This is a genomic window from Pseudonocardia asaccharolytica DSM 44247 = NBRC 16224, assembly GCF_000423625.1.
Lineage (GTDB): Bacteria > Actinomycetota > Actinomycetes > Mycobacteriales > Pseudonocardiaceae > Pseudonocardia > Pseudonocardia asaccharolytica.
In genome coordinates this window covers 1-57,671 of record NZ_AUII01000011.1, presented here as the reverse complement: position 1 = coordinate 57,671, position 57,671 = coordinate 1, and the positions used below count along the sequence as shown (strand labels likewise).

Genomic DNA, 57,671 nt, shown 5'->3' with positions numbered 1-57,671 from the left:
CGGGGCCCTGCACGCCGAGGATGGCGACCAGCTCGGCGTGCTGGTCCAGGATCGGGACCGCGACCGCGTGCAGGTCCGGCTCGCGCTCGGACCGAGCCGTCGCGAAGCCCCGCTCCCGGACGATCCGGATCTCCGCCTCCAGCGCCGCCCGGTCGGCGATGGTGCGCGGGGTGAACGCCGTCAGCTCCGCGGGCAGCCGTCCGCCGTGGGCCAGGAAGACCTTCCCGACCGACGTCGCGTACCGCACGCTGTTGCGCCCGACCTGCGCGACGCTGCGCACCGACCGCGGGCTCTGCACGAAGTCGAGGGTCATCACCTCGTGCTCACCGGGGATCGACAGCGTGGCCGTCTCCGAGGTCAGGCCGGCGATCTCCTCGAGATGGGGCCGGGCCAGCGTCCGGATGTCGAGCGTCTCCCGGGCGGCGCTGGCCAGCTGCAGGATCCGGACGCCCAGCCGATACCGACCGGTCGCCGGGACGTGCTGGACCAGCCCGGCGGTGGCGAGCGTGGACAGCAACCGGGAGATGGTGCTGACGTTGACCCCCGTGCGCCGGGCGATCTCGTTGGTGCCGACCTCGGTACCGGCGTCGGCGAGCGCGTCCAGCACCGCAATGGCCCGCTGCACCGATCCGATCTGCCGACTCGCTGGTTTACCCGTGCGGGCCATAGTAGTATATCTCCCGTCAGGACATAGTGTTGCCGTATAGGCAATTGTACTCCGACATCGTCGGGGCCGGTCGAGGGTTCATCCTCCGCCCGTTCGTCCGGCTCCCCGGCAGACCTTCGCGACCCGTGCACATCCACTCGTGAGCTAGGGGAAAAGCGACGATGATCCCACAGCACGTCCGGTATCTGGTGATCGGCGCAGGAATTCACGGACTGTCCACAGCCTGGCACCTGGCCACCGAACTGCAGGCCCGAGGTGAGGGATCCGGGGACGACGTTCTGGTCATCGACAAGGCCGATATCGGGGCAGGTGCCTCCGGTGTCGCCTGCGGCGTCATCCGGAACAACTATTTCCAGCCCGCGATGCGCGAGCTCATGGCGCATTCGGTGGGAGTATGGGAATCCGATCCGGAGGCGTTCTCCTACCACGACGTCGGATATATCCAGCTCGCCCCGGAATCGATGCACGCCGATGTTGTACAGATTCACGCCGAGCAGCGGGCGATCGGCTACGAATCGGTACTCGTCGAGGGCGAGCGCGCCTGCCGGGACTACATGCTCGAGATGTTCTCCGACTGGCAGGCACCCGGGATCTCGGTTCTGCTGCACGAGAAGCGCGGCGGATACGCCAACAACCACGCCTCGCTGCGCGGCCTGGCCGCCAAGGTGCGCGGATGCGGCGTGCGCATCGCCACCGGCGTGACCGTGACCGGAGCCCGACTCACCGGCGGCGCCGTGACCGCGGTCGATACCGACCAGGGCACGATCGCGTTCGACAAGCTGGTCGTCGCGGTGGGGCCGTGGGTGCGCGACACCTGGGCGATGCTCGAGCTGCCGTCGGCGATCACGGTCACCATGCCGGACGGTTCGAAGATCCACAACCATCCTATGTGGACCTACTGGGCGTTGCAGGAAGGCACGCTCAACATGGACCCGAACGAGTTCATGGACAACCGCGGCACCTTCCCGCCGGTGATCCATGTCGACTCGGACGCCCCGCTGCACGACGATATCGACGGCAGCCTCATCACCGACCAGATCTGGGGCATCTACTACAAGCCGGACTTCCATTTCGGCGGGGTGCAGGGTGGAGCGTCGCCCCAGCGCGTCCCACGGCCCGCCGACCAGGTCGCCGTCGACCCCTATGGCACCGAGAGCCCCGAGTTCATCGTCGGGGACGACTTCGTCCGCATGTGGACCTCGGCGCTGGCCGCCTGTCACAAGCGGTTCGAACAGAAGCGTTCGCTGTATCGCGACGAGCCGTCCGGCGGTATCGGCGCGTTCACCCCGGACAGTTTCCCGATCTTCGACGTCTTCCGGAAGAACGCGTATGTCATCGCCGATGCGAACCACGGCTACAAGATGATCGGCGTCGGTGCGCTGGTCGCCCGGGAGCTTCTCGGTGAATCGCAGGCGTTGCTCGAGCCGTTCCGTTTCACCCGTTACGAGACCGGCGAGCTGCACCCGGTCAGCAACTCGCCCTTCCCCTGGAGCTGAGCGATGAAGGTATTACAGGCAGACGATGTCGGCGCCCGGTCCGGGCGGGCCGGCGGTGGCGGCGCGCGCGCCGTCGAACGGGAACCGACGGCCGATATCGGCCGGCTGCTGGTCTCCTGCCCGGACGGGCCGGGGATCGTCGCCTCGATCACCGCGTTCCTGCACACCCGCGGCGCCAACATCATCCAGTCCGACCAGTACTCGACCGACCCGCTGGGCGGCCGATTCTTCCTCCGGGTGGTGTTCCACCTTTCCGGGCTGGCCGAGCGCCTCGACGCGCTCGAACGCGAGTTCGGCGGGGAGGTGGCCGGGCGGCTGGGCCTGACCTTCCAGCTGCGGACCGCGTCCGTCCCCAAGCGGGTGGCCCTGTTCGTCTCCCGCTTCGACCACTGCCTGCTGGATCTGCTGTGGCGCTGGGAGCGCGACGAGCTGCCGATCGACGTCGTGCAGGTGGTGTCCAACCACCTCGATCTGGCCGATGCGGTGGCCGGGTTCGGGGTGCCCTACGCGCATATCCCGGTCACCAAGGACACCAAGGCCGAGGCCGAGGCCGAGCAGCTGGAGCTGCTGGCCGGCCGGGTCGACTTCATCGTGCTGGCCCGCTACATGCAGATCCTCACCAAGGGGTTCCTCGACGAGCTCGGCGTGCCGGCGATCAACATCCACCACTCGTTCCTGCCCGCGTTCGCCGGGGCCGGCCCCTACGAGCGAGCCAAGACCCGCGGGGTGAAGCTGGTCGGCGCCACCGCGCACTACGTGACCGAGGACCTCGACGAGGGCCCGATCATCGATCAGGACGTGGCCCGGATCTCGCACCGCGACGACGTCACCGACATCACCCGCCTCGGCGCCGACGTCGAGCGGACCGTGCTGTCGCGGGCGGTGGCCTGGCATGCCGAGGACCGGGTTCTGCTCAACGGCAACACCACGGTGGTGTTCGGATAGGAGAGAACCGTGCCCGCAACGATCATCGACGGCAAGGCCGTCGCCGCCCGGCTGCGCGCGCAGATCGCGCGCGACGTCGCGGAGCTCCCGGCGCCGCCGAGCCTGGCCACCCTGCTCGTCGGGGAGGATCCGGCCTCGGCGGTCTATGTGGCCAACAAGCGCAAGCTGTGCGTGCAGGCCGGGATGCGCGACCTGCACCACCACCTGCCCGCCGATATCGGCGCGGACGCGCTCGGTGGGCTGATCGACCAGCTCAGCGCCGATCCCGAGGTGACCGGGATCCTGCTGCAGCTACCGCTGCCCCGCCACCTCGACCCCGCGCCGCTGCTGGACCGGATCCATCCCGACAAGGACGTCGACGGACTCACCGAGACCAGCACCGCCCGGCTGGTGCTCGGCACCCCGGGGTTGCGCCCGTGCACCCCGGCCGGGGTGATGGTGCTGCTCGACGACGCGGGCGTGCCGCTGCAGGGCGCCGAGGCCGTCGTGGTCGGACGGTCCGGCCTGGTTGGTAAGCCGATGGCCCAGCTGCTGCTACAGCGCAACGCCACCGTGACGATCTGCCATTCGCGCACCCGCGACCTCGCCGCGGTGTGCCGGCGCGCCGATGTCCTGATCGCCGCGGCCGGCGTCCCCCGGATGCTGGGTCCCGAGGCCGTCAAACCCGGTGCCACCGTCATCGATGTGGGCATCCACCGCACCGATGCCGGGCTGTGCGGCGACGTCGACACCGACGCGGTCCGCGAGGTCGCCGGGGCGATCACCCCGGTGCCCGGTGGCGTCGGGCCGATGACCATCGCGATGCTGCTGCGCAACACCGTCACCGCGGCCGGGCTGATGACCAGGGCACCCGCCGGTGTCTGAGCCGTTCACCCGTCCGTTCCGGACCGCGCTGACCGATCGGCTGGCGCTGCGGCACCCGATCGTGCTGGCCCCGATGGGTGGGGTCGCGGGCGGCGCGCTCGCGGCCGCCGTGTCCGCCGGCGGCGGACTGGGTCAGATCGGGATCGGTTACGGCGACCACGCCTGGCTGACCCGCGAGTTCGATCGGGCCGGCGGGGCTCGGGTGGGCTGCGGCTTCATCACCTGGATGCTCGCCGAGCGACCGCAGCTGCTCGATGCCGCACTTGAACGGGGTGCGGCCGCGATCACGCTGGCGTTCGGCGATCCCGGCCCGTTCGCCGCCCGGATCCGCGGCGCCGGAGTCCCGCTGATCTGCCAGGTGGCCGGGGTCGAGGAAGCCCGGCGGGCGCTCGAGGTCGGTGCCGACGTGCTCGTTGCGCAGGGCGGCGAGGGCGGCGGTCACGCCGCCCGGCACCGGTCGACGATGACGTTGGTCCCCGAGCTGGTGGACCTGGTGGCCGGGCTCGGCGCGGACGTCCCGGTGCTCGCCGCCGGCGGTATCGGAGACGGACGGGGACTGGCCGCGGCGCTGGTGCTCGGTGCCGACGGCGCACTGGTCGGCACCCGGTTCTGGGCCTGTGCCGAGGCACTGGTGGCGCCGGGCGCGCACAGGCGCGCGACGCGCGCCGTGGGCGACGACACCATCGCCACCACGGTCTACGACCAGGTCCGGGGCTACACCTGGCCGGACGGCTACACCAGCCGGGTTCTCCGCACGCCGTTCGTCGCCCACTGGCACGGACGGGACCGCGAGCTCACCGGCGCCCTGGACGAGCTCGCCGTGCAGTATCGGGGGGCGGTCGAGAACGAGGACTACGACGTGGCCCAGATCGCCGTCGGAGAGGCGATCGGGATCGTCCGCGACGTCGGTTCGGCGGCCGACGTCGTGGCCGACCTCGTCCGCGAAGCAAGCGCCGCGCTGGAGGCGAGCAGGCCGGGCGCGCGGTAGCAGACGACGCGTCCGCTGGATTTCCCTGTGGGAAACGAAGTTTCAGCAGAGGGTTTACAGCGGTGCGCTCCGCTGCCATGATTTCGGTCACATGCGATCTCGGCCGGGCCTGGGCGGCCAACCGGCTCCCGGTCGCCCGACGCTGCGCTTGGACGACAGGCCCCAATTCGACGCCCCGACAGCCTCGGTGACGCCCCTCGATGCGTCGGAACAGACACTCCCGTGGGAGGTGGTCATGCTCAGCCTCGAACGAGTTGAACGGCTACGCCTTCGCCATCGGAACCAGCAGGTCCGATGGGGATTCATCTGGGCGCTCAGCTGCGCCGTGCTGTGGGCGGCGTGGTACGTCCCCGGTTCGGCGATCTACGGCGAGGCGCCCTTCGCCGAGCTCTCCGCGGGAGACGGCTATCTGCTTGCCGCCTTCGTGGTCACCGTCCTCAATGCCATCGCAGTGCTGCTGGCGATGTTCGTCTGGGTCGCGGTGCTCGGAAAGTCCACTGACTACATCCGGACCCTCAAGCAGGTCAAGATCTCTCGGTGGTACCTGCCGGCCGGGCTGGCCGGGATGCTGGCGATCTTCGGTTCCATCGTGGCGATCGCCTATGTCGGGGCCGCCTTCTCCGCGGTCGCGGCGCTGCTCTACCCGATCGTCGGGGCGCTCGCAGCGCGGGCCTGGTACCAGGAGAGCATCACCAAACGGGCCGCCCTCGGCATCGTCGTCATCGTGCTCGGCGGCGTGGTGATCTTCGCCCCGGGCATCCTCGACGAGTTCAGCGGAGCGGGCAGCGGTGCCTGGCTGGGCTACCTCGGCGGCGCGCTGGCGATCATCGGCTGGGGCCTGGAGGGGGCGATCGCCGGCCGGGCCCTCGACGTCAGCGATCCCGATGTCGGGCTCACCCTGCGATTCACCGCCGAGGTCGGGCTCTGGGTCCTGATCGTCCTCCCGATCGTCACGGTCACCGCGGGTGACCAGCTGTGGCCCACCATCGGGGCGACCCTGGCCAACCCCACCAATCTCCTGCTGCTGGCCCTGCTGGGCCTGACCTTCGGCTTCTGCTACGTGTCCTGGTACAAGTCGTTCCCGCTGATCGGGGTCGGGCGCGGCCAGGCGATCGCCGCCCTGTACGGACCGCTCGCCCTGGTCTGGCTGTACCTGTTCACCCTCGAGCCGCCCGGCATCCAGTTCGTCATCGGCAGCCTCATCGCCGTGGTCGGCAGCTTCGTGCTGTTCACCGAGAAGCGCGACGTCCTCGAGGTGATCAGAGCGGTTCCGGCCGCCCATCGCGCTCCCGTCACCAGCCCGACCGGAGGAGAGCACTAGATGCATATGAAGGGCTACCTCCTGCAGTTGCTCGCCAGCCGCGGGGAGATGTGGGACGACGAGATCGTCGACGCGGTCTGCGCCGAGTACGGCGTCTCCGGGGACTACTGGACCGGCACCATCCGGCTCACCCTCACCGACCTGTACTCCGGCGGTCTGCTCGACGAGCTCGACGCCACCGTCGATCCGAGCCGCACCGGCGGCAAAGAGAAGATCTTGTTCAAGTACGCCGTCAACGGCTTCGGACGGACCCGGATGGCCCAGGCGGGCCTGTTGGGAGCGCAGTCATGAACGAGTTCTGGGCCTACTCGGCCGGCCCGGTGCTGGCCACGATCCTGTTCATCGGGCTGCCGCTGTTCACGCTCTATCTGGCGCGGACCTTCGTCAAGAAGCTCTGAACGGCACCGATCGAACACGACCGACCGAACAAGGAGGTGACGGCCGATGCGCGCGGCCGGAACAACCGGCAGGCCACGGCTGATCGCACCCGGCCTGTTGTCGCCCGAGCCAGGGCTGGAGACCTACTGGGTCCGTCCCGGCGGGGTCACCGGGGTGCGGTTACGCGGCGGGGACGAGCTCACCGTCGTCGACCGGCAGGGCCGCCAGCGGGCCGAGCTCACGGTGCTCGCCCCGGACGGGTCGCCGGACGGCGCCGCTCTCGGCATCGTCCCCGACGGCCCGGCGACCACGCTGCGCGCACTGGCCGCATCGGCCGACCGCGACCGGATCACCGATCCGGTACTGGCCGACGTGATCGCCCACGAGGTGGATCCGGCAGGGCTGCGGGCCGCGATCCTGTTCGGCGAGTGGTCGCCCGCCGGGTCGTCGGAGACCGTGACCGCCCGCGGGCCCGCCACCGTGCTGGTGGCCGCACCGTCGCTGACCATGCGGATCGACGACCCGATCGCCAATCCGGCCTCCGACCTGATGCTCGAGGTCCGTCGCGCCAGCCCGCTCGCGGCGCTGGAACCGCGGCTGCCCGAGCCGCTCGCCGACCCCGTGCTCGACTTCCGGGTGGACCGGGCGACTGCGGCCTCCTATGAGGTCAAGGCGGGCCAGTACATCCAGATCATCGACGTGGAGGGCAGGCAGTGCTCGGACTTCCTGGCCTTCCACGGACACCGGCTGGCCGAGGGGGTGGAGCGCGGCCTGGACGCCACCGCCACCCGCTACTTCATGGGGCAGGCCTATCCGCAGCCGGGGCTGTACGGGAGGTTCTACGACCAGGACATGCAGCCGCTGGTCGAGGTCGTCCGGGACACGGTCGGCCGGCACGACACCTTCGGCCTGGCCTGCAACCGCAAGTACTACGAGGACCTGGGCTATCCGGGGCATGTCAACTGCACGGACAACTTCAACGCCCGGCTCGCGCCCTACGGCATCGCCCCGCGCGCCGGCTGGCCCGCGCTCAACCTCTTCTACAACACGGCGTTCGACGCCCACAACCAGCTGATCTTCGACGAGCCGTGGTCCCGGCCCGGTGACTACGTGCTGCTGCGGGCCGGGACCGACCTGGTGTGCGCCTCGTCCGCCTGCCCCGACGACATCGATCCCGCCAACGCCTGGATCACCACGGACATCCACGTCCGGGTGTACGACGCGAAACGGAAGTTCTCGATGGCCATCGCCCACCGCGTGACGCCCGAGCAGCCTGCGACGCTGACCAAGGACACGGCCTTCGCGCCGCGGACCAAGCCGCTCACCCGACAGTTCACCGAGTACCGCGGCTACTGGCTGCCCACCAGCTTCGACGGACACGGGGCGATCGAGGAGTACTGGGCCTGCCGCGAGCGGGCCGCGGTCATGGACCTGTCGCCGCTGCGCAAGTTCGAGGTGCTCGGACCGGATGCCGAGGCGCTGCTGCAGGCCTGCGTGACCCGTAACATCCGCAGGCTCTCCCAGGGCCAGGTCGTGTACTCCGCGATGTGCAACGAGACCGGCGGCATGATCGACGACTGCACCGTGTTCCGGCTCGGGGACACCAACTTCCGCTTCATCGGCGGGGAGGAGTACTCCGGGACCTGGCTGCGTCAGCAGGCGCAGCGGCTCGGCCTGGACCGGGTGTGGGTCAAACATTCCACCGATCAGATGCACAACATCGCGGTGCAGGGGCCGGCCAGCCGCGACCTGCTCGCCGAGCTCATCTGGACGCCGCCGACCCAGCCGGCGTTCACCGACCTGACCTGGTTCCGGTTCGCCATCGGGCGGATCGGCGACCACAACGGACTTCCGCTGCTGGTCTCCCGCACCGGCTACTCCGGGGAGCTGGGCTACGAGCTGTGGTGCCATCCCAACGACGGGCCCGCGTTGTGGGACGCCCTCTGGGAGGCGGGCCGGCCGCACGGGATGCTGCCACTGGGCCTCGACGCGCTCGACATCCTGCGGATCGAGGCCGGACTGGTGTTCGCGGGCTACGACTTCAGCGACCAGACCGACCCGTTCGAGGCGGGCATCGGGTTCACCGTCCCCCTGAAGACCAAGGAGGACGACTTCATCGGCCGCGAGGCACTGCTCAAGCGCAAGACCAACCCGCAGCGCACCCTGGTCGGCCTCGAACTGGCCGGCAACGAGCCCGCCGAGCACGGCGACTGCGTCCACATCGGACGCACGCAGGTCGGGGTGGTCACCAGCGCCACCCGGTCACCGATCCTGCGCAAGAACATCGCGCTGTGCCGGATCGCCGTGGAGCATTCCGCGCTCGGCACCGAGGTCGAGGTGGGAAAGCTCGACGGCCACCAGAAACGGATCCCGGCGCAGGTCGTCCGGTTCCCCTTCTATGACCCCGACAAGGAACGCCCCCGTTCCTGATCGCGGAGACAAACACCGATGTGCCGGCAGAACTGGAGGAATTGATGGTTGCACGGATGGCGGTGATCGGTGCCGGGACGAGTGCGTCAGCCCGGCGACCGACCCGGAAGGCAGCGTGAGCATAGATGACCCGAGTGGCGATCGTGGGAGCAGGGCCGTCGGGCCTGGCGCAGCTGCGCGCGTTCCAGTCAGCGAAGTCGAAGGGCAAGGAGATCCCCGAGATCGTCTGCTACGAAAAGCAGTCCGACTGGGGTGGCCTCTGGAACTACACCTGGCGCACCGGCCTCGACGAGCACGGAGAGCCGGTCCACTGCTCAATGTACCGCTACCTGTGGTCCAACGGACCCAAGGAGGGTCTGGAGTTCGCCGACTACTCCTTCGAGGAACACTTCGGCAAGCAGATCGCCTCCTACCCCCCGCGGGCGGTGCTGTGGGACTACATCAAGGGGCGCGTCGAGAAAGCCGGAGTTCGTGACCTCATCCGCTTCAACAGCATCGTCCGCCGGATCACCTGGGACGAGGAGACCGACCTCTTCACCGTGATCGCCCACGACCGCAAGGCCGACACCGAGAGCTCGGAGACTTTCGACCACGTGATCATCGCGACGGGCCACTTCTCGGTGCCGAACGCGCCCGAGTTCCCGGGCTTCGATACCTTCAACGGCCGCATCCTGCACGCCCACGACTTCCGTGACGCCCGGGAGTTCATCGACAAGGACCTGCTGCTTATCGGTACGTCGTACTCAGCCGAGGACATCGGTTCGCAGTGCTGGAAGTACGGCGCCAGGTCGATCACCGTCTCCCACCGCACCGCTCCCATGGGCTTCAAGTGGCCCGACAACTGGAAGGAGGTGCCGCTGCTGCAGAAGGTCGAGGGCAACACCGCAACCTTCGCCGACGGCAACACCGCGCGCGTGGACGCGATCATCCTGTGCACGGGCTACCAGCACCACTTCCCGTTCCTGCCCGACGACCTGCGGCTCAAGACCGCCAACCGGCTGGCCACCGCCGACCTCTGGAAGGGCGTGGTCTGGGTCCACAACCCGAAGCTGTTCTACCTCGGCATGCAAGACCAGTGGTACACGTTCAACATGTTCGACGCGCAGGCGTGGTACGTGCGCGACATCATCGCTGGCACGATCCATGTGCCCGACTCGGTCGAGAAGCGGCTGGCCGACGTGACAGCGCGGGTCGAAGCCGAGGATGCCCTTCCGGACGACTTCGCGGCGATCGCCTACCAGGGCGCGTACGTCCAGGAGCTGATCGCCGAGACCGACTACCCGTCGTTCGACATCGAGGGCTCCGACCAGGCGTTCTTCGAGTGGAAGAAGCACAAGAAAGAAGACATCATGGGCTTCCGCAACCACAGCTACAGGAGCGTGATGACCGGCTCGATGGCGCCGGCCCACCACACGCCGTGGAAGGACGCGCTCGAGGACAGCCTGGAGAGTTACCTCAGAGACTGACGCAGGGCACGGCCCTGGCGGTGGTTTGTTGGATCAAGGTGGGAGGTAGAGGCGCAAGCCTCGACCGGCGCCCACCGGGTCGATCGAAGTTTGCAGCTCAGCCGGCAGAGGGCGCCGTGGACCAGGCCCGCCACCAGCGCTGCAGCATGATCGCCGAGGTCAGCCAGCCGCGGACCGCCCGGATCGCCCTCGGCCGGGACGGCCGCGGGGACGTCTCGGTGAACCAGGTCTGCCAGCAGAAGGAGACGCGCAGTTGACCAGGGTCTGGTTGCGGCGGATCGCGAGATCGGAGCGGACCTGGAAGTCCGCCCATCCCAGCTCGTCGGTGACCTGCTTGTAGCCCCGCTCGATCCAATTGCGGATCCCGTAGAGCCGGACGACCTCGGCCGGGTCGGCGGCCCGATGGGGACTCTCGGTCTCGCGTGGCCCACCCGGGCGAGGCAGGTTGGTGGCCAGATACCAGGTGGCATGCTCGGGCAGCCGGGCCGGACGGACATCACCGACTCCCTTCAACCAGGGAACCGGGGCATACCCGCTGTCGGTCTTGAGCCAACAAACTACCGCTAGCGCGCCGGCCGCCACATCCCCGAGCCAGCCGCGGGCGGTGGGCGTCGGGAGAGTGGCGGCCTCGTTGCGACGAAACGGGCGCAAGCCTCGGGCCCGCGCCTACGACGCGCTGCTCGCCGCGGTTGCGCTCGCCCGCGACCTGCCGCTGTATACCAGCAACCCGGATGACTTCGGCGGCATCGACGGGTTGACCGTCGTGCCGATTCCGGTTCCGCAGCCAGGGTGGCCGGCGCTCCTCCTTCGGCGACCTCGTCAATGGACCGTGCTCTCCAGGTGGCGGTCCAGCGAGCCGCGATCGCGGCCGAGGGCACCGCATTCGCGTACCCCGGGCCACCACCCTCGGTTCACGGCCGCCGCTGCGGCCACCACAGCACCGGCCGCGGTGCCGACGAGCCACTGGCAGCCGACGCCGACGCCGACACAGACGGCCACGACCACCAGCGGTGGCAGCGACACCAGCAGGTCCGGGTAGCTGGCGTAGTGCGTCAGGTAGATCGCCATGGAAGCGGCGGCGACGGCGCCGATCGGGCGGATCGCGAACCGCGGGAGCGGCAGCTGCGGGACGAGAAGGAGGAGCATTCCGGCGAGGACGACCGCGTCGCGCAAAGGGTCGTCGAAGAAGCCGGGGACGAGTGCCGCCGCGAGCACCGCGGCGATCCCCCGCTGCGCGCCGGTTCTCGCCCGGTACACCACCCAGCCCAGCGCGAACAGCCACAGCACCAGGTGCGCGCTCATCAGCCGATCGGAGAACTCGTTGCCGTGGTCGGGATAGAGCCTGCCGGCCAGCGCGACCAGCAGCACCGCCAGGGCGAACCGGAAGGGATGTCGTCGCTCCAGTCGCCACACCGCGGGGATCGCGAGGACGGCGGCGAGCAGCGCCAGTATCTGGCACAGGGTCTCGATGAACCAGTACCCCCAGACCCCCGGGTCGACAACGTAGTTGACCAGCAGGGCGTTGGGCAGCTCGATATCGTCCTGAACCGCTGCCCGCCAGGCGATCCACAGCATGCTCGGTACCGCGATCCGCACCAGGCTGCGCAGGATCGTGCGGGTGTGCCCGCCCGGCACCGGGTTCGCCAGGACGAAGCGGGCGAACGCCCATCCAGCGACCCCGAGGAGCACGTGCGCGCCGCCGAGCACGTGGAACAGGCCGACGTGCGAGCCCACCACGAGGACGATCGCGACAGCCCGAAGGATCACGGCCGTCTCGGTCATCACCCAGAAGCGGTGGCGGCGGCGCAGCTGCGCGAGTCGCTCGACCGGGGTGGTGGGCCAGTCGGCGGGCAGCTGCCCGAGCACGCGTTGCAGCACAACGGTCATCTGCACGTAGGACAGCGAATCGCCGCCGAGGCTCACGAACGTCGCGTCGCCGGGAACCTCCGTGATACCGAACACCGCCCGGAACGCCTCGTGGACCGAGCCGGGCTCGCGCGGTCGCCGCAGCCCGGGTCGCCACCGCGACCGGGGCCGGGCGAGCTCGGCGACCGCCTGGTGGTCGAGCTTCCCGTTCGACCGCCGCGGAAGCTCGTCGACCGCGACAACCCGGACGTTGCCGGGCGGCAGGCCGAGCCGCGCCGCGACCATCTGCCGAAGATCGTCCGCGCCGGGCGCATGCGTCACGACCACGAGCTCGCGGTCGCTGCCGGTGCACGCCACCTGGTAACCCTCGTCGGCCAGCTGCCGCTCGACCTGCTCCAGATCGATCCGCAGCCCGAAGGGTTTGATGAAGCGGCTGCGCCGCCCGACCACCTCGTAGAGCCCGTCGGGCCGCCGCCGCGCCAGATCACCGGTCCGCAGGGCCTCGACCGTCCGGCCCTTGGCGAGGTCGTCCGGACCCTCGGCGTAGCCGAGCATGACATTGGGACCGCGGTACACGAGCTCGCCCGCGTCCCCCTCCCGGTGTTCGATCTCGAATGAGCCATCCGGGATCGGGATTCCGATCACCGACGGGTTGTCCGCCGCGAGTTCGGGCGGGAGGTAGGCCATCCGGGCGGTCGCCTCGGTCTGCCCGTACATCACGAAGAACCGCCAGCCACCCTGGGCGCCGAGCTCGGCGTAGCGGCGGACGGTCGACGGGTCCAGCCTCCCACCCGCCTGGGTCACGTACCGCAGATGCGGCAGCCGCATCCGGGGGAAGCCGACCCGATCGAGCAGCTCGAACGTGTAGGGCACGCCGTGGATGCTGGTCCCGCGGTGCGCGCGGAAGGCCGACCAGAACCGCGGATCGGTGACCGAGTGCTCCGACAGCAGCACGGCGCCACCGCGCAGCAGGTTGCTGTTGACCACCGACAGTCCGTAGCAGTAGTGCAGGGGCAACGTCAGCGCCGCGCGGTCGGTGTCGCGGATGCCGAGATAGCTCGCGATCGAGGAGGCGTTGGCCGCGAGGTTGGCCGCCGAGAGCCGGACCAGCTTCGGCGAGCCGGTCGAACCCGACGTCGCCAGCAGCAACGCGAGCTCGGGGTGCAGCGTATGGGCCGACCCCGCGCGGCGTTCGACGAGCTGCCACGACCCACCGGAGTACGCGCCGAGGACGTCCGGGTCGTAGCGGTGAATGAGCTCATCGAGCCTGCGCCGGTCCTCGGCCCCGGCCAGCAGCACCGGATGCCCGCCGTGCAGCGCGGCGAGGTAGGTGACCAGCGGTTCGACGTCGTTGGACGCCGCCACCAGCACGAGCCGCCGCCGCGGGCCCAGCCGCGCGGCCGTCTCCCGGACCCGTGCGGCAAGCATGCGGTAGGTGATCTCGGTGCCGTCGGGCGCGACGACCGCGAGCCGGTCGCCGTGGGCGTGCAGGTCCGCGACGAACGGCACGGGCCCGTGCTTATAGTCCATCCTCACATTACATAAGGAAAGCCTCAGTTAGCCAACAGGTAGCCGGAAAGTGCGACGTCAACACCGGGAGGCGACCCGCTCCACCGTTTGCGGTCGATACCCCCCTACCGTATAGTCGTCGAGAGATCAAGGGGAGCCAGGGAGGCCAGCGTGCACGGGTACGCCCAGGATAAGGACGCCTACCTCAAGCGGATGCGACGCATCGAGGGCCAGGTCCGCGGCATTGCGAAGATGATCGAGAATGACGAGTACTGCATCGACGTCCTCACCCAGGTCTCGGCCGCCACCAACGCCCTGCAGGCCGTGGCCCTCGGCCTGATGGACGAGCACCTCAAGCACTGCGTCACCCAAGCCGTGGCCGAGGGCGGCCAGGTCGCGAACGACAAGATCGCCGAGGCGAGCGCGGCGATCGCCCGGCTCGTCAAGTCCTGATCCGCCGACGGACCGTGCGCTGAGCACGACAGCAGGCTGCGCGATGCGGTGACGCGTTCCGATGGAAGCCGGCCGGATCCGGGTACTCCTACCGCACAGTTCCTCCATCGGAAGGCACCGACGTGCAGATCACCGGCATCATCTCCGCGATCATCATCGGGCTCATCATCGGCGCACTCGGGCGGCTGGTCATACCGGGTAAACAGCCGATCCCGATCTGGCTGACCCTTGTCATCGGAATCGCGGCCGCGTTCATCGGCGGAGCAATCGCCGCTGCCTTCGGCTACTCCAATGCCGGCGGAGGCATCCCCTGGATCCTGATCATCCTGCAGGTCGCGGTCGCCGCGATCGGGGTGACCCTCGCCGCCGGAATGTACCCCCGGCGCGGCAGCAGGCGTGGGATCCGCTCCTAGCCCGCGGCGTGACCGCTAGCCACCGCTGCTCGACGAACTGGTCCTCTCACTGTTCACCCTCGCGGGTGCCGGACCCGGCTGCTGCGCTCGAACTCCTCGACGGCCTGGGTGAGCCCGCGGTCCGCGCGGCGTTCCTCCCGGACGCGCTGCGCGGTGCCGTGCGGGTATCCGGCCTTGGTCGCCCTGCGTTCGGTCGCCTCGTAGAGGAAGACGTAGGAGTACATCAGCCCGATCATCGAGCCGCCCACGACGGCCATCACCCGGACCCACAACGGGCCCGGAAGCAGCACGATCAGGACGGCGGCCACCGGCACCAACTGCGTCAGCAGCCGGGCCAGATGGCGAATCGGCCAGGTGCGGCAGGTGAGGTCGTGCAGCACCCACTCCCGGTACCTCGCCGGAAGCCGGCCGCCGACGGCATACCACAGCCAACGGAAGGGTCCTGGGCGCCGTGGTGACGCCGGCAGCGCATCAGGTTTACTCATGACGCTGCTCTCCTCGTTCACCCGCGCCTCGCAGCCGGCGGCGAGTTCCCCGGGAGCGGGCACGGACGATGACTCGTTGTCAATGGTACGCCAGGGGCCGATGGTTCACCCGATACCGGCCGGGCTCACGCGGCGACGTAGTGGAACTCCGTCTGGGTTGCCTGACGACCCTTGAACTGCAACCCGTACTCCGCGTCGGTCACCTCATGCCGGGCCACCTTGCCCGGGTAGGCCGGGGTGCCCACGAGTGAGCCCATCACGGCGTGGCTCAAGGTGGTCGGGGTTCCGTCCGGCGCGGTGAAGCCTCGCACGTCGCCCTCGAACACGCCCTGGACGGTGAAGCTCCCGGTGCCCTTGTCGACGTCGAACTCGATCGGCGTGCGGATCACTCCCACCACCTCGCTGACCAGGGCGGCCAGGTCCGCCAGCGGCCCGCCTGCCTTGCCGGTGAAGGCCTCGACGAGGGCACCCTGCTGGGCATCGTCGGCGCGCTCGTCGATGATCACGGCCAGCCGCACCTTGCCGTCGTAGACGTTGCCCCGGTGGTTGCCGAGGAACGCCAGGTTCAGGCCGGAGACGTCGACCTCGTTGATCTCACCGCGATCGAAGTGGAACACCCAGCTGAAGCCGCAGTAGCCGCTGTCGGGGTCCTCGCCCACCGCACACGGGCACAGCGACTTGCAACTGCACACCTCGGCCATCCGACCGGTCAGCTGGTATCCCATCGTGATCTCCTCCTGGTTGGTTCACCGCACCTGCATGTGCTCGTGCCCGCCTGTGGCAGGAGCTCCGATCCCGTCGAGCGCCACCGCCGCGGCCGCGAACAGCAGGACCACCCCCACCGGAGCCGCGATCCACTTCCCCCATCGGGTGTTCTTCTCCGCCACCATCACCGCCGTCAGCACGACCATGACCAGCAGGTTCCCCACCCCGGCGCCGAACATGACCAGCATCAACGCCCAGCAGCAACCCAGGCAGGACAGGCCGTGTCGCAGTCCCAGCGCCCAGCCGCCCCGGGCGCCGCGGCGGTAGTGCAGGTAGAGGAAGGCCTTGGGATCCCGGCACTGGGTCAGACAGCGCTGTTTGAGCGGGCTGAACTGGAACGCCCCGGCGATCGCCAGCACGCCGGCCAGGACCCACTGGGGGCGGGCGTCGAGCCACGGCCACCGCGCCACCACGGCCTGGATCCCGGTGGCGGCGGCCAGCGCAACCAGCGCGAACGCCATCCAGAGCGCCAGATAGCCTGCCAGGAACGCCGCCCGTGCCGCCGCCGGCCGGGGCTGGCGGGCACTGACCACGGTGAACAGCCGCACCATCGGCACCGTCGTGGGCAGCATCATCGCCCCGATCATCACCAGCCACGAGCCGGCGAACACCAGCAGAGCGGCCGGCACCGGCAGCGTCGAGTCGCCGAGAAGGTGATCGTGTCCGCCGAGGCCGCCGACCAGGATCGGCACCAGCAACGCGGCCCAGCACACCGCCGCGACCGCCCACAGCATGACACCCGGATCGCGCAACCGCTCTCGGTACGAGGCCTGGGCCTGGTCGACCATCGGTCCCGGCCCCCCGTCCTCGAAGCACGATCGACTTATCCTGGCCGACAGCCCACGCTATGGTCAATATCACTTCTGGGCGGACGCCAGCGCCGCGAGCTGGAGCTGCAGGGCGAGCCGGATCTCGGGTGAGCGCAGATCGAGCGGGGCCACCTCGGCGATGCGGCGCATGCGGTAGCGCAGGGTGTTGACGTGGATGTGCAGGGCGGCCGCGGTGGTCTTGGGCTCGCCGGCGTGGTCGAGCCAGGCGGCCAGGGTGGCGAGGTAGGCCGTACCGTGCTCGCGGTCGTGCGCGAGCAGCGCGGGCAGGGGGCCGCCGAGCAGACCGTCCTCGGCCCGGACCGCGGCATTCGCCCTGGCGGTGGTGACCGCGTACCAGGCGTCCTCGATTCCGAGGACGGGTCCGGGGAATCGGTCGGTGCCCAGCAGGACGACCAGCTCGGCGGCCTCCCGGCGCGAACGAGGCAGCTCGCCGCGGTCGGTGACCAGCCGGCCGAGGGCGGCACGCAGCGCGGGGTCGTGCGGGTGCACCGCGTCGATCAGCCCCCGCAGCCAGGCCAGCGAGCCTGCCGTGCCGGGCCTCCCGGGCACGGTCAGCAGGGCGAATACGACGCCGTCGAGATCGGCGAGCAACGGCTGTTGCCAGCCGAACCGGCGGGCGATCGACTCCCACAGATCCAGTGCCCGGCGCACGTCCGTGGTGGCCTCCGGGGCTCCGAGCGCGACCACCCGCCACGGGCCCGCCGGTAGCCACGGCCCGGGGTCGGTGCCCGGCACGGCACCACGCAGCAGGGCGCGGATCTGCTCGGTCGAGGCCCGCCGGGCCATATCGGCCTGGGCGCGCAGGCGCAGCAGGTGCAGCGCGAGCACGGACGCCGCCCGGGTCAGCTCGTGCACCCGCGCCTGCGGGACCGGGCCGGTGACCACCGCCCAGATCGAACCGAGCCACTCGCCGCCGGCCCGGACCGGGACGACCATCCGAGGCAGCGTTCCGTCCGGTCCTTCGGGGACGTAGAACGGCTCGCTGGAACGGGCCATCTTGCGGAACACTCCGCGGGCGCGGAAATGGGCCTGGACCGGCTCGGGCACCCGGCGCCCGACGATCGTGGACACCCGGGCCGGATCGGTGCGCTCCTGGCGAGCCGAATAGGCGAGCACCCGGGACTGGGCGTCCTCGATGGTCACCGGCGCATCCACGATCGCGGCGGCAGCGTCGGCGAGGGCGAACAGCTCGCCGTGCACTCCGGCGTCGCCGAGCAGCGGCGCTCCCGGCGCCGCGGCCCGGTCGAGGACCCCGCGCAGCAGCCACACCACGTGGCTCCACGACGCGTGCGGCTGCAGTTCGACCAGCGCCATCCCGAGCCGTTGTGCAGTCGCGACGACCTGAGGGTCGCGGGCCGGCCCGGCCCGCAGCACCACTCCCCCGGCGCCGGCGGGCCCGGCCCGTTCGAGCAGGTCCAGCGCCGAGCCTGCCGCACCGATCCCGACGCCGAGCACCAGGTCTCCGGACACCCCGACGATCCCCGCCTCCGGCTCGGCCAGGGTGACGTCCTCGACCTCGCCGCCCTCCCCTTCCACCACCAGCCGAAGCAGCGCCCCGCCCACCGCCTCGACCAGCGCCTCAACGGTGATCACGGGCGCCTCCCAGGGTGTCGGCATGCCGGAACTCTGCACGCTGATTGTGCTCATCACACAATCAGATGCGCCTCGATTGTCCCAAGCACACGCAGACAAGTCAGGTACCGGGGCGCAATATCGGATTCATCCGCTTGTCGTCGAAGGAGCCCGTGATGGTCCCCGCCGCAGCCGCCCCCGACCGCGTCGCCGTGATCGGCGCCGGCATGCTCGGCCTGGCGACGGCCTGGTTTCTGCAGGACCGTGGCGTATCGGTCACCGTGCTCGACCGTACCGGGGTCGCCGCGGGCTCGTCCTGGGGCAACGCGGGCTGGCTCACCCCCGGCCTGGCCACCCCGCTCCCGGAACCGGCGGTGCTGCGCTACGGGCTGCGCGCGCTGCTCAGCCCCGCATCCCCGGTCTACGTCCCGCCGCGCGCCGATCCGCGGCTGCTGCGGTTCCTGGCCGGCTTCGCCCGGCACAGCACGGCGGCTCACTGGAGGACGTCGATGGCCGCGCTGGTCCCGATCAACCGCCGCGCGCTGGCCGCGTTCGACGCGCTGGCCGACGGCGGCGTGGCCGCCGAGACCATCGAGGCCAAGTCCTTCCTCGCCGCCTACCGGGCCGAGGCCGACCGCGGGGTGCTGCTCGAGGAGCTCGACCACATCAGTACCGCGGGCCAGTGCATCGAGTTCGAGGTGCTCAGCGGCGCGGAGGCCCGCGAGATCGAACCGTCGCTCTCGGCGCAGGTCGACTCGGCGGTCCGGTTGCACGGCCAGCGCTTCATCGACCCCGGCCGCTATGTGCACCATCTCGCCGGGAGCGTGCGTCGGCGCGGCGGAACGATCCGCGACGGCGCCGAGATCGCCGCGATCCGCGACGGCTCGGGCGGCGTCGAGATCGACCTGATCGGGGGCGGGACGGAGTCCGCCGACGCGGTGGTGATCGCCACCGGCGCCTGGCTGACGGATCTGGCCCGGCAGTTCGGGGTCCGCGTCCCGGTCCAGGCCGGCCGCGGCTACAGCTTCAGCGTCCCGATCGAACACCTCCCGTCCGGTCCGGTCTACTTCCCGGCGCAGCGCGTCGCCTGCACGCCGATCGGCGACCGGCTGCGGGTCGCCGGGATGATGGAGTTCCGCTCGCCCGGCGCGCCCCTGGACCCGCGGCGGATCCGCGCGATCGCCGACGCGGCGCGTCCATTGCTGCGCGGCGCCGACCTCGACGACCGCACCGACGAATGGGTCGGTGCCCGCCCGTGCACCCCCGACGGCCTGCCGCTGATCGGCGCGACCCGCTCGCCGCGGGTCTTCGTGGCGGGTGGCCACGGCATGTGGGGCATCACCCTGGGGCCGGTCACCGGGCAGCTCCTCGCCGAGGTGATCACGACGGGCCACCGCCCCGCGGAGCTGGCCCCGTTCGACCCGCTCCGCTGACCGGCCCATCCGCTGACCCCCGCCGATCCGCGCGGACGGCCGGGGCCTCGGGATGCCGCCGGCCCGGCCGACACCGACCGACCCGCGGCTGCTCGACGGTGGCCGACCCCGCCCATGGGCGGGACGGTCGGCGGCCGTACCCGTCAGGCCGTGCCGTCGTAGGCCTCCCGAAGGGCCTGGATGTCGAGCTTCCTCATGCCCAGCATCGCCCTGGTCGCGCGCGCCGCCGCCTCCTGATCGTCGGAGACGAGCATCTCGTGCAGGACGCGGGAGTCGATCTGCCAGGACAGGCCGTACTTGTCCTTCAGCCAGCCGCACGGGCCTTCCGCCCCGCCGTCCGCGGTGAGCCTCGCCCACAGCTCGTCGATCTCCTCCTGCGAGTCACAGGTGAGGTGGACCGAGATCGCCTCGTCGAAGGTGAACTCCGGGCCCCCGTTGAGGCCGAGGAACCGCTGCCCGTCCAGCTCGAACGTCACGATCATCACCGACCCCTTCGGACCGGGACCCGCGTCGCCGTAGGGCACCACGCCGGTGATCCGCGAGTTCTTCACCACCGACGTGTAGAATCTCGCCGCCTCCTCGGCCTGCCCGTCGAACCACAGGCACGTGCTGACACTTCCCATGAACCCCTCCTCGTCCTCGGGTTGCTGCCGGGTCATCGGTGTCATAGGTACAGACGCACCGGCCGGCGGAAACTCATCTGTGCCTCAGGGCCGAGATCCCCGCCTCACCCTTGACCCTTTCGTGTGGCCAGCACCACGATCGAGACACGTGCTGTTTCCGAGAAGGAGGCGTCAATGGCGACGGTCGAGACGGTGCGTGGGCCGGTGAGCATCGACGATCTGGGCGTGACGCTGATGCACGAGCACGTCTTCGTGCTCACGCCCGACGTCCAGCAGAACTACGGCGACCTGTGGTGGGACGAGGAGGAACGGGTCGCCGACGCGATCGGCAAGCTGCGCGCGCTCGCGGAGGCCGGGATCGACACCATCGTCGATCCCACCGTGGTCGGCCTGGGCCGATACCTCCCCCGCGTGGCGCGGATCAACACCGAGGTCGACATCAACATCGTGGTGGCCACGGGCCTCTACACGTTCGACGAGATTCCGCATTTCTTCCACTACCGAGGGCCCGACACGCTGCTCGGCGGACCGGAGCTGATGACCGAGATGTTCGTGCGCGATATCCGCGAGGGCATCGGCGACACCGGGGTGAAGGCGGCGTTTCTCAAATGCGTGGTCGAGGAGCGCGGGCTGACCCCCGACCAGACCCGGGTGCAGCGGGCGGTCTGCGCGACGCACCGCGAGACCGGCGTGCCGATCACCGTGCACACCAACGCGGCGCACCAGACCGGCAGGCTCGCCATGGAGCTCTACGCGAAGGAGGGCGTCGACCTCACGAAGGTCGTCATCGGGCATTCCGGGGACACCAACGACCTCGACTACCTGAAACGGATCATGGATCAGGGCGCGACGATCGGCTGCGACCGCTTCGGCCTCGACTTGTTCAACCCCACCGCGGACCGGGTGGCGACGATCGCGACGCTGTGCGAGCAGGGCTACGCCGACCGCATCGTGCTCGCCCACGACGCAGCCTGCTACATGGACTTCTTCTCCGGAGAGGCGGCGCAGCAGGCGCTGGCGCAGGCGGCGCCCAACTGGCACTACCTGCACATCAGCAACGATGTGCTGCCCGCGCTGCGCGAGCGGGGGGTCGCCGACGAGCAGATCACCACGATGCTCGTGGACAACCCGCGCCGGTACTTCACGCCGAAGGAGGGTTGAGCGCCATGCCGATCGAGCCCCACCCCCGCGGCGCCGCCCCGTTCGACACCTCGGAGATCGAGCGCGACGCCCGCGGCATCGCGCACTACACCGACCTGCCCGGCTCCCTCGTCGCCATGGTGCGCGCCTCGGTCGAGCGGTTCCCGGACGTCGAGGCGCTGGTCGAGATCGACGGCGAGCGGCTGAGCTATCGACAACTGTGGGAGCGCGCGGCCCGCGTCGCGGGCGGGCTGGCCGAGGCCGGGGTCGGCCGCGGCGACCGGGTGGCCGGCCTGCTGCCCGCCGGGGTGGACTGGGTGCTCGGCTTCCTCGGCACGCTGCTGGCCGGTGCGGTCGCGGTACCGGTGAACACCCGCTTCGCGGGGCCCGAGATCGACTACGTGCTCGCCGACTCCGGGTCCACGCTGGTCCTGCGGCCCGGCGAGCCGCTGCCCGACGGGGAGCCACGGGCGCAGGAGGGCCTCGGCCCGTCCGACCTCGCCGCCATCTTCTACACCAGCGGCACCACCGGATTCCCCAAGGGGGCGATGACCAGCCACGAGAACTTTCTGTCCAATGTGGAAACAGCGGTGCGGGTGATCGACCTCGATCGCGCCGAGGGCCCGGCGCTGCGCAACCTCGTCTCGGTGCCGCTGTTCCACGTCACCGGGTGCAACAGCCAGCTGCTCGTGCAGCTCGCGATCGGCGGCACGACGGTCGTGCTGCCCACCTTCGAGGTCCAGGCCTTCCTGCGCGCGGTCGTCGAGGAGCGGATCAACCTGCTGACCAGCGCGCCCGCGATCTACGCGCTCGCGGTCGCGCAGCCGAACTTCGCCGAGTTCGACGTCAGCGCGGTGACCCGGGTCGCCTACGGCGGCTCCCCGATCGCGCCGTCGCTGGTGGCGCGGATCCAGGAGCGGTTCCCGAACGCCCGGCTCGGCAACGGCTTCGGCCTCACCGAGACCTCCTCGATCGCGACCTTCCTGCCGCACGAACGGGCGGCCGAGCACGTCGAGTCGGTCGGCTTCGCCGCGCCCGTCGTGGATCTTGCGCTGGACGCGGTGAACCCGGCGAGCGGGGTCGGCGAGCTGCTCATCCGTGGCCCCAACGTGGTCGCCGGCTACTGGAACCAGCCCGACGCCACGCGGGAGACCTTCGTCGACGGCTGGCTGCACAGCGGCGATCTGGCCCGGATCGACGCCGAGGGCCTGGTGTACATCGTCGACCGGGTCAAGGACATGATCAACCGCGGCGGGGAGAACGTGTACTGCGTCGAGGTGGAGAACGCGCTGGCCGGCGCCCCGGGGGTGGCCGACGCGGCCGTGGTCCCGGTGCCCAACGAGGTGATGGGCGAGAAGGTGGGCGCCGTCGTCGTACCGCTGCCGGGCGGCGAGTTCGACACCGACCGCGTGGTGGCCCACCTGCGCGAGCGTCTCGCCGACTTCAAGGTCCCGCAGTTCTTCTCCGTCCGCCCCGAGCCGCTGCCGCGCAACCCCGGCGGAAAGATCCTCAAACGGCAGCTGCGCGAGAACACGACATGGGGCGAGCCGGTGCACGGCCGCTGAGCCGCGGCGCCTGCTCCCTCGCGCGGCCGGGCCGCGTCACGTCGCCACCGCGGATCGCCGGCACGAACTGCAGCGGGCCGAGCACGAGCGCCACCAAGGCCGTGAACACGTGCACGACGAGCAACCCGTAGTGGGTGCCGCCGCGGCGGCGAACATGACCCAGACCCGGGGCGGGTGGGGGTACCCCTCAGATCCGTGCAGGCCATCCCCGGGCGCCCGTCCCGCGCCGGCGTCGCACAGCGGTCGTATTCGCGGATACTCCGTGCGTCGTACGTCTCAGTGCTTGCGCACGAGCTTCGGACCACGACACGATCGCTGGACGATCACCTCCTGGTCACTGGACGCACCGGGCCGGAATACTAGTGGATCTTGCGCTCCACGCCGCCCCAGGCCTTCTCCCGCAGCACGTACTTCTGGATCTTGCCGGTCGAGGTCTTGGGCAGCTCGCCGAAGACCACGTGCCTGGGCGCCTTGAAATGGGCGAGCCGCCCGCGCACGTGCTCGATGATCTCGGCCTCGGTGGCCGCCGTGCCCTCCTGCAGCGACACGTACGCCGCCGGAACCTCGCCCCACCGCTCGTCGGGGACCGCGATCACCGCCACCTCCAGCACCGCAGGATGGTCGGCGATCGCCTGCTCCACCTCGACCGAGGCGATGTTCTCCCCACCGGAGATGATCACGTCCTTGCTCCGGTCGCGCAGCTCCACGTACCCGTCCGGATGCAGCACGCCCAGATCGCCGGTGCGGAACCAGCCGTCCGGCGCGGCCGCCAGGGTCGCCTCCGGGTCCTTGAGGTAGCCGAGCATCACGTTGTTGCCGCGCAACGTGATCTCCCCCACGGTCCGCCCGTCGGCGGGCACATCCGACCCGTCGCGGTCGACCACCCGCACCGTGCAGGCGACGATGTTCCCGACGCCCTGGCGCGCCTTGAGGCGCGCCTGCGCGGCCGGGTCGAGGTCGTTCCACTCCGGACGCCAGTCGCAGATCATCGCCGGCCCGAACGTCTCGGTGAGTCCGTAGAGGTGCGTGACATCGAACCCCAGCTCTCCCATCCGGCGCAGGATCGCGGGGCTCGGCGGCGCGCCGCCGATCGCGACGTGGACGGTCCGCTCCAGCGGGGCCGCATCGCCGGCGTAGGCCAGCATCGACAGCACCGTCGGCGCCCCCTCCAGATGTGTGACGCCCTCGGCGCGGATCAGCCGCCACACCAGAGCCGGGTCGACCTTCGGCAGGCAGATGTGGGCGGCCGCCGCCGCCGTCACCGCCCACGGGAAGCACCAGCCGTTGCAGTGGAACATCGGCAGCGTCCACAGATGCACCGCCGACGGGGAGAGCCCGGTGTGCGCCACCATGGCCAGCGCCTGCAGGTAGGCACCCCGGTGGTGGTAGAGCACGCCCTTGGGCTTGCCCGTGGTGCCGGACGTGTAGTTGATCGACAACACCGTCCGCTCGTCGGACGGCTGGACCGCGGTCGGCATCGCGGCCGCGAGCAGGGCGTCGTACTCGCCGCCGTCCCCCGCGCCCGCCCGGATCCGCGCGGGCGGGTCGGCCAGCCCGGCCAGCGCGCGATCGACCAGCTCATCGAACACCGGGTCGTGCACCAGCACCGCCGCCTCGGAGTGCTCGAGGATGTAGGCGACTTCCCCGGCCGCGAGCCGGGTGTTCACCGCCACCAGCGGCACTCCGGCCCACGGCACGCCGAACGACGCCTCGAGCAGCACGTGCGAGTTCGGCGCCAGCACCGCTACCGGACGTCCCCGCGCGATCGGTGCCAGCCCACCCGCCAACCGGCGGCAGCGCTCGTGCAGCTGCGCATAGGTCCACCGATCGGCCCCGTCGACGACCGCGGTCCGCTCCCCATGTGCCGACGCCGCCCGGTCCAGGAACGACACCGGGGTCAGGGGCTCGAACGACAGCAGGTCCAGCTCGTCGGGCATCAGGAGGCTCCCTTCTCGGGGTGCGGAACCGGGGATCCGCTCCGTGACCCATCCTCGACCCGATCGGCTGGAATCGGCAGGCCGGGCACACGAGATCCTGGCGATAAAGTTAGGTGTGGCTAAACTAACCGCCGTGCGTATGCCACACGATTCACCCGCAACTGAACCGCGGCTGGGCGAGGGACTTCCACTCACCCGGATGCCGGCGCATTGGATGCTCGGACGGTTGGGCAAGCGGGTGATGCGGCCGGGCGGGCTCGCGCCCTCTCGCCGGATGATCGAGGCGCTGCGGATCGGCCCCGACGACGACGTCGTCGAGATGTGGCCCGGGCTGGGCCGCACCGCGGCGCTCGCGCTGGCCGGTGCTCCCCGGTCGTACACGGGCATCGAACGCGGTGCGGCGGAGGCGAGCCGGGCCCGCGCCGTGCTGTCCGGTCCCGACCAGCGTTGCCTCGTCGCGCCGGTCCACCGGACGGGGCTGGCGAGCGGGTGCGCCACGGTCGTCTACGGCGAGGCGCTGCTCACCCTGGAGCCGGCGAGCCGGAAAAGCGCGATCGTGGCCGAGGCGGCGCGCCTGCTGCGGCCCGGCGGCCGGTACGGCATCCACGAACTGCTGCTCACCCCGGATGGGCTCGCGGAGGCGGCCAAGGCCGATATCGAGCGCACCCTGAGCCGGGTGCTGGCGGTGGGCGCCCGGCCGCTCACCGCCACCGAGTGGCGCGGACTCGTCGAGAGCGGCGGTTTCGCCGTGCAGACCGAGCACACCTGCCCCCTCCTGCTGCTGGACCCGCGCACGTTCCTCGCCGACGAGGGCCTGGTCGGGGCCATCGCCTTCCTCGGCCGCACGCTCGCCCACCCGGAGGTGATGCCGCGGCTCGCCCTGATCTGGCGCACGTTCCAGCGCTACCGCGACCACCTCGGCGCGATCGCCCTCACCGCGGTCCGGGAGTGAACGGCGTCCGGCTCCGGCAGCGTGGGGGATCGTGAAGGGCGCGGTGATCCCGCCGTCCACCGGGAGCGCGACCCCGGTGACGTACCGGCCTCGTCCGAGGCGAGTCAGGCAACAGCATGGCTGATGTCGACCGGGTCCACCCAGGAGATCGGGAGGGCGTGCATCGCCTTCATCGACGCAGCCGCCGTCTCCCGGTCCGCACCCGGCACGCCCGGCGCGAACAAGCTGTAGACCGCCGGGTTGTGAATCATGTCGGTGTCCACATGCGTCGGGTGGATCGAGTTGACCCTGATCCGATGGGGCGCGAGCTCCACCGCCAGTACCTTCATCAGGCCAACGAGGCCGTGCTTGGCCGCTCGGCCATCGGCGGCACCGCCGCCCGGACCGTCTTCCACACGCCGGTGAGGTTGATGTCGATCATCTCCTGCCACGCGGCTTCGCCGATCTCCAGCGCGGGTCCGAAGGCGCCGATACCGGCGTTGGCGACCACGATGTCGATGCGCCCCAGCCGGCCGAGCGCGGTGGCGACGGCGTCCTCCAACGCCGCGAGGTCGCGCATGTCGGCCTGCACGGCGACGACCCGCCGGCCCAGATCCTCGACCAGCTTCACCGTGTGCTCCAGGTCCAGCGAGTGCCTTGCCGAACACGCCCCCACCGCGGGATTGGCGGCCGGGTCGAGCTGCCCCGGATCGGTGGGTCACGATCCTCAGTGAGCCGCGCGTGCTGGTGATGTCCTCGCAGCACCCGCTGGCGGCCCATCCGCAGCTGCGCGCCGTCGACCTCGCCGGGGTCACGCAGGTCAACACCGACGGCGTCGACGAGCGGTGGCGCAGTTGGTGGACCCTCGACCCGCGTCCCGACCTGGCCTACCGGCCGAGCGTGGACATCGACCCGACCACGGTCGAGCTCGTGCTCCCCGAAGGACGGTCGAGCCCGCTGCTGCGAGCCCTCGTCGAGGCAACCCACGGCACGGGGGTCGGATACTGAACCGACTCGGCCACACCGAAAGCCTGGTGTGAGTTTCCTCTCAATGCCATGGTGGGGGCGTGACTACGACGCAACAGCGCCCGGCCCGGGCCTCCACCGTCCACCCCCTGGAGCCGCTGTCCGCCGAGGAGATCACTCGCGCGGTCGGCCTGCTGCGCGAAGCCGGACATCTCGGCGACGCGTGCCGGTTCGTCTCCGTCGTCCTGCACGAGCCACCGAAGTCCGCGGTGCTCGCCTTCGAGGCCGACGGGACCGCCACCGCCCGGGAGGCGGCCGCGATCGTGCTCGACAAAGCCGACGGCAAGACCTACGAGGCCGTCGCGTCGCTGTCGGACGGCGCGGTGACCCACTGGGAACACGTGCCGGGCGTCCAGCCGCAGGTGCTGCTCGAGGAGTTCTTCGAGTGCGAGGCGATCGTCAAGGCCGACGCCGGCGTCCAGGACGCGCTGCGCAAGCGCGGCATCACCGAGTTCGACGGGGTGATGGTCGACCCCTGGTCGGCCGGGCACTACGGCGACGAGGAGGCCGGGCGCCTGCTGCGTGCCCTGGTCTGGGTCAAGATGGACGGACCCGACGACAACGGCTACGCCCACCCCGTCGAGAACCTCATCGTCTACGTCGACACGAACGCACGGCGCGTGGTGAAGGTCGAGGACCACGGCGTCATCGCCGTCCCGCGGCAGCCGGGTAACTACGCCCCGGACGCGGCGGACGTCCCGGCACCGCGCACCGACCTCAAACCGATCTCGATCACCCAGCCCGAGGGCACCTCGTTCACCGTCGACGGGCACGAGGTGCGCTGGCAGAGGTGGCGGTTCCGGGTCGGGTTCACCCCGCGCGAGGGCCTGGTGCTCAACACGGTCCGCTACACCGACGGCGACCGCGAGCGGTCCGTCCTGTACCGCGCGTCGCTGTCGGAGATGGTCGTGCCCTACGGCGACCCGGCGCCCACCCACCGGCGCAAGAACGCGTTCGACGCCGGGGAGTACAACATCGGGACGCTCGCCAACCCGCTCGAGCTCGGCTGCGACTGCCTCGGCGAGATCTACTACTTCGACGGCGTGGTGGCCGACGGCGACGGCAACCCGATGACGATCCCGAACGCGGTGTGCCTGCACGAGGAGGACTACGGGCTGCTGTGGAAGCACACCGACTTCCGCACCGAGAAGACCGAGGTCCGCCGGTCGCGGCGGCTGGTGATCTCGTTCATCGCGACCGTGGGCAACTACGAGTACGGCTTCTTCTGGTACCTCTACCAGGACGGGACGATCCAGTTCGAGGTCAAGCTGACCGGGATCATGTCCACCGGCGCGGTTCCGGAGGGCACCCGGCCGACCCACGGTCAGCTGCTCAACTCCGACGGCCTCTACGCCCCGATCCACCAGCACGTGTTCAACATGCGGCTGGACCTCGACGTCGACGGCGTGGCCAACTCGATCTACGAGATCGACACCGAGACCGACCCGCCGGGTCCGCAGAACCCGCTGGGCAACGCCTACCGCACCCGCGAGACGCTGCTGGACACCGAACTGGCCGCGCAGCGGCGGATGAGCCTGGACCGGGCCCGGTGCTGGAAGATCGTCAACCCGCACGAGCGCAACGCCGTCGGCGAGCCGCCGGGGTATGCGCTCAAGCCGCGCGACAACGTCGTGCCGCTCGTGCAGCCCGAGGCGAGCGTGATGCGGCGGGCCGGGTTCATGGCCCACCACCTGTGGGTCACGCCCCATGCCGAGCGGGAGCGGCACGCCGCGGGCGAGTACCCGAACCAGCATCAGGGCGGCGAGGGGCTGCTTCGCTGGACCGCGGCGGACCGGCCGGTGGCCGACACCGACCTCGTGGTGTGGTACACGTTCGGCTCCCACCACGTCGCGCGGCTGGAGGACTGGCCGGTGATGCCCGCGCAGTACGCCGGGTTCTCGCTGCAGCCGACCGGGTTCTTCGACCGTAATCCCGCGCTGGATGCGCCACGCCCGATGAACGGGCACTGCGGTTGACCAGGAACTGCACCTGACAATTCACTGATCGGGGAGGCCCCCGATGAACGACCGAGCTGTCCGCACGGAGCAGCCCAGGCTCGAAAAATCGCTGGGAACGTGGTCGGTCTTCGTGGCGGGGGTCGGCCTCGTCGTCGCGGCCAGTACCCTGGTCAGCGATTTCGTCGGCTATTTCACGATCGGCCTGGCCTTTCTCATCGCCCTGCTCATCGCGTTTCTGATCAATCTTTTCCTCGGGCTCTCCTGCGCGGAGCTGTCCACCACCTATCCACGGGCCGGCGCGCTCTACGAGTACGGCGCACAAGCGATCCCGTGGCGGGCGGCCTCGGTCATCACCGGGATGTTCCTCGCCTTCGCCTTCTACGGCATGTTCGGCCTCGTCGGTGCGCTGGAGATCTCGGCGGGCTCCTTCGGGCTGCAGGCACTGTTCAACGCCACCGGCAGCCTCACCCCGTGGATCGTCGCGATGACGGTTCTGGCGATCCTGCCCAATCTCGCGCACGTGCGGACGATGGCGATCATCGAGGCGATCGTCCTCGTCGGGATGCTGGCCATCCGGTGGTTCTTCGGCGCCGCCGGATGGACCGGATTCTCCAACACCGGCTCGTGGTCGGCGAGCAACTGGGCCGGCGAGATCGGTGTCTTCGAGTGGTCCGCCATCCTGGGTGCCCTGGCCCTGGCGTACTGGAGCTTCGTCGGCATCGAGTTCGTCGCGCCGCTGGCCGAGGAGACCCGCAATCCCCGGCGCAACCTGCCGATCGGGATCGTTCTCGGACTGCTCGCCATCCTCGCCACCTCCGCGTTCATGGGCACCGGCGTGGGCGGCACGCAGCCCCTCGGGCAATGGGCCGAGTCCGCCCTGGGGCCCGCCGGCTGCGACGGCAGCTGCCCACAGCTCGTGGTGGGAGCGGCCATGTTCGGCGACTGGGGACGCGGCCTGATGGCGCTGGGCACCGCGGCCGCCACGTACACATCCATGGTGATCGTGCTCGCCGCGATGCCCCGGATCCTCTACGGCGTCGCCCGTGACGGCCATTTCTTCGGTCCACTGTCGCGGGCGTTCGCCTACCTGCACCCCCGCTTCCGCACGCCGTGGGTCGCCATCTTCGCCACCGCGGCCCTGTACTGCATCGTCGCGATCTTCTTCCACGACGTCGTGGCCCTCATCTTCGCGGGCTCCTACGCCTGGGTGATCATCTACATTTTCTGGCACCTGCTGGTCATCATCTCCCGGTTCACCAACCCCCATGTCGACCGGCCGTTCCGGCTCCCGCTCGTGGTGCCGATCATCGGTGCGGGGGGCACCGGATTCGCGCTCTACTACGCCTTCCAGGGAGCGCACGCCACCTACGGCATCATGTCCCTCTACATCTTCGCCGGTTCCCTCCTCGCCGCGCTGATCTCCTATGCGCTCGCGCGAAAGGCGCCGCGTCCGGCTCCGGTCGACGAAGGGGGCAGGTCGGGCTGACCGCAACGGAACCGATCACGACAAAACCGATGAGCCAATCATCCGAGCACCCGCCGGGGCCGCTGGCGCCGTTGTCGCTCCGACACCGCGTTTCGCTGCTCTACGAGGGACGCCGCCAGACGATTCTCGAGGTCGCCGTCGAGGCCATGCGCCGGGCCGGACTGCACCCCGTTGTGGAACCGCAATACCGCTACGCCCGCGGCCAGATCGGTCAGGACATCACCATCGAGGTGAGCTTTGCGACCTCCTTCCGAATCTTCGGTGCCCTCATCGACACCCTGTGGGCCGGGAAGAACGAGGGGATACGCCGACCGATCACCCCGCTCGGCTATCGCTTCGGGCGCCCCGGCCGATTCGTCCCGAGATCAAAGAGCGAAAAGGCCCGGGGATGGGCGGACGCGCTCAGCTCGGACCCCGCGCTACGGCCGCTGATCGCGCGCGCCGAGCTCACCGAGATCCGCCTCGAGGAGTCCCCGCACGGGCGGATCGCGCAGCTGCGGCCGCTGGCCGGAACAATCACCGCCCTGTACTTCCCGCCGCTTCCGCCCTACACCGTCCGGCTCCGGCCCGGCGAAGCGGACGCCCAACTGGAGCTGCTCACCCGTCTGCTCACCCGGCCCTAGCGATTCGTGCTTGACTCGGCCGCCCGGAAGTTGTGCCATGTGGAACGGACGCGTCACTCGAGGCCGTTCACTCCACCACGACCCCCGCGCCGCGCCTGGAGCCGATCGGCCCCGCTGTGAGGAGGTGGGCCGTGGTCGGTACGAGCACCGGATTCGCCAAGGAGCAGGCCCCCTGCGGAAAGCGGGTGAGCGGCAGCCGCTATCACGAGGACGACGGCTCCGGGATGCTGTGCGACGACGTCCGCTACGACTGCGGCTGTCACTCAATCTCGCACCAGTTCCACGACGGCAGCTGCCGCACCCGGGTCATCCGGCACGACGGCCGGGTGCTGCTGAACCAGCTGTCCGCCGAACACGCCGAATGAGCCGGGGCGGGCCCGGACATGGTGGACCACGATGTCGTGGTGGTGGGCGGTGGCGGCGCCGGGCTGCGCGCGGCCATCGCGATCGCGCAGACCAGCCCCCGGCTGCGTGTGGCGGTTGTGTCCAAGGTCTACCCGATGCGCAGCCACACGGTCTCGGCCGAGGGCGGCGCCGCGGCGGTCATCGCGACCGGTGACACCCTCGACGAGCACGCCCACGACACCGTCTCGGGCAGCGACTGGCTGGCCGACCAGGACGCGGTCGAGGCGTTCGTCGCCGAGGCGCCGCGCGAGCTGCTGGCCCTGGAGCACTGGGGCTGCCCGTGGAGCCGCCTGCCCGACGGCGAGGTCGCGGTCCGCGCGTTCGGGGGCATGCGGAAGATGCGCACCTGGTTCGCCGCCGACAAGACCGGTTTCCACCTGCTGCACACGCTGTTCCAGACCTCGCTGAAATACGCGCAGATCGCCCGGTACGACGAGTGGTACGTGACCACGCTGCTGGTCGACGAGGACCGGGTGCACGGTGTCGTCGGCATCGAGCTGGCCACCGGCCGGGTCGAGGCGATCACCGGACGGGCTGTCGTGCTGTGCACGGGCGGGTGCGGGCGGGTGTTCCCGTTCACCACCAACGGCAACATCAAGACCGGTGACGGAATGGCGCTGGCCTATCGCGCGGGCGCCCCGCTCAAGGATATGGAGTTCGTCCAGTACCACCCGACCGGCCTGCCCTTCACCGGCATCCTGATCACCGAGGCGGCCCGCGCGGAGGGCGGCTGGCTGATCAACAAGGACGGCTACCGCTACCTGCAGGACTACGACCTGGGCACCCCGTCACCCACGCCGGTGCTGCGCAGCATGGAGCTCGGTCCCCGCGACCGGCTGTCCCAGGCGTTCGTCCATGAGCAGGAGAAGGGCCGCACCGTCGACACCCCCTACGGTCCGGTTGTGTATCTGGACCTGCGCCACCTCGGAGCGGCGATGATCGACAGCAAGCTGCCGTTCGTGCGCGAGCTGTGCCTGAGCTACGAGCGCATCGACCCGGTGCACGAGCTGATCCCGGTGCGGCCGGTCCAGCACTACATGATGGGCGGCGTCCACACCGACCTCGACGGCGCCACCGGGCTCCCCGGCCTGTATGCGGCGGGCGAGGTCGCCTGCGTGAGCATCAACGGGGCCAACCGGCTGGGCTCCAACTCGCTGCCGGAGCTGCTGGTCTTCGGACGCCGGGCCGGGATCGCGGCCGCCGAGTTCGCCGCCGCCCATCGCGGCCGTCCCGGTCCCGTCGTCCGATCCCGGGTCGCCGACGAGCGGCGGCGGCTGGAGCACGACCTGCTGGCGCGCCGGGACGGCCGGGAGCGGATCGCTGAGATCCGCACCGAGATGCAGCACACGATGGAGGGCAGCGCGGGCATCTACCGCGAGGCCGAGTCGATCGTCAAGGGCGCGGACAGACTCCGTGAACTACGGGAACGCCTCGGCAAGGCCACGGTCGAGGACACCAGCCGGGTCTTCAACACCGAGCTGGTCGCGGCGCTGGAGCTGGAGGCCATGCTCGACGTCTCGGAGACCATGCTGGCCTGCGCGCTGCGCCGGGAGGAGTCACGCGGCGCGCACCAGCGCACGGACTTCCCGAACCGCGACGACGCGCGGTACCTGGCGCATTCGCTGGTCTCGCGCAACCCGACCGGCTCCCCGCGCGTCGACCACCTGCCGGTGACGATCACCCGCTGGCCGCCCGGCGAACGGGTCTACGGGAGGTGAGCGCATGCCCGACACGATCACGCTGCAGGTCGCCCGCTACCGGCCCGACGCGGACGCCGCACCGACGACGCAGGAGTACGTGGTCCCACTGCGCGAGGAGTGGGCGGTCCTCGACGGCCTGAACTACATCAAGGACCGGCTCGACGGCACGTTGTCGTTCCGCTGGTCGTGCCGGATGGGTATCTGCGGCAGCTGCGGCATGACCGTCAACGGGAACCCGGTGCTGACCTGCGGCACCTTCCTCACCGACTACGCGCCGGGGCCCATCCGCATCGAGCCGTTGGCGAACTTCCCGGTCGTCCGCGACCTCGTCGTCGAGATCGAGGACTTCCTGCGCAAGCTGCCCGCGGTGAAGCCGTGGCTGGTGCGGGAGGACGAGCAGGGAGTCGACGACGTCGAGTTCCTGCAAACACCCGCCCAACTGGCCGAGTACCAGCAGTACAGCATGTGCATCAACTGCATGCTCTGCTACGCGGCCTGTCCGGTGTACGCGCTTGAACCGGACTTCCTCGGCCCGGCGGCGATCGCGCTCGCCCAGCGCTACAACCTCGACTCCCGCGACCAGGGCGCGCACCAGCGGCTGGACCTGCTCGCCACCGCCCAAGGGGTGTGGGCCTGCACGTACGTCGGCGAATGCACCAGCGCCTGCCCCAAGGGGGTGGACCCGGCCGGCGCCATCCAGCGCTACAAGCTCACGGCGGCGACCCGGACGCTGCGATCGGTCCTGATGCCGTGGGCTGCGCGATGAGCGAGCTGACGCGCGAGTCCCCGGCGCAGGGCGCGCATCCGCTGCCCGCCGGGCCGTACCGGCCGCGGACATCGGTGTTCTGGTGGGTGCGTCGCCGGTCCTACCTGCTGTTCGTGCTGCGCGAGCTGTCCTGCGTCTTCGTCGCCTGGTTCGTGGTGTACCTGCTGTTGCTGGTCGCGGCCGTCCACCGGGGCAACGACGCCTACCAGGGGTTTCTGCAGTGGAGCGGCCAGCCGGGGATGCTGGTGCTCAATCTCGTCGCGCTGGCCTTCGTGGTCCTGCACGCGATCACCTGGTTCAACCTCGCGCCCAAGGCCATGGTGGTCCGGTTGCACGGGCGACGGCTGCCCTCCCGGATCGTCGCGGCGGGCCATTTCACCGCGTGGCTGGTGGTCTCCGCTCTGGTGGCGTGGCTCGTGGTGGGCTGATGACGATGGCAAAACGATCGTCCTCGGAGGCGATGGCCTGGTTGCTGTTCAGCGCGGGCGGCGTGGTGTCCGCGCTGCTCGTCCCGGTGCTGCTGCTGCTGTCCGGTGTCCTGTTCCCGCTGGGTCTGCTGGTTCCCGAGCATGCCCACCTGGCGGCCGTGCTGGGCCATCCGCTCACCAAGGTCGTGCTGCTCGGGTTGTGCATGCTGGCGCTGCTGCACTGGGCGCACCGGTTCCGCTACACCCTCTACGACGGCCTGCGGCTCAAGCGCCTGAGCGTGCCGATCAACCTGCTGTGTTACGGCGGGGCGCTCGCCGGCTCCGTCTGGGCCGCGATCGTGCTGTTCTGATGAGCCTGATGACCCGCCCGACTCCGGTCCGCGCGGCGCGCCGGGCGCTGGACCGTCGCGTCGCGGAGACCCCCGCCTCCCGGGACCTCACCGTCGACCTGTTGCGGGCGTTGTGCATCGGCGTGGTCGTCGGCTGGCACTGGGCCCTGTCGGTCATCCGCCGCCACGACGGTCAGTACGTCATGGCGAACCCGATCGCCGACATTCCGCTGGCCTGGCCGGCCACCTGGCTGCTGCAGGTCATGCCGGTGTTCTTCCTGATCGGCGGCTTCGCCAACCTCGTCGCCTGGGATCGGGCCGAGCATCGCGCAGGGCCGTTCCTGCGCAGGCGGCTGGCCCGGCTGCTGCGCCCGGCCGCGGTGTTCCTTGCGGTCTGGGCGGTGATCGAGGCCGTGGCCGCGATCGCGGTGCCGGGCTACCCGGGCGTGTTGTCCTACGGCCTGATCCTCGTCACGCCGCTGTGGTTCCTGGCCGCCTACCTGTGGGTGGTGCTGCTCGTGCCGTTGACCGCCGCGGCCCATCGACGGGCGGCCGGGCCGGTCGTGGCGCTGCTCGGCGCGGTCGTGGTCGCCGTCGACATGGCGCGGTTCGGCGCCGGCCTGGAAGCCTTCGGCGTGGTCAACACCGTCCTGGTGTGGGTGTTCGTGCACCAGCTCGGCTACCTGTGGCGCGACGGGATGCTCGAGTCCCCGCACCGGCGCTGCGCGCCGGCCGTGGCCGGCCTCGCCGGCCTGGTCGTCGTGGCCGCGCTCGAGGTCTACCCGGCCTCGATGGTCGCCACCGAGGGCGCCGGGCTCAGCCACATGTACCCCACCACGGCGGGTATCGCGGCGCTGGCGGTGTTCCAGCTCGGTGTGGTCGCGCTGCTGCGCCCGCTGCTGTCGGCCTGGATTCGACGGCGAAGGGTGTGGCGGGCGGTGGTCGCGGTCAACGCGGTGGCCATGACGGTGTTCCTGTGGCAGATGACGGCGATGCTGGTGACGCTCGTCGTCGTCCAGGCGGCCGGGCTCCCGATCCACCCCGAGCCGACCGCCGCCTGGTGGGCCCAGCGGCCGCTGTGGCTGGCGGTGCCGGCCGTCGTGCTCGCCGGTCTGGTCGCGCTCTTCGCCCGCGCGGAGACCGGCTCGGTTCGACGGCCGCTGACCACGGGCAACGGCTGACCGAGCCCTTGTCTGCGCTACGTTCGGGCGTGGAGGGACGACGTGGCCGGGCGCGGGCTGATCGGCGGACGGTGGAGGCGCATGCTTCTCGGCACGGCGGGTGCGGTCATCGTGGTCATCGCGCTGGGCCTCACCGCGTTCTGGGCCGGGCAACGGCAGCTGATCTACTTCCCGCAGACCGGTTCGCCGGTGCCGCGGGCCGTCCAGGTGCTCCCGGGCGCCCGGGACGTCACCGTTCCGACCGCCGACGGGCTCGATCTCGGGGCGTGGTTCGTGCCGGCGGGCCACCCTGGTCGCGACCTGACCGTGCTGGTCGCCAACGGGAACGCCGGCGACAGGTCGATGCGCGCCCCGCTCGCCGCCGCGCTCGCGCAAGCCGGACTCTCGGTGCTGCTGTTCGACTACCGCGGCTACGGCGGCAACCCCGGCTCCCCGACCGAGGCGGGGCTGGCGCTCGACGCGCGCGCCGCGCACCGGTTCCTGGTCCAGGATGCCGGGGTGGCGCCCGAGCGGATCGTGTACTACGGGGAGAGCCTCGGCGCGGCCGTGGTCACCGAGCTCGCCACCGAACATCCGCCCGCCGGGCTGGTGCTGCGCTCCCCCTTCACCGACCTCGCGGCGGTCGCCCGCGCGCACTATCCGTTCCTGCCGGTGAACGTCCTGCTGCGCGAGCACTACCTGCTCGCCGACCGGCTGCGCGCCATACCCGTGCCGACGACCGTCGTGTACGGGTCGGCGGACCGGATCGTCCTGCCCGCGCAGAGCCGCGCGGTGGCCGCGGCCGCGGGCGGGCCCGTCCGCCTCGTCGAGGTGGCCGGCGCCGATCACAACGACCGGGCGCTGCTGGACGGTCCCCGCCTCATCGGCGCCGTCATCGACCTGGCCGACCGGGTGGGTTGAAGGTCCGCCGGGTCACTCACCCAGCAGCCGCCACCCGGCCGCGAGCGAGCGTGCGATCCGCCGCATGACCGACCGGTCCGTCCAGTAGTACGGGTGGGCCAGGGGCGTGGCGAAGATCGGGTTCCATCCGTGCAGCGAGACGGCCCGGTCCTCGACGACACGCCCGTACTCCGGGCTGAGGCCGGTCAGCGGGTAGGCGAGGACGTCGTCCGCGTCGTAGAAGTTGACCCACTCGCCCGGCAACGCCGGGTACCGGTCGGCCAGCGCCCCTCCGGGGAAGCCGATGGGCCGGTCGAGCTCGGCGGCCGGATAGCGCAGACTCCACAGCGCCAGCGGGCTACCCATCGTGTAGAACCACCCGAGCGTCTCCCCGCGGGCGAGCGGGGCGGGACCCGCGGCGGCCGCCACGGCCGGTGCGACGAGCGCCCTGCCCTGGGCGGACTGCTGCTGGTCATAGACGTAGTCGCTGGCCAGCACGGTGCCGAAGGAATGAGCGATGACGCACAGCGGGGCGCCCTCGCCCGCGCGGCGGGCCAGCGCCGCGAGGCCGCGGGCGAAGGTCTCGTGAATGGCGGTGTAGTTGGCCGCGCCCGCGGTCCGGTCGTAGGCGATGGCGTCGCCCACGAAGTGGAGCACCATCCAGCGCGCCGCCGGGTAGCGCAGCGCGCGCAGGCCGCAGCGGATCGGGTTGAGGAGCGAGGCGGCGAACGGAACCAGCGCCGCCACCGAACCCGCGTTGATCATCTTGATGAGCCTGCTCAGCTCGTCGACGAAGGACGGCCCGGTCTGCCCGGGGTAGATCCTCGCGAACAGCTCGCGCTGGCGCTCTTCCAGGTGCGGCGCCCAGTGCACGGGCTCGACGACCAGCATGTCCTCGGTGTCGGCCACCCCCACGCCGAGCTCGCGGGCGAAGCCCTCGCGCAGCAGCCGCGTCGGCGTCGCCGCGAAGGCAGGGTCGGCGATCTCGATGCCGTGCACGATCGCGACGGCGATCCGGGTCATCCGGGCTCACCCGCCCCATCGCGATCCTCGAGCATCCGGGTGCACATCCGATCGGCCAGTGCCGCGATGGTGAGCGAGGGGTTGGCCCCGACCGGGCCGGGCAGGACGGCACCGTCGGCGATGGAGAGCCCTGGCAGGTTCCACACCCTGCCGTACCCGTCGCACACCCCGTCGCCGGACCGGTGGCTCATCGGCGCACCGCCGAGCGGGTGGACCGTCACCACCCGGCGGAAGAACCACATCGGGTTGTCGACGTACCGACTGCCGAGCGTCTCCGCGATGCCATGCATGACCTCCCGGGTCCGGGCGAAGTACTCGGCGCTCGTCGCGGTCGTCCAGTTGACGTCCAGCCTGTTGCCCCGCAGGCCCATCACCCCGTCGGGGACGTCGCGGCCCATGCCGAGCAGCGGCAGCGCCCCCGCGGCGAGTGTTCCGTTGCCGATGAGCCGCGCGACCTCCCGGCTCAGGCTGGTGTCCGCCCATCCCAGCAGCCAGCCCAGCAGCCAGCGCGCGAGGAACTCGCCGGTCCGGAAGAGCCTGCCGGTCATATCGGTCGAATCGACGAGCCAGGCGGCGAAGCCGGGGTAGCCGCCGTCTTCGATGTAGCCGCCGCGGCCGGTCGCGTCGCCACCGTCGCGCGCGTCGCCGACCCGGATCGCGCTGGTGATGACCGGGCCGCGGCTCGCGTCGAACACGGTCCCCGTCCGGTCGTCGTCGGGCGGCAGCAGGAACGTGAGCAGGTCCCCATTGCCGCAGAACCGGGTGCCCAGGGCGCGCAGGTTCAGACCCGGCAGCGTCTCGCGGTTGCGCAGCAGCAGGTAGGTGGTGCCGTACGTGCCGGCGGCCAGCACCAGCCGGTCGCAGGTGATCGTGTGTTCGGGCAGCTCGCGGGTGGCGGTGCGGCGGCCCTCGATGGCCGGGTCGTGCACGACGTAGCCGACCTCGTAGCCGCCACCGTCGCGCCGCCGGATCGTGCGTACCTCGCAGCGCGTCCGGATGTCGGCGCCGTCGGCCTGCGCGGCGGAAAGGTAGGTGTGGTCGAGGCTGTTCTTGGCGCCGTCGTTGCAGCCGATATCGCATTCGCCGCAGAGCCGGCACGTGCGGCGGGGCAGCCCGTGGATGTTGCCGAACGCCGGTTCGGCGATCGGCAGCCCGAGCCCTGGTTCCGCGCCCGGCCGGGGCGCGAAGGTGACGGCGAGCGGCGGGAGCTGCCAGTCCAGCCCCAGGTCGGCCGCGGCCCTCCGCATCGCCTCGGTCTTCGGCGTGCCGGCGAAGGCCGGATGCGCCACCGGGTACGGGGTGGCGCCGAGCATCCGCTCGACGGCGTCGTAATGCGGATCCAGCTCCGCTCGGGTGACGGGCCAGTCCTCGTACCCGCCGCGAGGCAGCGGGTCCTCGTGCACGAACCAGCGCTCGTCCTTGCGCAGCAACACGTTCGCGTAGATCAGGGAGCCGCCGCCGAGCCCGCTGGACACCAGCGAGTCGAAGCCGCGGAACGTCCACACGTCGAACATCCCGTGCAAGCCCTCGCTCGGGTCCCAGAACGCGCGGCTGACCTCCCGCGGGGTGCGGGGAAACGTCCCGGGCGGGTAGGCGCGGCCCCGCTCGAGGACGACGACCTCGCGGCCCGCCGCGGCGAGCCGGTGTGCGGCGACCGACCCGCCGAAACCGGATCCGACGACGACCGTGTCGGCGTGCTCGGCCGGCCGTGCCGGCTGGGCGCTCCTCACCCGGTCCCTCCCGTGTCCCGCGGTCGGCGGGCCCGGTCCGCCCGGGCCCGGGGCCGCAGCGCGTAACTGTCGAACAGGTTGCGCGCGAACAGGCCGGCGAACCCGGCCAGCGCCGCCGCGCCCTGCACGGGCGACGGCGGGTGCAGGACCCGCATCGACCGCAGCAGCCGGGCGAGGTCGGTGACCCCGAGCCGGAGGATTCCCGCGCCCACGATCTCGCCGCTCGCGTCCGGGCCGTTGTGCAGGCGGACCTCGAGGCTGGTGGTGTCCGGCCAGAGGTCGAGCCCGGGGTCGTCGCGGACGTTCTTGCGCCCGGCCAGGTAGTGCGGACGGCTGTGCAGCACGAACGGCGCCTCGTAGCGGAACAGGGTCAGGTCCGGTTCCCCGGACGGGGCGAAGAGCTGGAACAGGCCGTCGCGGAACGGCAGCCGCCGGGCGATCCCGGGGAGCTCGATCTCTCCCGCGAGCCTGCCGGGGTGCTGCGGCGCGGCGACGAACGCGGCGACGTCGTCGATCGTCACCGTTGCGTGCAGGGTCAGCCGCCATGCGGTGCGCCTGCCCACCCGCGCGCCCTCGTGCGGATCGGTGACTCCCATGGCGAACGGGCCTGCCATCCGCTCCCGGAAGCTCAGGCCGGCGCCGGAAGCCGTCTCCGCCGGAGGCACCGATCCACTCACCTCACGACCCCTGCCGCTTGAGGAACTCGAGCATCCGCGGGAACACGTCCCGGTGCACGTCCTTGCCCATGAACACGTCCTGGTGACCGTAGCCCGGGAAGACCGCCAGCTCGTGACGTCCCGGCGCGACCGCCTCGAGCCGCTCGTAGCACACGATGTTGGAATCGGTGAACACCCGGTTCGTGTCGCCGGTGGTGAGCAGGACCGGCGTGGTGATCTCGGCGGCGCCGGCGAGGTAGTCGTCGGGCAGCGCGTCGTGGCGCGCGTCCCACCGGTCGAACTTGACCGCGCGGCCGGCCCGGACCATCGCGAGGACGTGCCGGTAGTAGTGCAGGCCGGTGGCCCCGTAGAGGTCACCGCTGCGGGCGTGAGTGACCGGATGCAGCTTGTCGTGGCTGTAGAGCGCGGGCCAACCGGTCCCCCACATCAGGCTCAACATGTGGCAGGCCGGCTCGTCGCACTCCCGGTGGAACAGGTCGACGAACCGGGAGAACAGCCGGCCGCGGGAGAACCGCGGCTCCTGCTGCCACCGCGGGTCGAGGTAGGGGAAGCCGAGGACGTACTCGACGATGTCCGGCGCCACGGTGAGCTTCACCTGCGACCACAGCGGCACGCGCGGGGTGAGCGCGACGCTGTTCGCGATGACGCTGGTGATGCCCTCGACCGCCCCGCCGAAGAGGCTCATCATGAACGACACCGATCCCAGGCAGTGCGCGATGACGTGCACCCGCCGCTCGCCCACCACCGCCCGCAGTGTCCGCAGCGCCGCCGGGATGTCGAACAGCGCGATGTCGTCCATCGAGAACCGGTGCATCCCGCGGTTGTAGGGGAACCGGTTGCTCATCCGGAAATCCAGCGTCCAGACATCGGAGAAGCCGTTGTCGAGCAGGTACCGGACCAGGTTCTCGTGCTCGGGCATGATGAACATGTCGCTGGACGTCGTGAGCCCGTGGATGATCAGGACAACGTCACCGCCGGGGTCGCGGGCGAACCGCAGCATGCTCAGGCCCAGGCCGTCGTCGGTGCTGAACGGATGCGTCGTGATCAGCGCGTCCGGAACACCCTCGAGCGTGTACAACGCGATCTCGCGTGTCATGTCTCTCCCCGCTTTCCGGCACCGCGTCGGCGCGATCTCGTGGCGCGGACGACCGTGCGTGCGGCGCGGGTGCGCTCGACCTGGCGATGGGTGGGGCGCCCACATCGGTCGCCCCACCCGGCCCCTCCCCTGGGCACGCCGCCGGCGCTGACCCGCCGGTCCCCCTAGCCGGCGGGTCAGCACTCCGACGCTCCCCTGCGTCGAGAACAACTGTTCTCGACGCAGAACGATAGCCGCCGCTCCTGTTCTCAGTCAAGAACGAATGTATCGTTGAGTTGACACTGTTCACAGCAGGAGACATGATCTGGGGATGCAGGCCGCCGAACCCGCCCACGAGGACGGCCGCCCACCGTCGCGGCGCGAGCGGTTCCGGCTCGCCACGATCGACGAGATCAAGGAGGCGGCGCGGGCGCAGATCGCCCGCGAGGGGCCCGCCGGGCTGTCGGTGCGAGCCGTGGCCCGCGCGATGCACATGACGCCGAGCGCGCTCTACCGGTACTTCTCTGGGCTCGACGACCTGATCACGGCACTGTGCGTCGACGCGTACCACTCGCTGGGGGACGCGGCGCGCGCCGCCGTGGACGCCGAGGCCCCGGACGACCACGTGGCCCGGTGGCGAGCCTTCGAGAACGGCACCCGCCGCTGGGCGCTGGACAACCCCGGAGCCTTCGCCCTCATCTACGGAACCCCGCTGCCCGGCTACCGGGCGCCCGCGGAGGTGACCCGGCCCGCGGCGCGCCGGTTCACCGATATCGCGCTGCACCTGATCGCCGCCGCCGTCGCGGCCGGCGCGGTCGATCTCGACCGCGCCCTGATCCAGTACCGGCCGCGGCTGGACCCCGGCCTCACCGCCGGGTGGGAGGAGGCGGACGTCCCGCACGATCCGCGCGTGCTGGCCACCCTGATCGGGGCCTGGACGATGCTGCAGGGCCATCTCACCCTGGAGCTGTTCGGCCATTTCGAATGGCTGGAGACCGATCTCGACACCGTGTTCGACGCGCACGTCACGGCGACCATGCTCACGATCGGCTTCGATCCTCGCGCGGTGGCGGCGGCAGGCTGAGCCGCTGCGCTCGCCACCACCGGCGTCGACGCCTCCGCCGCGCGCTCCTCGCTCGCCGACACATGCATACCGGTCCCCCGGGGTATCCGGATCCGAACGCACCGGATCGCCCGCGGAGGTGAGGATGCCCAGCAGAATCGACCTGTCCGGACTCGAGGCGGACCTTCGGGCCACGGTGGACGGCGAGGTGCGCTTCGACGCGGGCTCGCGCGGCGCATATTCGACGGACGGATCGAACTATCGGCAGGTGCCGATCGCGGTCGTGGTGCCGCGCACGGTGGAGGCCGGGACGGAGGCGGTGGCGGTCTGCCGGGGGGCACGGCGCACCGGTGCTGTCCCGCGGCGGCGGCACCAGCCTGGGTGGCCAGTGCACGAACGCGGCCGTGGTGATCGACTGGACCAAGTACTGCAACCGTCTCGTCTCGGTCGATCCGCACGCGCGCACCTGTGTCGTCGAGCCGGGGATCGTCCTGGACGACCTCAACGCGAAGCTCAAGTCGCACGGCCTGACGTTCGGCCTCAAACCGGCCACCCACGACCACTGCACCCTCGGTGGCATGATCGGGAACAACTCCTGCGGAGCGACCGCGCAGGCGTACGGGAAGACCGTCGACAATGTGCGCCGCCTCGAGGTGCTCACCTACTCCGGCCTGCGGTGCGGCCGGGCGAACCGGACGCGGTCCTGCTCTGGCCCGATACGTTCACCAACCACTTCGATCCGCGGATCGCCCGCGCCGCGGTCGAGGTGCTCGAGCGGGCCGGGTTCGCCGTGGCGGTGCCCTCCGAGCTGCTGTGCTGCGGGCTCACCTGGATCTCCACCGGTCAGCTCGGCGTCGCGAAGAAGAGGCTGCGGTCCACCGTCGTCGCGCTGCGCCGGTGGATCGAGGCCGGCACGCTCGTGGTCGGCCTGGAGCCGTCTTGCACGGCCGTGTTCCGCTCGGATGCCGCGGAGCTGCTGCCCGAGGACGAGGACGTCACCCGGCTGCGCGAGCGTTTCGTGACGCTGGCGGAGGCCCTGCTCCACCACGCGCCGCGACCGTGGCAGCCGCAACGACTGGATCGGGCGGCGATCGTGCAGGCGCACTGCCACCAGCACGCCGTGCTGGGGTTCGACGCCGATCTGGAGGCGATGCGGCGGGCGGGCATCGACGCGCGGCGGCTCGACGCGGGCTGCTGCGGGCTGGCCGGCAACTTCGGCTTCGAGGCCGGGCACTACGACGTGTCGATGGCCTGCACCGAACAGGCCCTGCTCCCCGCGGTGCGGGCCGCCGATCCGGACACCCTCGTGCTGGCCGACGGGTTCAGCTGCCGTGTCCAGATCGAACAGGGCGGTACCGGACGCCGCGCGCTGCATCTGGCCGAGGCGCTCTGCTCGGCGGGGCATTCGACGGAGGGAGCTCGACGCTGAGGAGGTCGAGGTGCTGTCGCTGCTGGGCGACATCGCCGAACAGCACGGAGCGCCCGCGCTGCCCGCGCACGCGGTGCTGGGCCGGCGCGACGGCTCCACCACCGGCGGGCATGTGAAGCGGGCGGTGGTCTGGCCCACGCTCGAGGTGATCGTCACCGAGTCGCCCGCCCATCTGCGCAAGCGTGTCGACCCGAGACCGGCCTCGCGCTGATCGCGCTGGAATCGTGAGTCCGGGCATGGCTGCGGCCTGATCGGCCCCCGACCGATGCATAGGAGCGCGGGTTCGGGGGAATGGCACGGCAGGTACCCGTCGTCGAAGGAGGCTCCGGATGGGTGTCCGGGCGTGGATCGAAGGGTGGCCCGCGGTGCGGCAGATCGCCGGGCGGGACCCGCTGGGGCGCGGAGCGGCGGCGAAGTCGGACCGCAGCCGCATGCTGCGGGCGCGGACCGAGGACGCCGACCGGATGGTCAGATCGGTCTGCCCCTACTGCGCGGTGGGGTGCGGCCAGCAGGTCTACGTCTCGGGCGAGCGCGTCGTCCAGATCGAAGGCGACCCGGATTCACCGGTCTCGCGGGGGCGGCTGTGCCCGAAGGGCGCCGCCAGCCACCAGCTCGTCACCGCGTCCGACCGGCAGACGGCGGTCCGCTACCGGCGCCCGCACGGCACCGAGTGGGAGGACCTCGACCTCGACACCGCCATGGACATGATCGCCGACCGGGTCATCGAAACCCGGCGGCGGACCTGGGAGGACACCGACGAGAACGGGCGGGTGCTGCGCCGCACCCTCGGCTTCGCGAGCCTGGGCGGAGCGACGCTGGACAACGAAGAGAACTACCTGATGAAGAAGCTCTACACCGCCCTCGGCGCTGTGGAGATCGAGAACCAGGCGCGTATTTGACACTCCTCGACCGTCCCCGGTCTGGGGACCAGCTTCGGCCGCGGCGGCGCGACCACGTTCCAGCAGGATCTGCAGAACTCCGACTGCATCATCATCCAGGGCTCGAACATGGCCGAATGCCACCCCGTCGGGTTCCAGTGGGTGATGGAGGCCAAGGCCCGCGGCGCCACGATCATCCACGTGGACCCGCGGTTCACCCGGACCAGCGCGCTGGCCGATATCCACGTTCCGCTGCGGGCAGGCACCGATATCGCCTTCCTCGGCGGGCTGATCAACCATGTGCTCTCCCGCGACCTGTGGTTCCGGGAGTACGTCATGGCGTACACGAACGCACCGATGATCGTGCGGGAGGACTTCCGCGACACCGAGGACCTGGACGGGCTGTTCTCCGGCTTCGCGGAGCAGACGCGCCACTACGACCCCTCCACGTGGCAGTACGAGGGGGCCGATGTCGCCGCCGCCGCCGGACAGCGCGACCAGTGGGCGCTCATGCACCGGGACGAGGAGGCCGGGGAACGGTCCGCCGCGGGCAGGCGCACCGAGAAGGCGTCGTCGATGGAGACGGCGGGTGCCGCGGGCGGCCGGTTCCACGGCCACCCGGAGCGGGACGAGACGCTGCAGCATCCGCGCTGCGTCTTCCAGGTGCTCAGGCGCCACTTCGCCCGCTACACCCCGCAGCTGGTGGCCGACGTCTGCGGCATCACGGAGCGGGAGTTCGAACGGGTGGCCGACGCGCTGACCGCCAACTCCGGGCGCGAGCGCACTACCGCCTTCGCCTACGGGGTCGGCTGGACCCATCACACCGTCGGCGTGCAGTACATCCGCACCGCGGCGATCTTGCAGCTGCTGCTGGGCAACATCGGGCGGCCCGGTGGGGGGATCCTCGCGCTGCGCGGACACGCGTCGATCCAGGGCTCCACCGACATCCCCACCCTGTTCAACATCCTTCCCGGCTATCTGCCGATGCCGCACGCCCACGAGCACCTCGACCTGGACGGGTACGTCTCGGCCGACGCGGGGAGCAAGGGCTACTGGGGCAACATGGACGCCTACGCCGTGAGCCTGCTCAAGGCATGGTGGGGCGACGTCGCCACCGCAGACAACGAGTACTGCTTCGGCTATCTGCCCCGGTTGACCAGCAGCCACTCCAACTACGACACGGTCGTCAAGCAGGTCGAGGGCAGCTGCGAGGGCTACTTCCTGGTGGGGGAGAACCCGGCCGTGGGCACCTCCAACTCGCGGATGAACCGGTTCGGGCTCGCGAACCTCACGTGGCTCGTGGTCCGCGACTTCAACATGATCGAGAGCGCGACGTTCTGGAAGGACGGCCCGGAGATCGACTCCGGCGAGCTCACCACCGAGGACATCGCCACCGAGGTGTTCTTCCTCCCGGCGGCCGCGCACGTCGAGAAGGACGGCAGCTTCACCAACACCCAGCGGATGCTGCAGTGGCACCACAAGGCCGTCGAGCCGCGGGGCGACCAGCGCAGCGAGCTGTGGTTCTACTACCACCTGGGACGGATCATCCGGGAGAAGCTGGCCGGCGCTGTGTCTCGTGAGACACCCACCCCCGAGCAAGCCGAGCGGGACCGCCCGATCCTGGATCTGACCTGGGACTACCCGACGATCGGCGAGTTCGCCGAGCCGGACGCCGAGGCCGTGCTCGCCGAGATCAGCGGATGGGACGGCGAGGGCAGGCCGCTGTCGTCCTACACCCAGCTCAGGACCGACGGATCCACCCGCTGCGGCTGCTGGATCTACTGCGGCTCCTATGCCGAGGGCGTCAACCAGACCGCCCGGCGCAAGCCGGGGCGCGAGCAGTCGTGGGTCGCGCCCGAATGGGGCTGGGCGTGGCCATTGAACCGGCGCATCCTCTACAACCGTGCCTCCGCCGATCCGGACGGCGCGCCGTGGAGCGAACGCAAGGCCTACCTCTGGTGGGACGCCGAGCAACGGAAATGGGTCGGCCACGACGTGCCCGACTTCCAGGCCACCAAGCCGCCGGACTATCGACCCCCGACCGACGCGGAGCGCGAGGACGCGATCGGCGGCAGCGAGCCGTTCATCATGCAGGCCGACGGACGCGGCTGGCTGTACGTGCCGACCGGGCTCGCCGACGGGCCCATGCCCGCGCACTACGAGCCCGCGGAGTCGCCGGTGGCGAACCTGCTGTACGGGCAGCAGGCGAACCCGGCGCGGCGGGTCTTCCCGCACCGGCTCAACCGGTACGCGCCGAGCGGCGAGACGCCGGGCTCGGAGGTGTACCCGCATGTGTTCACGACCTACCGGCTCACCGAGCACCACACGGCGGGCGGGATGAGTCGCTGGCTGCCCTACCTGTCGGAGCTGCAGCCGGAGTTCTTCTGCGAGGTCTCCCCCGCGCTGGCCGCAGAGCGCGGGCTGGAGCACGGGGGGTGGGCGACGCTGGTCAGCCCGCGGGCGGCGATCGAGGCCAGGGTGCTGGTGACCGAACGGATGCGGCCGGTCACGGTCGGCGGGCACACGATCCATCAGATCGGCCTGCCCTACCACTGGGGCGACAACGGGCTCTCGACCGGCGACTCGGCCAACGAGCTGCTGCCGATCGTGCTCGACCCGAACGTGCACATCCAGCCGACCAAGGCCGATACCTGCGATATCCGGCCGGGCAGGCGCCCGCGCGGCCGCGCCCGCCTCGCGCTGGTGCAGGAGTACCAGCGCCGCGCCGGCATCACCGCCGAGACCGGCACCGAGGCCGTCACGAGGCGAGGAGGACCGTCGTGAGCTTCACCCTCGACGAGCGGCTGTCGGCCCCGCTCATGGACCCGGCCGCCGAGGCCGGGTACGCCGAGCATCCGCCACGGATGGGCTTTTTCACCGACACCTCGGTGTGCATCGGCTGCAAGGCCTGCGAGGTCGCGTGCAAGGAATGGAACGCGATCCCGGAGGGCGGCCTGGACCTGACGGGGATGTCCTACGACAACTCCGTGGGGCTGGGCGCCTCGACGTGGCGGCACGTCGCGTTCGTCGAGCAGGCGACGCCGAACCGGGATGCCGTCGACCTGGGGATGCCGTCGGTGCCCCAGGGGGCGCTTCAGGACGACCGCGAGCTGCGGTGGCTGATGGCATCGGACGTCTGCAAGCACTGTACGCACGCGGCCTGCCTGGATGTCTGTCCCACCGGATCGCTGTTCCGGACGGAGTTCGGCACCGTGGTGGTGCAGGAGGACATCTGCAACGGCTGTGGCTACTGCGTCCCGGCCTGCCCGTACGGGGTGATCGACCTCCGGCCCGGCGACGGGCGGGCCTGGAAGTGCACGCTGTGCTACGACCGGCTCGGCGCCGGACTCGAACCCGCGTGTGCGAAGGCCTGCCCGACGGACTCCATCCAGTACGGGCCGCTGGACGAGCTGCGCGACCGCGCGGCGGAGCGGGTGGACGCCCTGCACGAGGCCGGCGCGGAGCAGGCCCGGCTCTACGGGCACGATCCGGCCGACGGCGTCGGCGGCGACGGCGCGTTCTTCCTGCTGCTCGACGAGCCGGAGGTCTACGGGCTGCCCCCGGATCCGGTGGTGACCACCCGGGACCTGCCGGCGATGTGGAGGCGGGCCGCGGTGGCGGCCGCGGGCACGGTGGCCGCGGTGGCGGCCGCGTTCCTGGGATGCCGGCGATGAGCCCGCGGGAGCAGCCGGCCGTGCCGCCGGCCGAGGCGCGCCGGGCGCCGGACTTCCGGTCCTACTACGGCAGGCCGATCCTGAAGCGGCCCACCTGGAAGAATCCGGACGTCCCGGTCTACCTGTTCGCCGGCGGCCTGGCGGGCGCCTCGGCCGTGCTGGCCGAGCTGGCCGCGGCCACGGGACGGCCCGGGCTCGCCCGCACCGCGCGGCTCGGCGCGGCGGGCGGGGCGCTCGCCGGTGCCGGGCTGCTGGTCCACGACCTCGGGCGGCCGGCTCGGTTCCTCAACATGCTGCGCATGTTGAAGATCACCTCGCCGCTGTCGGTGGGCTCGTGGATCCTCGCCCCGTTCTCCGGGCTCACGACCGCGGCCGCGGCCGCGGAGCTGACCGGAGTCGCCCCGGCGCTCGGGCGGGTAGCGGGCGTGGGTGCGGCCGCCCTCGGCGGGCCGATGACCACCTACACCGCCGTGCTGCTCAGCGACACCGCGGTGCCCGCCTGGCACGACGCGTACCGGGAGCTGCCGGTGGTCTTCGCCGCGAGCGCGGTATCGGCGGCGGGCGGGCTCGGGCTGCTCGGCGCCGGGGCGGGTGAGAACGCCCCGGCCGCGCGGCTCGGGGCAGGTGGAGCGGCGGTGGAGCTGGCGGCGAGCGCCGTGCTGGAACGCAGGCTCGGGGAGATCGGCGCGAAGTACTCGACCGGCCGGGCCGGACGCTGGATGGCAGCGGCCCGCGCGCTGAGCGCCGCCGGGATGGTCGGGGCCCTGACCGGGCGGGGACAGCGCCGCGTCGCCGCGGTGTCCGGGCTCGCGCTGCTCGCCGGTTCCCTCGCCCTGCGGTTCGGGGTCTTCCACGCCGGGATGGCCTCCGCCGCCGATCCGCGCGACACCATCGTCCCGCAGCGCCGCCGGTTGGACGCCGCCCGCCCGGCCGGGACGGAGCCCGGCCCCCAGCCGTCGCCGACGCGTGGGGTCACCACGACCTAAGCTTCGCGCATGGCCATCGAGTCGACCATGCTCGCGCTGGGCACGCCCGCCCCGCCGTTCGCCCTGCCCGACCCCGCCAGCGGCGCAACCGTGTCTCTCGACGACGTCCGGGATGCGCCTGCGCTGGTGGTGACCTTCCTGTGCAACCACTGCCCGTACGTGCAGCACGTCGCGGCCGGGCTCGCCGCGCTCGGGCGCGACCTCGCCGCCCAGGGTGTCGGGATGGTCGCGATCTCCAGCAACGACGTCGCGACCTATCCGCAGGACGGCCCGGAGCAGATGGTCGCCGAGGCGGCCCGGCACGGCTGGACGTTCCCCTACCTCTACGACGAGACCCAGGACGTCGCCCGGGCCTACTCGGCGGCGTGCACCCCCGACACGTTCGTGTTCGACGGCGAGCGCCGGCTCGTCTACCGCGGTCAGCTCGACGACGCGCGACGCGGCAACGACCTTCCGGTCACCGCCGCGGATGTCCGCGCCGCGGTCGACGCCGTGCTCGCCGGCCGCCCGGTCGACCCCGACCAGAAGCCGTCGATCGGCTGCGGCATCAAGTGGCGCTGACGCGCGCGGGACCCAGCCTCGGGACAGCTCCTCGGCCCGCTCCGGTCCCCGTTCACGGCGTGGGCTCCGCCGAGGCGTTCAGGCGATCGTGAACGGGGGCAGCAGGCCCCGCTGCACCAGGGCTCGGTTGATCTCGTCCAGGCCCTCCATGGCGGAGACGGCGAAGCTCCGAAAACTCCCTGCGGTGACGAAGTCCTGCTGCCCGAAGCGCTCCTGCAGGGCGGCCAGGACCAAGCCGTAGTAACGATCACTGACGTGCAGGAGGCGCCGCTCGAACGCGTCGGACGCTTCGCGGCGGGTCGCGCGCAGGAAATCGGCCGGCGCGAGATCGCGCAGGGAATCCCGCAGGGCCGCGAACGCCGCAGCGTGCGTGGGGCCGTCATCGACGATGACGGCCCGCAGCTCGTCGAGGAGTTCCCCCTCGAACACCGGGTGGGACGTGACCGCTGTCCGCAACCGCGCGTACCGCTCGTCGGCGGCCGAGGCGATCCCTTCACCACATTCGATGATTCGTTCGAGCTGCGCCGGACCGGGCGGGCCGAGGGTGATCTCGGCGACCGAGTTGCTGGCGATACTCCCAGCCCGCCCCGGCTGCGCGGACCGTCCGGCGTCGACGAGTCCACGGTTGACTCCTTTCAGGTGGAACATCTCGCCCTGGGCGAGCACGGAGGCCGCGGCGGCCGCAGCGCGCCCCTGCCTGGTCGTTGCTCCCCCTTCCTCGGCCTCCAGGTCGTGACCGAGCGCACAGCACACCGACAGGTACTCGACGACGAGCGCGTGCTCTACGGTGGCGAGGAACCCCAGCTCGTCGAGGACCTGCTCGCGACTCAGCCGTCCGCTCGCCATGCCCTGCTCTCCCGTTGGCATCCCTACCTCCCCGTCAGCCCGTCGTACTCGTGGACTGATACTGCTGCTCACGGGCGAACCAGGGAACGACCAGCGGCCGCCGGCGGAGCCGGGTCCGTTCCGCGCAGTTCATCTGTTTCGGCGACCCCTGGGGCGCATGCCCACGGCTCGACCCGGCGAACGGTTGTGATCAAGAGATTCGCCGTCCCTCACGGAGAGATCGAAGATCCCGAAGTCGGAGGCGTACCCGGAAACGTTCGTTCCTTGTCAGACTGTCCGGCCGTCAGCTATATTTCTCCCCCGTCGTTTCCCTTCGGCTGCGGGGGTCCAGATGTCCGAGGGCGAGAGGTACTCACTCAGGGACGCTGACATCGGCGACTACCTGAGGACGAATAGCAATTTCTTCCGAGACGCCATGAGTCACGCCGACTCGCTCATGGAACGGACCAAGGACGCGGCAGACTCGGACGAGGTCGCCGTCCCCGTCGAGTCGCTCAGGATGATGCGACAGGCGATGGTCGCGATGAGCAAGACGATCAACGACACCACGTTGCCCGTCGAAGAATCCCTGTTCAATGGTGACAAGGGTGCAAACTGCGACTACAACCCGTTCCGAAAGATCAACATATAGGAGCTGAGCACGAATTGAAGAAGAAGCTTCCGCACTGATTCGCGAGAGAGCGACATGTCGTTCAATCGTGAGTACACGGAGGCGCTTGATCGCTTGATAGCTCCTTGCGCCATCGAGGACTTCATCGATTCGATATGGGAGAGCCGGCACCTCCACGTGGTCCGCGAGCAGAAGGGCGAGCGCCACAGAAACCTCGACGACTTGATCTCCATCGATGATATCGACGAGCTTCTCACGGGAACCTACGCAGCGGGGCAGCGCCGGTGGGACTCGGTCCGGTTGGGTAAGGACGGCGAGCTGCTTCCGCCTGACCAGTTTTTGAGCAATCGCAACTCATCATTCGCTCAGGTCGACGTCGAACGGGTACTCGCCCACTATCGCCATGGCGCATCGATCATCCTCAACAACATCCAGGAAGCACATGCCTCCGTCGCGCGACTATGCAACGACGTGTCGCGGTTCTTCGGCGTCCCGGTACACGCCAACGCCTATCTCACTCCACCACATGCCCAAGGGTTCCCTCTCCATTTCGATTCCCACGATGTGTTTCTGCTCCAGGTCGCGGGCGAGAAGCACTGGAACATCTACGACGCCATCATTCTGCTTGCCAACGCGACCCATCAGCGGGATACATACGACGCGCCCGCCGCCCCGCCGACCCGGCTACACCTCAAACGCGGCGACGTTCTGTACCTGCCGCGTGGTCTGTTGCACGAAGGATTGACGACAAGTGAGATGTCGTTGCATCTGACGATCGGAGTACATCCCTACACGTGGTCGGATCTGTTACACGACATCGTCTCGGCCCTCGCCCAGAAGGACGTTGACTTCAGGCGTTCGGTCGCGCCGAGCCTCGTCTTCGTGGATGAGTTCCACGACCGACTCGAGAGATCATTGCTCGCTCTCTCAGCTCGGCTCGCCGACACGAGCCATGCTCGGCGGGTGGCAGATCGCAGGCTCCAGGAGGTGCGAGCGCTCCGGCGGGGTGACCATCATGGCGCGCTTTCCCAGGCTGTTCGGTCACGTCCGGTCGCGGCGGAGACGGTCGTCCAGCTCGTCCGGGGACTCGACCCCGTGATCCAAGAGATGGGAGAGCGGATGACCGTGAGCTTCGCGTCCAAGACGTTGGTCCTGCCCCGCGTCGTCGGTGCGCAGGTCGCGGCGCTCTGCAGCGGTGCTCCCTCCTGCGCTGCCCAACTGCCACCGACGCTCGACGAGGACGGGAGGTTGGTTCTCGTACAGCGGCTGGTTCACGAAGGGCTGTTGGAGGTGCTCCGGCCGACAGAATAGGCATTCTAACTGAATCCGCCCGGTTGACGGCGGTACGGGATGAACGAGTCGTACTTGGGGGAGGGCTGACGTGGCGACACAACAAGAGACACTCTTACGGCGGGCGACGACCGTGCGACGAGTTGACGCGCTTTTTCGGGCGATGTCGACCGATTTCCTGCTGCGCGAGCAGTTCATCACCAATCCGACACAGGTGCTCTGCGAATATGTTCATGGAGAGCGGCTGCCACCCGACCGGGCCGAGATCTGTAATCAACTGCTGTACGCCATCGTATCGGACCGTAAGCTACTTGTCTGGTTTCACGAATACGCGTACGAGCGCCGCGGCAAAGTACCGACCGGCGAAGAGTTTGTGCAAGCCTTTTCACAGGCGGTTGTCGACCGGAGCTCGAAGAACGTCGTCCAAGCGTTGCTGAAATGCGCTGGCCAGGACAAGGAGCTGTACGGCTTCGACGAAGATCTGCTGCATTTTCTGATGGATGTCGGCGCGATCCGGGCGGGACTGACGAGGGACATCGGCACGGATGTCGCAGCAGCCGAAGCCGTCGCAGCAGACGATGCCGTCGCAGCAGGAACTCTGACCGCCGTGACGTGGTCGACATTCGTCGGCACGGGGACGAGTACCAGCCCCAGCACCGGAACGGATCCGTTCACCCGAAGCCCCTTCACGCGGCCAACGACCGCGGTCGTCTTGATGAATGACGAGTTCGGTCCTGACTACGTCATGGTGACGCTCGACGCGCTCGCCGACTACGCCTTCCGACTCAAGGAGACGGGAGCGCTGGGACCGACATGAGGAAATGGGCTACTCATGGTGGCCGGTGAGCTCGTACGAGCCGGGCACATGCTTTCGCGGGAGGGGCCAGGGCCCCGGCAAAGTCGCGGTGATCGGGCGCTGAGCTGCGGCGACACGCGGATGTAGGGACGAAGACGGGCACGGTTCTGACGTGATCATGAGGGTGTCTAAGTCCTTGATCACGTCAGGAAGCCCGTGCCCGCACTGTCAGTGTCCCCGATCGTTGCTGTCCTGGAACACCTGGAGGTCGAACACGATGCGGTGAGCGTCGCACCGGTCACCGACGTGGCGGTGTTGTCGCTGGTAGACGCGTTGGCGCAGGTGCCGGACCCGCGGAAGCCGCGCGGGGTCCGCCACGGTGTACTCGCCGTGCTGCTGCTGGGGGCGTGCGCGGTGTTGACCGGGGCCCGCTCGTTCGCCGCGATCGCCGAGTACGCCCACGACGCCGGCGCCGCGGTACTGGAGGTGCTCGGGGTGGGCGTGGTGGCGCCGCACGAGTCGACGATCCGCCGCGTCCTGCAGCGGGTCGACGCCTCGGCGCTGGAAGCGGCGTTGCAGCCCTGGGTGCTGGCCCAGCTCGAGGCCCAGTCTGTCCCGGCGGGCACACCTCGCCGGGCACAGCGGCGCGTGCTGGCCGTGGACGGCAAGACCCCGCGCGGCGCCCGCGTCCGCGCCGCCGACGGCGGCGGCTGTCTGCCGCATCTGGTGTCGGTGCTCGACCAGGCCAGCGGTGTCGTGCTCGGCCAGGTCCAGGTCGAGCCCCACGGCAGCGAGATCACCGCGTTCACCACCGTGCTCGACCAGCTTGACCTGCACGGCGTGTTGGTCACCGCGGACGCTCTGCACGCTCAGCGCGGCCACGCGGACTACCTGCACCAACGCGGCGGGCACTACCTGATGACGATCAAGGCGAACCAGCCCACACTGCTGTCGCGGCTGCGCGCGCTGCCCTGGGCGCAGATCGGGGTTGCCGCCCGCGAACGCGCCCGTGGGCACGGCCGCGTCGAGACCCGCACGATCAGCGTGGTCAGCCTGCACCCCTGCCCCGATCTGGGCGCAGAGTTCTTCCCGCACGCCGCCCAGGCGATCAAGCTGGTGCGCCGCCGCCGACCGCTACACCCCGGCGCCACGTGGAAGACCGAGACGGTCTATGCGATCACCAGCCTGACCGGCACCGATGCCGACCCGAGCCTGCTCGCGCGCTGGATCCGAGGCCACTGGTCCATCGAGAACCGCCTGCACTGGGTCCGCGATGTGTCCTTCGACGAGGACCGCGCCACCGCCCGCACCGGTCACGCTCCACACGTCATGTCCACGCTGCGGAACCTCGCGATCACCGCGCTGCGGCTATCCGGCGCCACCAACATCGCCGCCGCGCTCCGCCACCACGCCCGCAACCCCCTCCGCCCACTGATCACCTACAAGATCACGTGACGACTTTGCCGGGACCCTGCGGTCAGCGCCGTTCGGAGAGTGCGTAGTACAGCGCGGCGACGTCCTCGACGGGCAGCCGGGTGCCCTTGCGGGCTGCCACCTCGGCCACGTCGATGACGTCGAGCAGCCCGTAGCTGTACACCAGCTGCGCCGCCTGCCGGGCCAGCTCCGGAGGAGCGCCGTCGGCGGCGAGCTCCTCGGCATGCGCCTCAACGGCATCGCGCTCCCGGCCTCGGAGCAGTTCGGGCAGCTGTTTGCGCAACTCGGCGACGGCCGTCGCGAAGCGCGTGATCTCGGCGTTGACGGCGAGTGGTTGGGGGCGGTTGGTGAGAAACCAGCGGGAGGCCCGGTCGAGCAGCCGGCGCGACTCCAGCACGATCCGGTCCGCCAGCGCGGTGGGGATGTCGGCGGACCGGGCCGTCGCCCACAGCCCGGGTAGCTCGAACACCGCGGTGGTCACGGCGTAGGCGCGCGCCGCGTCGGCGGCGTCGGTGGCCAGCTCCTCGCCCAGCCGGAACGCGTAGCTGAGCCCGCCGCCGTCGACCATCTCGTTGACCAGCAGGGTGGTCAGGATCTCGCGGCGCAACGGATGGCCGGCCAGCGCGGCACCGAACCGGTCGCGCACCGGGCGCGGGAAGTACTCGGCCAGCCGGGGGGCGAACGCCGCCGCGTCGGGCAGCTCGGTCTCGAGGATCCGGGCGGTGAGGTCGAGCTTGACATGCGCGAGCAGGGTGGCCAGCTCCGGGCCGGTCAGGCCGTGGCCGGCGGCTGCCAGCGCGGCGAACCCGGCCGGGTCGGGCAGCGCCTCCAGCTCGCGGTCGAGCCCGCGCCGGGCGACGAGCTCGCCGACCAGCCGGGCGTGCACCCCCACCATCGCCGGCGTGTGCGCCCGGGCCACCCCCAACACCGCGTTCTGGGCCCGGTTGTGCGCCAGCACCAGCCCGGCCACCTCCTCGGTCATCGCGGCCAGCAGCCGGTCCCGGGCCGCGCGGTCGAGCTGGCCGGTCGCGACGAGGCGGTCGAGCAGGACCTTGAGGTTGACCTCGTGGTCGGAGCAGTCCACCCCGGCGGAGTTGTCGATCGCATCGGTGTTGATCTTCCCGCCGCGGCGGGCGAACTCGATCCGCCCGCGCGGGGTGAAACCGAGGTTGCCGCCCTCGGCGACGACCTTGACCCGCAGGTCGCGGGCGTCGGCGCGGACGGCGTCGTTGGCCTTGTCCCCGACCGCGGCGTGGGTCTCGGTACCGGCCTTGACGTAGGTGCCGATCCCCCCGTTCCACAGCAGATCCACCGGGGCGGCCAGGATCGCGGCGATCAGCTCCGGCGGGCTGAGCGCCTCCACGTCCGGGTCCAGCCCCAACACCGCCCGCGCCGCCGGGGCCAGCGGCACCGTTTTGACCGTGCGCGGCCACACCCCACCGCCGGCACTGATCAGCGCCCGGTCGTAGTCGTCCCACGACGAGCCCGGCAGCCCGAACAGCCGGGCCCGCTCGGCGTAGCTCGTCGCCGGGTCCGGGTCCGGGTCGAGGAACACGTGGCGGTGGTCGAACGCGGCGAGCAGCCGGATGTGCCGCGAGCGCAGCATGCCGTTGCCGAACACGTCACCGGACATGTCCCCGATGCCGACGACGGTGAACTCCTGGCTCTGGGTGTCGACGCCGAGCTCGGCGAAGTGCCGCCGCACGCTCTCCCAGGCGCCGCGGGCGGTGATCCCCATGGCCTTGTGGTCGTAGCCGACCGAGCCGCCGGAGGCGAACGCGTCGCCCAGCCAGAACCGGTAGGACGCGGCCACCGCGTTGGCCAGATCGGAGAACCGGGCGGTGCCCTTGTCGGCCGCGACGACCAGGTAGGGGTCGTCGCCGTCGTGGCGCACCACGTCCGGCGGCGGCACGGTCGTGCCGTCCACCAGGTTGTCGGTGACCTCCAGCAGGCCCGCGATGAAGCTGCGGTAGCCGGCCTTGACCTCCTCGGGCCCCGGCGCGGGCGCGCGCACCACGAACCCGCCCTTGGCGCCCACCGGCACGATCACCGCGTTCTTCACCGCCTGCGCCTTGACCAGCCCCAGGATCTCGGTGCGGTAGTCGGCCGGCCGGTCCGACCAGCGCAGCCCGCCCCGCGCGATCGGCCCGAACCGCAGGTGCACCCCCTCCACCCGCGGCGCGTAGACGAAGATCTCGAACCGCGGCCGGGGCGCGGGCATGTCCGGCACCGCAGCCGGGTTGATCTTGAACGAGAAGAACTCGCGCCCGCGGAACCAATTGGTGCGTAGTGTCGCGGTGATCAGGGCGAGGTACCCCCGCAGGATGCGGTCGGCGTCGAGCCCGACGACGGCGTCGATCAGCGCCCCGACCTCGGCGAGCGCGGCGTCCACGACCGCGGCACGGTCCGCGACCGCGGGGTCGCACCGGGCCCGGAACAACCCGACCAGCCCGCGGGCGATCCCCGGGTGCGCGGCCAGCACCTCGGCCACATACCCCAGCCCGAACCGGCTCCCCAGCTGGCGGGCGTAGCGCCCGTAGGCGCGCAGCAGCGCCGCCTCCCGCCAGTCCAGCCCGGCCCGCAGCACCAGCGCGCTGAACCGATCCGACTCCGCCGCCCCCGCCCAGGCCGCCCGAAACGCCGCGCAGAACCCGGCCGCCACCCCGGCCGCCTCCCGCCCGGCCAGCCCGCGGCGGGTCGCCTCGTCCAACCGCAACCCGAAGTCGTACAACCAGCACCGG

General features: G+C 70.7%; 51 protein-coding genes and 2 pseudogenes (1 of these 53 running past the window's edge). 37 read left to right on the top strand and 16 right to left on the bottom strand.

The genetic code is table 11. The features are described from left to right. Nucleotides 1-625 carry the 5' portion of an IclR family transcriptional regulator gene (locus G567_RS28735; protein ID WP_161631705.1) on the bottom strand. The gene continues 83 nt to the left of window position 1, outside the view, so the window shows 625 of its 708 coding nt (coding positions 1-625); the start codon lies at nucleotides 623-625; its stop codon lies off the left edge, out of view. A 203-nt stretch (nucleotides 626-828) separates the two neighbouring features. Here G567_RS28735 and G567_RS0113870 point away from each other — a divergent pair, with 203 nt between their 5' ends. The 8 genes from G567_RS0113870 (at nucleotide 829) to G567_RS0113830 (ending at nucleotide 10,555) form a co-directional block, all read left to right on the top strand. After that, nucleotides 829-2,163 (top strand): NAD(P)/FAD-dependent oxidoreductase, encoded by a 1,335-nt coding sequence (locus G567_RS0113870; protein ID WP_028930473.1) that lies wholly within the window; start codon nucleotides 829-831, stop codon nucleotides 2,161-2,163. Nucleotides 2,164-2,166: 3 nt separating this feature from the next. Next, nucleotides 2,167-3,108 carry a formyltetrahydrofolate deformylase gene (purU, locus tag G567_RS0113865; protein ID WP_028930472.1) on the top strand — a complete coding sequence of 314 codons (942 nt, stop codon included), beginning with the start codon at nucleotides 2,167-2,169 and terminating at the stop codon, nucleotides 3,106-3,108. A 9-nt stretch (nucleotides 3,109-3,117) separates the two neighbouring features. Then, a complete protein-coding gene (gene folD / locus G567_RS0113860) occupies nucleotides 3,118-3,972 on the top strand; it encodes a bifunctional methylenetetrahydrofolate dehydrogenase/methenyltetrahydrofolate cyclohydrolase FolD (protein WP_028930471.1) in 855 nt (284 codons plus the stop codon). Further along, nucleotides 3,965-4,960, top strand: coding sequence for an NAD(P)H-dependent flavin oxidoreductase (locus G567_RS0113855; RefSeq protein ID WP_028930470.1), 996 nt, complete (start codon nucleotides 3,965-3,967; stop codon nucleotides 4,958-4,960). Before folD ends, G567_RS0113855 begins: the two co-directional genes overlap by 8 nt. Nucleotides 4,961-5,195: 235 nt before the next feature. Next, a complete protein-coding gene (locus tag G567_RS28730) occupies nucleotides 5,196-6,281 on the top strand; it encodes a DMT family transporter (RefSeq protein ID WP_051233028.1) in 1,086 nt (361 codons plus the stop codon). 6 nt (nucleotides 6,282-6,287) lie between these two features. Then, nucleotides 6,288-6,572: a hypothetical protein gene (locus G567_RS0113845; protein WP_028930469.1), complete on the top strand. Its 285-nt coding sequence runs from the start codon at nucleotides 6,288-6,290 to the stop codon at nucleotides 6,570-6,572. Nucleotides 6,573-6,725: 153 nt separating this feature from the next. Continuing rightward, nucleotides 6,726-9,089, top strand: coding sequence for a trimethylamine N-oxide demethylase (locus tag G567_RS0113835; protein ID WP_028930468.1), 2,364 nt, complete (start codon nucleotides 6,726-6,728; stop codon nucleotides 9,087-9,089). A 125-nt stretch (nucleotides 9,090-9,214) separates the two neighbouring features. After that, nucleotides 9,215-10,555 (top strand): NAD(P)-binding domain-containing protein, encoded by a 1,341-nt coding sequence (locus G567_RS0113830; protein WP_028930467.1) that lies wholly within the window; start codon nucleotides 9,215-9,217, stop codon nucleotides 10,553-10,555. Between the two features lie 159 nt (nucleotides 10,556-10,714). On the opposite strand, the gene G567_RS33260 is transcribed toward G567_RS0113830, so the two are convergent. Next, on the bottom strand, nucleotides 10,715-11,068 hold the full coding sequence (locus G567_RS33260; RefSeq protein ID WP_211223925.1) for a hypothetical protein: 354 nt from the start codon (nucleotides 11,066-11,068) through the stop codon (nucleotides 10,715-10,717). A 306-nt stretch (nucleotides 11,069-11,374) separates the two neighbouring features. Further along, nucleotides 11,375-13,951, bottom strand: a complete 2,577-nt coding sequence (locus tag G567_RS28725) for a non-ribosomal peptide synthetase (protein ID WP_084796133.1) — start codon at nucleotides 13,949-13,951, stop codon at nucleotides 11,375-11,377. Between the two features lie 150 nt (nucleotides 13,952-14,101). Between G567_RS28725 and G567_RS0113815 the strand changes: the two genes are divergently transcribed. Together G567_RS0113815 and G567_RS0113810 are read left to right on the top strand one after the other, a co-directional pair. Further along, entirely contained in the window at nucleotides 14,102-14,383 is a 282-nt protein-coding gene (locus G567_RS0113815; protein ID WP_028930466.1) for a metal-sensitive transcriptional regulator, read from the top strand. Nucleotides 14,384-14,505: 122 nt separating this feature from the next. Next, nucleotides 14,506-14,796 carry a hypothetical protein gene (locus G567_RS0113810; RefSeq protein ID WP_028930465.1) on the top strand — a complete coding sequence of 97 codons (291 nt, stop codon included), beginning with the start codon at nucleotides 14,506-14,508 and terminating at the stop codon, nucleotides 14,794-14,796. 53 nt (nucleotides 14,797-14,849) lie between these two features. Here the strand turns inward: G567_RS0113810 and G567_RS28720 are convergent, their stop codons facing one another. From G567_RS28720 to G567_RS0113790, 4 genes are all read right to left on the bottom strand, one after another. After that, nucleotides 14,850-15,281: a DUF5313 family protein gene (locus tag G567_RS28720; RefSeq protein WP_037057206.1), complete on the bottom strand. Its 432-nt coding sequence runs from the start codon at nucleotides 15,279-15,281 to the stop codon at nucleotides 14,850-14,852. Nucleotides 15,282-15,406: 125 nt separating this feature from the next. Beyond that, entirely contained in the window at nucleotides 15,407-16,006 is a 600-nt protein-coding gene (locus G567_RS28715) for a DUF1326 domain-containing protein (protein WP_051232997.1), read from the bottom strand. A 21-nt stretch (nucleotides 16,007-16,027) separates the two neighbouring features. Then, entirely contained in the window at nucleotides 16,028-16,834 is an 807-nt protein-coding gene (locus G567_RS28710) for a DUF2182 domain-containing protein (protein WP_147200960.1), read from the bottom strand. 69 nt (nucleotides 16,835-16,903) lie between these two features. Further along, on the bottom strand, nucleotides 16,904-18,523 hold the full coding sequence (locus G567_RS0113790; protein ID WP_051232995.1) for a PucR family transcriptional regulator: 1,620 nt from the start codon (nucleotides 18,521-18,523) through the stop codon (nucleotides 16,904-16,906). Nucleotides 18,524-18,624: 101 nt separating this feature from the next. Between G567_RS0113790 and G567_RS0113785 the strand changes: the two genes are divergently transcribed. Next, the gene (locus tag G567_RS0113785; protein WP_028930463.1) at nucleotides 18,625-19,881 is read left to right on the top strand and encodes an NAD(P)/FAD-dependent oxidoreductase; all 1,257 of its coding nucleotides are present in this window, start codon (nucleotides 18,625-18,627) and stop codon (nucleotides 19,879-19,881) included. A 143-nt stretch (nucleotides 19,882-20,024) separates the two neighbouring features. On the opposite strand, the gene G567_RS0113780 is transcribed toward G567_RS0113785, so the two are convergent. Then, nucleotides 20,025-20,504: a VOC family protein gene (locus tag G567_RS0113780; RefSeq protein ID WP_028930462.1), complete on the bottom strand. Its 480-nt coding sequence runs from the start codon at nucleotides 20,502-20,504 to the stop codon at nucleotides 20,025-20,027. Nucleotides 20,505-20,678: 174 nt separating this feature from the next. Between G567_RS0113780 and G567_RS0113775 the strand changes: the two genes are divergently transcribed. Beyond that, a complete protein-coding gene (locus G567_RS0113775) occupies nucleotides 20,679-21,665 on the top strand; it encodes a phosphotriesterase family protein (protein ID WP_028930461.1) in 987 nt (328 codons plus the stop codon). Nucleotides 21,666-21,670: 5 nt separating this feature from the next. Next, nucleotides 21,671-23,209 (top strand): class I adenylate-forming enzyme family protein, encoded by a 1,539-nt coding sequence (locus tag G567_RS0113770; protein WP_028930460.1) that lies wholly within the window; start codon nucleotides 21,671-21,673, stop codon nucleotides 23,207-23,209. Nucleotides 23,210-23,568: 359 nt separating this feature from the next. On the opposite strand, the gene G567_RS0113765 is transcribed toward G567_RS0113770, so the two are convergent. Next, complete coding sequence (locus tag G567_RS0113765; protein ID WP_028930459.1) at nucleotides 23,569-25,146, bottom strand: acyl--CoA ligase family protein; 1,578 nt, start codon at nucleotides 25,144-25,146, stop codon at nucleotides 23,569-23,571. A 199-nt stretch (nucleotides 25,147-25,345) separates the two neighbouring features. Here G567_RS0113765 and G567_RS0113760 point away from each other — a divergent pair, with 199 nt between their 5' ends. Next, nucleotides 25,346-26,098: a class I SAM-dependent methyltransferase gene (locus G567_RS0113760; protein ID WP_211223924.1), complete on the top strand. Its 753-nt coding sequence runs from the start codon at nucleotides 25,346-25,348 to the stop codon at nucleotides 26,096-26,098. 104 nt (nucleotides 26,099-26,202) lie between these two features. Here G567_RS0113760 and G567_RS36225 read toward each other — a convergent pair. Beyond that, nucleotides 26,203-26,708: pseudogene (locus G567_RS36225) on the bottom strand (SDR family NAD(P)-dependent oxidoreductase). 110 nt (nucleotides 26,709-26,818) lie between these two features. Between G567_RS36225 and G567_RS0113745 the strand changes: the two are divergent. From G567_RS0113745 to G567_RS0113695, 11 genes are all read left to right on the top strand, one after another. Further along, a complete protein-coding gene (locus tag G567_RS0113745) occupies nucleotides 26,819-27,085 on the top strand; it encodes a hypothetical protein (protein ID WP_028930455.1) in 267 nt (88 codons plus the stop codon). A gap of 59 nt (nucleotides 27,086-27,144) precedes the next feature. Next, nucleotides 27,145-29,079 carry a primary-amine oxidase gene (locus G567_RS0113740; protein ID WP_028930454.1) on the top strand — a complete coding sequence of 645 codons (1,935 nt, stop codon included), beginning with the start codon at nucleotides 27,145-27,147 and terminating at the stop codon, nucleotides 29,077-29,079. 43 nt (nucleotides 29,080-29,122) lie between these two features. Further along, entirely contained in the window at nucleotides 29,123-30,547 is a 1,425-nt protein-coding gene (locus tag G567_RS0113735) for an APC family permease (RefSeq protein WP_028930453.1), read from the top strand. Between the two features lie 29 nt (nucleotides 30,548-30,576). Next, nucleotides 30,577-31,170 (top strand): DUF3156 family protein, encoded by a 594-nt coding sequence (locus G567_RS0113730; RefSeq protein WP_028930452.1) that lies wholly within the window; start codon nucleotides 30,577-30,579, stop codon nucleotides 31,168-31,170. A gap of 131 nt (nucleotides 31,171-31,301) precedes the next feature. After that, a complete protein-coding gene (locus G567_RS35180; RefSeq protein WP_028930451.1) occupies nucleotides 31,302-31,535 on the top strand; it encodes a hypothetical protein in 234 nt (77 codons plus the stop codon). Between the two features lie 18 nt (nucleotides 31,536-31,553). Further along, nucleotides 31,554-33,293 carry a fumarate reductase (quinol) flavoprotein subunit gene (gene frdA / locus G567_RS0113720; protein ID WP_028930450.1) on the top strand — a complete coding sequence of 580 codons (1,740 nt, stop codon included), beginning with the start codon at nucleotides 31,554-31,556 and terminating at the stop codon, nucleotides 33,291-33,293. Nucleotides 33,294-33,297: 4 nt separating this feature from the next. Beyond that, nucleotides 33,298-34,041, top strand: a complete 744-nt coding sequence (locus tag G567_RS0113715) for a succinate dehydrogenase/fumarate reductase iron-sulfur subunit (protein WP_028930449.1) — start codon at nucleotides 33,298-33,300, stop codon at nucleotides 34,039-34,041. After that, nucleotides 34,038-34,469, top strand: coding sequence for a fumarate reductase subunit C (locus G567_RS0113710; RefSeq protein WP_084796147.1), 432 nt, complete (start codon nucleotides 34,038-34,040; stop codon nucleotides 34,467-34,469). Before G567_RS0113715 ends, G567_RS0113710 begins: the two co-directional genes overlap by 4 nt. A gap of 5 nt (nucleotides 34,470-34,474) precedes the next feature. After that, entirely contained in the window at nucleotides 34,475-34,819 is a 345-nt protein-coding gene (gene frdD / locus G567_RS0113705; RefSeq protein WP_211223922.1) for a fumarate reductase subunit FrdD, read from the top strand. Beyond that, complete coding sequence (locus G567_RS0113700; RefSeq protein WP_051232991.1) at nucleotides 34,819-35,979, top strand: acyltransferase family protein; 1,161 nt, start codon at nucleotides 34,819-34,821, stop codon at nucleotides 35,977-35,979. Before frdD ends, G567_RS0113700 begins: the two co-directional genes overlap by 1 nt. 81 nt (nucleotides 35,980-36,060) lie before the next feature. Next, nucleotides 36,061-36,879 carry an alpha/beta hydrolase gene (locus G567_RS0113695; protein ID WP_037057200.1) on the top strand — a complete coding sequence of 273 codons (819 nt, stop codon included), beginning with the start codon at nucleotides 36,061-36,063 and terminating at the stop codon, nucleotides 36,877-36,879. A 12-nt stretch (nucleotides 36,880-36,891) separates the two neighbouring features. Here G567_RS0113695 and G567_RS0113690 read toward each other — a convergent pair whose 3' ends face one another. The 4 genes from G567_RS0113690 to G567_RS0113675 all read right to left on the bottom strand — a co-directional run bounded on the left by G567_RS0113690 (nucleotide 36,892) and on the right by G567_RS0113675 (nucleotide 41,384). After that, the gene (locus tag G567_RS0113690; RefSeq protein WP_028930444.1) at nucleotides 36,892-37,881 is read right to left on the bottom strand and encodes a hypothetical protein; all 990 of its coding nucleotides are present in this window, start codon (nucleotides 37,879-37,881) and stop codon (nucleotides 36,892-36,894) included. Next, nucleotides 37,878-39,611, bottom strand: a complete 1,734-nt coding sequence (locus G567_RS0113685; protein ID WP_028930443.1) for a GMC oxidoreductase — start codon at nucleotides 39,609-39,611, stop codon at nucleotides 37,878-37,880. Before G567_RS0113685 ends, G567_RS0113690 begins: the two co-directional genes overlap by 4 nt. Then, entirely contained in the window at nucleotides 39,608-40,225 is a 618-nt protein-coding gene (locus G567_RS35510; RefSeq protein WP_211223921.1) for a hypothetical protein, read from the bottom strand. The genes G567_RS0113685 and G567_RS35510 overlap by 4 nt, the downstream gene beginning before the upstream one ends. A gap of 64 nt (nucleotides 40,226-40,289) precedes the next feature. Then, nucleotides 40,290-41,384 (bottom strand): alpha/beta fold hydrolase, encoded by a 1,095-nt coding sequence (locus tag G567_RS0113675; protein WP_028930442.1) that lies wholly within the window; start codon nucleotides 41,382-41,384, stop codon nucleotides 40,290-40,292. Between the two features lie 310 nt (nucleotides 41,385-41,694). Here G567_RS0113675 and G567_RS0113670 point away from each other — a divergent pair, with 310 nt between their 5' ends. The 8 genes and pseudogenes from G567_RS0113670 to G567_RS0113635 all read left to right on the top strand — a co-directional run bounded on the left by G567_RS0113670 (nucleotide 41,695) and on the right by G567_RS0113635 (nucleotide 49,954). Next, nucleotides 41,695-42,447, top strand: coding sequence for a TetR/AcrR family transcriptional regulator (locus tag G567_RS0113670; protein WP_028930441.1), 753 nt, complete (start codon nucleotides 41,695-41,697; stop codon nucleotides 42,445-42,447). A 329-nt stretch (nucleotides 42,448-42,776) separates the two neighbouring features. After that, nucleotides 42,777-43,037, top strand: a pseudogene (locus G567_RS36220) (FAD-binding oxidoreductase); the annotation flags it as partial. Nucleotides 43,038-43,102: 65 nt separating this feature from the next. Continuing rightward, nucleotides 43,103-43,855 (top strand): (Fe-S)-binding protein, encoded by a 753-nt coding sequence (locus G567_RS36215; protein ID WP_028930440.1) that lies wholly within the window; start codon nucleotides 43,103-43,105, stop codon nucleotides 43,853-43,855. Nucleotides 43,856-43,865: 10 nt separating this feature from the next. Further along, entirely contained in the window at nucleotides 43,866-44,066 is a 201-nt protein-coding gene (locus G567_RS28695) for a PCC domain-containing protein (RefSeq protein WP_051232987.1), read from the top strand. 118 nt (nucleotides 44,067-44,184) lie between these two features. Next, nucleotides 44,185-47,517 (top strand): formate dehydrogenase, encoded by a 3,333-nt coding sequence (gene fdh, locus G567_RS0113650; protein WP_161631704.1) that lies wholly within the window; start codon nucleotides 44,185-44,187, stop codon nucleotides 47,515-47,517. A gap of 35 nt (nucleotides 47,518-47,552) precedes the next feature. After that, nucleotides 47,553-48,407 carry a 4Fe-4S dicluster domain-containing protein gene (locus tag G567_RS0113645; RefSeq protein WP_084796145.1) on the top strand — a complete coding sequence of 285 codons (855 nt, stop codon included), beginning with the start codon at nucleotides 47,553-47,555 and terminating at the stop codon, nucleotides 48,405-48,407. After that, nucleotides 48,404-49,393: an NrfD/PsrC family molybdoenzyme membrane anchor subunit gene (nrfD, locus tag G567_RS0113640; RefSeq protein ID WP_028930436.1), complete on the top strand. Its 990-nt coding sequence runs from the start codon at nucleotides 48,404-48,406 to the stop codon at nucleotides 49,391-49,393. The genes G567_RS0113645 and nrfD overlap by 4 nt, the downstream gene beginning before the upstream one ends. A 9-nt stretch (nucleotides 49,394-49,402) precedes the next feature. Then, complete coding sequence (locus tag G567_RS0113635; protein ID WP_028930435.1) at nucleotides 49,403-49,954, top strand: thioredoxin family protein; 552 nt, start codon at nucleotides 49,403-49,405, stop codon at nucleotides 49,952-49,954. 78 nt (nucleotides 49,955-50,032) lie between these two features. On the opposite strand, the gene G567_RS0113630 is transcribed toward G567_RS0113635, so the two are convergent. Further along, a complete protein-coding gene (locus G567_RS0113630; RefSeq protein WP_147201344.1) occupies nucleotides 50,033-50,821 on the bottom strand; it encodes a hypothetical protein in 789 nt (262 codons plus the stop codon). Nucleotides 50,822-51,131: 310 nt separating this feature from the next. On the opposite strand from G567_RS0113630, the gene G567_RS0113625 reads away from it, so the two are divergent. From G567_RS0113625 to G567_RS0113610, 4 genes are all read left to right on the top strand, one after another. Continuing rightward, entirely contained in the window at nucleotides 51,132-51,431 is a 300-nt protein-coding gene (locus G567_RS0113625) for a hypothetical protein (protein WP_028930433.1), read from the top strand. Nucleotides 51,432-51,485: 54 nt separating this feature from the next. Continuing rightward, a complete protein-coding gene (locus G567_RS0113620) occupies nucleotides 51,486-52,721 on the top strand; it encodes a cupin domain-containing protein (RefSeq protein WP_028930432.1) in 1,236 nt (411 codons plus the stop codon). A gap of 70 nt (nucleotides 52,722-52,791) precedes the next feature. After that, nucleotides 52,792-53,517 (top strand): hypothetical protein, encoded by a 726-nt coding sequence (locus G567_RS0113615; RefSeq protein WP_147201343.1) that lies wholly within the window; start codon nucleotides 52,792-52,794, stop codon nucleotides 53,515-53,517. Nucleotides 53,518-53,712: 195 nt separating this feature from the next. Beyond that, a complete protein-coding gene (locus G567_RS0113610; protein ID WP_211223920.1) occupies nucleotides 53,713-54,951 on the top strand; it encodes an ISAs1 family transposase in 1,239 nt (412 codons plus the stop codon). 22 nt (nucleotides 54,952-54,973) lie between these two features. On the opposite strand, the gene G567_RS0113605 is transcribed toward G567_RS0113610, so the two are convergent. After that, the coding region (locus tag G567_RS0113605) for an NAD-glutamate dehydrogenase domain-containing protein (RefSeq protein WP_028930429.1) at nucleotides 54,974-57,671 on the bottom strand (2,698 nt) is incomplete at its 5' end.

Bases quoted from the DNA above. Each gene is read 5' to 3' on its own strand.
- G567_RS28720 (WP_037057206.1), bottom strand. From the start codon at position 15,281: ATGAGTAAACCTGATGCGCTGCCGGCGTCACCACGGCGCCCAGGACCC.
- G567_RS0113770 (WP_028930460.1), top strand. From the start codon at position 21,671: ATGCCGATCGAGCCCCACCCCCGCGGCGCCGCCCCGTTCGACACCTCG.
- G567_RS0113710 (WP_084796147.1), top strand. From the start codon at position 34,038: ATGAGCGAGCTGACGCGCGAGTCCCCGGCGCAGGGCGCGCATCCGCTG.
- G567_RS0113695 (WP_037057200.1), top strand. From the start codon at position 36,061: ATGCTTCTCGGCACGGCGGGTGCGGTCATCGTGGTCATCGCGCTGGGC.
- G567_RS28715 (WP_051232997.1), bottom strand. From the start codon at position 16,006: ATGGGATACCAGCTGACCGGTCGGATGGCCGAGGTGTGCAGTTGCAAG.
- G567_RS0113730 (WP_028930452.1), top strand. From the start codon at position 30,577: ATGAGCCAATCATCCGAGCACCCGCCGGGGCCGCTGGCGCCGTTGTCG.
- G567_RS0113835 (WP_028930468.1), top strand. From the start codon at position 6,726: ATGCGCGCGGCCGGAACAACCGGCAGGCCACGGCTGATCGCACCCGGC.
- G567_RS0113785 (WP_028930463.1), top strand. From the start codon at position 18,625: ATGGTCCCCGCCGCAGCCGCCCCCGACCGCGTCGCCGTGATCGGCGCC.
- purU (WP_028930472.1), top strand. From the start codon at position 2,167: ATGAAGGTATTACAGGCAGACGATGTCGGCGCCCGGTCCGGGCGGGCC.
- G567_RS0113715 (WP_028930449.1), top strand. From the start codon at position 33,298: ATGCCCGACACGATCACGCTGCAGGTCGCCCGCTACCGGCCCGACGCG.
- G567_RS0113845 (WP_028930469.1), top strand. From the start codon at position 6,288: ATGAAGGGCTACCTCCTGCAGTTGCTCGCCAGCCGCGGGGAGATGTGG.
- G567_RS0113780 (WP_028930462.1), bottom strand. From the start codon at position 20,504: ATGGGAAGTGTCAGCACGTGCCTGTGGTTCGACGGGCAGGCCGAGGAG.
- G567_RS0113645 (WP_084796145.1), top strand. From the start codon at position 47,553: ATGGACCCGGCCGCCGAGGCCGGGTACGCCGAGCATCCGCCACGGATG.
- G567_RS0113830 (WP_028930467.1), top strand. From the start codon at position 9,215: ATGACCCGAGTGGCGATCGTGGGAGCAGGGCCGTCGGGCCTGGCGCAG.
- G567_RS0113765 (WP_028930459.1), bottom strand. From the start codon at position 25,146: ATGCCCGACGAGCTGGACCTGCTGTCGTTCGAGCCCCTGACCCCGGTG.
- G567_RS0113735 (WP_028930453.1), top strand. From the start codon at position 29,123: ATGAACGACCGAGCTGTCCGCACGGAGCAGCCCAGGCTCGAAAAATCG.
- G567_RS0113675 (WP_028930442.1), bottom strand. From the start codon at position 41,384: ATGACACGCGAGATCGCGTTGTACACGCTCGAGGGTGTTCCGGACGCG.
- nrfD (WP_028930436.1), top strand. From the start codon at position 48,404: ATGAGCCCGCGGGAGCAGCCGGCCGTGCCGCCGGCCGAGGCGCGCCGG.
- G567_RS0113690 (WP_028930444.1), bottom strand. From the start codon at position 37,881: ATGACCCGGATCGCCGTCGCGATCGTGCACGGCATCGAGATCGCCGAC.
- G567_RS28725 (WP_084796133.1), bottom strand. From the start codon at position 13,951: ATGGACTATAAGCACGGGCCCGTGCCGTTCGTCGCGGACCTGCACGCC.
- G567_RS0113700 (WP_051232991.1), top strand. From the start codon at position 34,819: ATGAGCCTGATGACCCGCCCGACTCCGGTCCGCGCGGCGCGCCGGGCG.
- G567_RS35510 (WP_211223921.1), bottom strand. From the start codon at position 40,225: ATGGCAGGCCCGTTCGCCATGGGAGTCACCGATCCGCACGAGGGCGCG.
- G567_RS0113760 (WP_211223924.1), top strand. From the start codon at position 25,346: ATGCCGGCGCATTGGATGCTCGGACGGTTGGGCAAGCGGGTGATGCGG.
- frdA (WP_028930450.1), top strand. From the start codon at position 31,554: ATGGTGGACCACGATGTCGTGGTGGTGGGCGGTGGCGGCGCCGGGCTG.
- G567_RS28710 (WP_147200960.1), bottom strand. From the start codon at position 16,834: ATGGTCGACCAGGCCCAGGCCTCGTACCGAGAGCGGTTGCGCGATCCG.
- G567_RS0113670 (WP_028930441.1), top strand. From the start codon at position 41,695: ATGCAGGCCGCCGAACCCGCCCACGAGGACGGCCGCCCACCGTCGCGG.
- G567_RS0113870 (WP_028930473.1), top strand. From the start codon at position 829: ATGATCCCACAGCACGTCCGGTATCTGGTGATCGGCGCAGGAATTCAC.
- G567_RS28730 (WP_051233028.1), top strand. From the start codon at position 5,196: ATGCTCAGCCTCGAACGAGTTGAACGGCTACGCCTTCGCCATCGGAAC.
- G567_RS0113790 (WP_051232995.1), bottom strand. From the start codon at position 18,523: ATGAGCACAATCAGCGTGCAGAGTTCCGGCATGCCGACACCCTGGGAG.
- G567_RS0113620 (WP_028930432.1), top strand. From the start codon at position 51,486: ATGTCGTTCAATCGTGAGTACACGGAGGCGCTTGATCGCTTGATAGCT.
- G567_RS0113625 (WP_028930433.1), top strand. From the start codon at position 51,132: ATGTCCGAGGGCGAGAGGTACTCACTCAGGGACGCTGACATCGGCGAC.
- frdD (WP_211223922.1), top strand. From the start codon at position 34,475: ATGGCAAAACGATCGTCCTCGGAGGCGATGGCCTGGTTGCTGTTCAGC.
- G567_RS0113635 (WP_028930435.1), top strand. From the start codon at position 49,403: ATGGCCATCGAGTCGACCATGCTCGCGCTGGGCACGCCCGCCCCGCCG.
- G567_RS0113775 (WP_028930461.1), top strand. From the start codon at position 20,679: ATGGCGACGGTCGAGACGGTGCGTGGGCCGGTGAGCATCGACGATCTG.
- G567_RS0113630 (WP_147201344.1), bottom strand. From the start codon at position 50,821: ATGCCAACGGGAGAGCAGGGCATGGCGAGCGGACGGCTGAGTCGCGAG.